This is a genomic window from Parerythrobacter lutipelagi (assembly GCF_005434975.1).
GTDB lineage: Bacteria > Pseudomonadota > Alphaproteobacteria > Sphingomonadales > Sphingomonadaceae > Parerythrobacter_A > Parerythrobacter_A lutipelagi.
The window spans coordinates 171415-225539 of record NZ_SKCJ01000002.1 but is presented as its reverse complement, the minus strand read 5'-3'; the positions used below and the strand labels follow the sequence as shown (position 1 = coordinate 225539).

The window sequence follows — 54125 nt, the reverse complement described above, 5'->3', positions numbered from 1 at the left end:
ATGCAACTGACTGACACAGTTTTTGCATTACTGTGAGTGGGCCAGCCCGCACGAAGTGTCAAACAACGAGCCATGTTGGACGACGCGACTGGCTCGCCAGCGGCTCTCCGTCCGCGAACGCCTACCGCCGCATCAGCATCGGGCCGAGCGGGTGGCCGCCGAACAGGTGGACATGCAGATGCGGCACTTCCTGGTGGCCGTGCTGCCCGACATTCGCGAGCAGGCGGTAGCCCGGTTCAACCAGCCCCTTTTCGCGCGCGACATGGCCCACCGCGCGGACAAACCCGGCGATTTCCTCCGCCGATGCCTTGGCAGAAAAATCGTCCCAGCTGACATAGCGCCCCTTCGGGATCACCAGCGTGTGGATTTCGGCCTGCGGGTTGATGTCTTCGAAAGCGAACGCCCATTCGTCTTCGTAGACTTTGCTGGACGGGATTTCGCCGCGCAGGATTTTCGCGAAGATGTTCTCGTCATCATAGGGCTGTGTGGCGTCGATCGGCATTATTCGGTCCTCGCGGCTTTTTCATCCAGTCCGGACACGCCTTCGCGCCGGTCGAGTTCGGCCAGCACTTCGGACAGGGCAATATCCTTGCCCGACAGCAGCACCATCAGATGGAACAGCACATCGGCCGCTTCGCCGACCATTTCCTCACGGTCGCCCGATAGTGCGGCTACAGCGGCCTCGACCGCTTCCTCGCCCAGCTTGCGCGCCATCACCGGCACGCCGCGATGGTGCAGCTGCGCGACATAGGAGCTGCCGGGATCGGCGGCTTTGCGGGAAGCGATAGTGCCTTCAAGGCGGGTCAGCGTGTCCATAGCGCATCCATGGAAGGCTGGTGCCAGAGGGTCAATCCCGCTCGGCGTCAGTCGTCGTGATTGCGCCGCGATTTGGAGAACTGGCGGCCGACAATCAGGCCCAGCAGGCCGAGGCCGAACAATGCCATATTGCTCGGCTCGGGCACTTGTGCCCCTGCCTGCGCAAAGGCCGGCTCGGCTGCAAACAGCGTGAGCGCAAGAATGGTGGCGGTCCTCATGCCGCAGACCATGCCCGGTCAATAATTCCACACAAGCGCAACGAATGGTCTGTCCCGCATCGGTACCGGTGACAGGAGTTTACTTAAACCCGCTTGTCAAATGCCGCGGGCGGGCAATCCGGCAGCGCGCAGGGCCGCGTGGGCCTCTGCAATGGTGTGCGTCCCGAAGTGGAAGATCGAGGCCGCCAGAACCGCGCTCGCATGGCCACGCGTTACGCCTTCGACCAGATGTTCGAGCGTGCCGACCCCGCCGCTGGCGATGACCGGGACGGAAACCGAATCGGCAATCGCACGCGTCAGTTCGACATCGTAGCCGTCCTTGGTCCCGTCCGAATCCATCGAGGTGACGAGCAATTCGCCCGCGCCAAGTTCGGCCAGCCGCACCGCATGTTCGACCGCGTCGATCCCCGTGGCCTTTCGCCCGCCGTGGGTGAACACCTCCCATCCGCGCATCTCGCCCGTGCCGACCCGCGCATCGACGCTGGCGACGACGCACTGGCTGCCAAATTTCTCCGCAATCTCACTGACCAGTTCGGGGCGGGAAACCGCCGCGCTGTTGACCGCGACCTTGTCTGCGCCCGCCAGCAGCAGCGCGCGCGCATCCTCCACACTGCGCACCCCGCCGCCGACAGTCAGCGGCATAAAGCACACTTCAGCCGTACGCCGGACCATGTCGAGCAGCGTCCCGCGCCCTTCATGGCTGGCGGATATATCCAAGAAGCACAATTCGTCCGCCCCCGCGCGGTCATAGGCCTGCGCCTGCTCGACCGGATCGCCTGCGTCGACCAGATCGACGAAATTGACCCCCTTGACCACGCGCCCGTCGGCGACGTCGAGACAGGGGATGACGCGGATGCGGACGGTCATTTCGCTTCGCTCCGTTTTCTTACGGTTGCGGAAAGCACATCCGTGCTTTCCTTGCGGCACCGGCCCGCTCCCCCACCCGGCCACCCAAACAGTATAGTGCCGTGGGTGGCCGGGTGGGGGAGCGGGCCGGTGCCGCGCGAGGCTGAAATGAAATTGAAGCCGGTCAACGCACTAACTCCGACCCGCCATTGCAATCGCTGCCGCCAGGTCGAGCCGCCCGTCATACAGCGCACGCCCGGTAATCACCCCTTCGATACCCTCGCTCGCATGCATCGACAGGACATGGATATCGTCGAGCCCCTTCACCCCGCCGCTGGCGATCACCGGGATATCGACCTGCCGCGCCAGTTCCACCGTGGCATCGACATTCACACCCTTGAGCAACCCGTCACGCCCGATGTCGGTGAACAGCAGCGCGGCAACCCCTGCGTCTTCGAAGCGGCGGGCGAGATCGATCACCGGCACATCGGACACATCCGCCCAGCCCTCGGTCGCGACCATGCCGTCCTTCGCATCGACCGCGACGACGATTCCGCCGGGAAATTCGCACGCCATATCCTTCACGAATTCCGGGTCTTTCAGTGCCGCAGACCCCATCACGATCCGCGCCACGCCCGCGTCGAACCAGCCCTCGACATCCGCGCGCTTGCGGATACCGCCGCCCAGCTGGACGTGGCCGGGGAACGCCGCAACGATGCTTTCCACCGCCTCGCGGTTCTGCGCCGATCCAGCGAAACTTCCGTCGAGATCGACCACGTGCAGGTACCCTGCTCCGGCTTGCGCAAACAGCATCGCCTGCGCCGCCGGGTCGTCGCCATAGACAGTCGCGCGGTCCATATCGCCTTCCGCAAGGCGTACGACCTGGCCCTGCTTCAAGTCGATTGCGGGGAAGACGATCATGGTTTCCACTCCAGGAAGCGTTCAAGCAAATTCAGCCCATAGGCCTGGCTCTTTTCCGGATGGAACTGAACCCCGATGAAATTGTCGCGCCCGACCGCCGCGACCAGCCCGCCGCCGTGGTCGGTCATGGCCAGCACGTCCTCATGGTGGCGCACCTTGAAGTGGAAGGAATGGAGGAAATAGGCCTCTCCGCCCTCGATCACCGCGTGCCCGCGCGCGTGCGGCAGGGAGGCGACATCGTTCCAGCCCATATGCGGCACCTTTATGCTCGGATCGGAAGGTTCGATCAGCCTCACTGTGCCGTCGATCCAGCCCAGACCTGTGGTTGTGCCATGTTCCAGCCCCTGCGCGGCGAGCAATTGCATCCCAACGCAGATGCCGAGGAATGGCGCACCGCCGACAAACACCCGCTCGCGCATCGCTTCGATCACGCCGTCAACCGCGCGCAAACCCTCGGCACACGCCTTGAAGCTGCCCACCCCGGGCAGGACAATCCGGTCCGCCGCGCGGATCACCTCGGGATCGTCGGTGACTGTCACCTTCGCGCCGACCTTGCGCAGCGCGTTCTCGACCGAGTGAAGATTGCCCGCGCCGTAATCGACGAGTGCGGTGACCTCAGGCATTTGTTTTTCCGGCTATAGGAGAAGCGTCGATTTGCAGCCACTGTGGGACCGCCGGGCTCGGCACCGCACCCGACAAAAACGCTTCAGCCACCGAGCTGACCTTTGGTGCTCGGGATCGCTCCGCCCTTGCGCGTGTCCAGCTCCACCGCCTGCCGCATCGCACGGGCGAAGCCCTTGTAGATTGCCTCACAGATATGGTGGTTGTTGCTGCCGTAGAGCAGCTCGACATGCAGCGTCAGCCCGCAGGTTTGCGCGACCGAATGGAACCAGTGCTCGATCAGCTCAGTATCCCATTCACCCAGCTTTTCCTGGCTGAATCCTGCACGCCACACGAGATAGGGGCGTCCCGAAACATCGAGCGAAACCCGCGCCAGCGTCTCGTCCATCGGCGAATAGGCGAGGCCGTAACGCCCGATGCCGCCCTTGTCGCCGAGCGCCTGAGCCAGCGCCTGGCCCAGCGCCAGCGCGCTGTCCTCGGTCGTGTGGTGCTGATCGACATGAAGGTCCCCATCGATTTTCATCGTCACGTCGATCAGCGAATGTTTGGCGAACTGTTCAACCATGTGATCGAGAAACCCGATCCCGGTCGAAATGTCATAGCTTCCGGTACCGTCGAGATTGACCTCGATGGCGATCTTGGTTTCCGCGGTGTCGCGATTGATGCTGGCTGTGCGCATGATGGGCAGCGCTATACGCAAGGGCGTGGAAGGCGCAAGTTTTCCCGCTTGACCACAGGCGCTTGCCTCGCCACCTAGGCCGCATGAGTGACGACGCGCCCGACAGCCTGATCCCCTACGACGAGATCGTGCAAGAAGCCCTGCGCGCGGTGGTTGGCCGCGTGCTTGGGGAAATCCAGGCCAATGGCAGCGAATTGCCCGGCGCGCATCATTTCTACATCACTTTCAAGACCGGCGCGCCCGGGGTGGATATTCCCAAATCCCTTAGCGAACGATTCCCGGACGAGATGACCATCGTCCTGCAGAACAAGTTCTGGGATCTGGACGTGCGCGAGGAAGGCTTCACGGTCGGCCTCAGCTTCAATCAGATCCCGGCAAAACTGATCGTGCCGTTTTCCGCGATCACGGCGTTCGTCGATCCGGCGGTCGACTTCGGGCTGCAGTTCCAGGCCAGCGTGGCGGACATGGCACCCGAAGAACATGACGACGCGCAGAACGACGGTTCTGCCGGCTCGGGGGAACAGAGCGCCCATCCGGCCGTTACCGATAGCGAAGACGGCAGCAATGTCGTGACGGTGGATTTCGGCCGCAAGAAGTAACCCACGCCGCCGCATCGGTCCGTCCGATTGGAAGGGAAGCATGGCTCGCAAACGCAAGACACAGTCAGCCGCTGGCACTGAGGTGGATGCGACCGAAGAGGTTGCTGGCCCCAGCCCCAACCCGTTGACCAATTTGCTGCTGGCCGACATCGCAATGCGCGCCGGCTCCTACATCCTGCGAGACGTGGTCGAACGCGGCTTCCTGAAAGGCCGCTACGGCCGCGACACGGCCAAGGACATTGTCAGCAATCGCTCGCTTAAACAGACCGCTACGTCGTTCGCGGTCGCCAAGGTCGCAACGCGATCGGTACCGGGCGCAGTGCTGGTCGGCACCGGTCTGGTGACGAAGCTGCTCTTCGACCGCAGTCAGAAACGCCGCAAGGCGAAGCGGATCGGGGATCGCAAGCTGCTGAAACAGGCTGCGGACGAATAGATTTTCGCCGCGCTTGCGGGTTGATTCCCGCAGCGCCTTGGGTGCAAAGGCGGTTATGGCCGATCAAAGCACCGAAAACGACGCCCTGCACCGCCGCGGTTTGATGTTCATTCTCTCCTCGCCATCGGGCGCGGGGAAGACGACCATCTCGCACAAGCTGCTGGGCGCGGATGATGAAATCCAGCTGTCGGTTTCCGTCACCACCCGGCCCAAGCGCCCGGGCGAGGTCGACGGTGTCGACTATCACTTCGTGAGCAACGAGAAATTCGACGCCATGGTCGAAGAAGACGACTTCTACGAATGGGCGGAAGTCTTCGGCAACAAATATGGCACGCCCAAGGGTTACATCCGCAAAAAACTGAAGCAAGGGCAGGATTTCCTGTTCGATATCGACTGGCAGGGAACCCAGCAGCTGAAGCAGAAAGACGATCAGGATGTCGTCACTGTATTCATCCTGCCCCCGACACTGGAGGAATTGCGCCGCCGGCTGGAAAGCCGCGCGCAGGACAGCGACGATGTGATCGACCGCCGGATGGACCGCGCCCGGGCCGAAATCAGCCATTGGGCGGAATATGACTATGTCGTGGTCAATGACGATGTCGACCAGTGCTTCGTCAAGGTCCGCGAAATCCTCCACGCCGAACGGATGAAACGCACCAGGCAGACCGGGCTGATCCCGTTCGTGCGGGAATTGATGGGGTAGGTTCAGGTCCGGCCTGCTACCTTCCCCACTCGACAGGAAATCTCAACCATCGCCATCTACGCCATGGAAACGGGCCGGCCACATTGGGCGCCGGACCTGATAGCCAAGAAGGAAATCGAGTGAGTCCGCATATGACTTCCAGCGAAACAGCCGACCCGCTTGACCCGAAGCGACTGGCTAGGGAACTGCAGGCATTCCGCACCCCGCATCCGGTCCGGAGCAGCTGGGAACTGGGCATCACCCTCGCCCCCTTTGTCGCCCTGCTGGCAGCGATCCTGTTCGCTGTCGATGCAGGATACTGGCTGGCCCTGTGCCTGACGCCACTTGCCGGGCTGTTGCTTCTGCGGCTGTTCATCATCCAGCACGATTGCGGTCACGGGGCGTTTATGACGCGGCGCACCGGCAACGACTGGATCGGCCGTGCGCTGGGTGTACTGACCTTTACCCCGTATGATTGCTGGCAGCGGTCGCATGCGCAGCATCACGCCTCTACCGGCAATCTGGATGCGCGGGGCATGGGCGATGTCGACACGCTGACCGTGCGCGAATTTCTGGCCGGCAGCCGCTGGCAGCGTTTGGGCTATCGGACTTACCGGCACCCGCTGGTGCTGCTCGGCCTCGGACCGGCCTATCTCTTTCTGCTGCGCCACCGCCTCCCCATCGGGCTGATGAAGGCTGGGCGCAAATATTGGGTCAGCGCAATGGCGACCAATGCCGCAATCGCGCTGATGCTGGCCGGCCTGATCTGGGCATTTGGAATTGCCGCCGTCGCATCGGTGGTCCTGCCGGTGCTGCTGACCGCCGCCTCGATGGGCGTGTGGCTGTTCTATATCCAGCACCAGTTCGAAGCGGCGCAGTGGGACAAGGGCGATAACTGGTCTTTCCACCACGCGGCGCTGGAAGGCAGCACATATCTCGAACTGCCCGCCGTGCTGCGCTGGTTCACCGGCAATATCGGCATCCACCACGTGCACCACCTGGCCAGCCGCATACCGTTCTATCGGCTCGGCAAGGTGCTCGACGCTTATCCCGACCTCAAAACCAAGAACCGCTACACATGGCATCAGACTTTCAAGCCGATGCTGTTGGCGCTGTGGGACGAAGACCAGCGCAAGATGGTGACCTTCGGCGAAGCAAAGCGGCGGGCGAAGCTGGCCTGAGGCCGTAGATGCGAGAATTGCTGGCTTAGGTCACATTCGAGCTGCATGCGCGCCATGCCATGCGCGCCAACTTGGCATTGTCTGCACAGGCCTCTACGCTGAACTTGGTCACGGTGTTTGCGGGAGGGGAAGTGCCGCGTGAAGCTAGCCCAATTTGCCATTGCCGCCTGCATTTTCGCGCTGCATTGGCCGGCAGCGGCGCAGCCCTACCAAGAAAGGCAGGCCGCTGCGCTGGAAGCTTTTGAGGAAGCGCAGGCTGCCGACGACTTTACCCGCAAGACTGCCGCCTATTCAGCCTATATTGGCGCACTGGCGGAACAAAAGGACGAGCAAGGGCTCGACGATCCCCGCATGCTGCGAGCGATTTTCCGCTTGGCTGATATCTACCGGCAGGCGGGAAGCCGCTACAACTCCGAATATCTCCACGCGCGATTGCTCGCCGCTCAGGAAATTGCGCTCGGGCGGGACCATCCCGATACGCAGCGCACACTGCGCAGCATGCTGACACAGACCGGATGGCAGGAAGTGAGCCCGGAGGGAGCGTTTCTGTTTGCGCAACTTGCCTGGCCGGACATGCAGAAGGTTTTCTGGGATACCACGTCCGACCAGAAATTCGTCAGCGAGATTGCCGCGCTCTTTCCGGGACCGAGCAGCAATTCCATGCAGACTGCCGACGCACTCAATGCGCTCGCGGTGGTTTTGCACGATGCGCCGGCGATAGAGCAAGCCGAGCGCGCCAACCGCATGTTGCTCGATTACTTCGCCAGCGATGGCACTCTGCCGGGCGTCGCACCCTATGAGGTGCACTATCGGCTGGGTCAGCTTTATTCGCGGGTCAATCGGTTCGACGAAGCCGGAGGCTATCTGGCGACTGCGCGCGATGAGATGGAACAGGCGCTAGCAGCAAACGCTCCGCAGGTTTTGGAGCTCGACTACTCAGAAGCCGAGCTTTTGCGCAAGCGGGGCAGCCTTTCCCGCGCAGAACAGCGCCATCTGAAGTTGCTGAAACAGCTCGAAGCAATTGTCCCGCCAACTGATCCACGTGTGGCCAGAACTTACGGCGGGCTGGCGCGCACCTATCTTGCGCAAGGCCGTGCCGAGGAGGCATTGGCACTGTTTCAAACCGTCCTCGAGATGCAAGAAACGGTGGAGGGCAAAGCGTCACCGGACGAACTAGAGAACATACTCGGTCTGGCCGAAGCGCACAGGGCGCTGGGCAATCACAAGACCGCTGCGCCGCTTTTTCAGCGTGCGGCAACCAGGCTGCGTGAAAGCCTCGGATTGCAAAATCAGCAAACTCTGCAGGCGATGGTTGGTCAGGCCGACAATCTGCGGGGGATCGGCGAGTTCGACAGGGCTGAAGAACTACTCGATCAAGCCCGCAGCATTGCCGACGAAATGTTTCTCGATCAGTTCTCTTGGCCGGGCACCGATCCGATCACGGCAGGGCTTGCCAACCTCTACTATGAGACAGGCCGCGACCGGGAAGCCGAGCGCCTGTTCCGCCGCCTGCTTGATACACAGCGCTCGCAACTGGGCCGCGAACACCCCTTCACCATCGAAACCGCCAGAAAACTTGCCCGCATTCGACTGCGAGACGAGACAACCGGTCGTGATCCGATTTCCCCGGCGCGTATGACCGTTGCCGCACTGCGCACCAGGCAGCGCTCTGCAAGCACCCTTCGCATCGCGCAGTCACAGCGAGAGGCTGAAGACCTGTCGCGGGCATCGCAGTTCTCTATGCTCGCCGATGCCGCATGGAAGACACAATCGGCACCGCGCGCAAGCTTGTATGAAGAAGTTTTCGCCGCGCTGCAGGACTCGATAGCCGGTCCCGCAAACCGGGCGATCGCGCAGATGGCTGTGCGCCGCTACGCCAATGAGGCAGGGTCCGGACTGCCTGCTCTGGTCCAACGACGAGAGGACGCAGGCCTAAGGTTTGACGCAAATCTGGAACAGAGCAATTCCCTGATTGGCAGCACTTACGAAGAGGACCGTCGGGAACGCGCCAGGCTGGAAAATGAACGCGAAGCGCTGGTTGCCGAGCTCGATCGCATAGACGCGCAACTGAGAGCAGAGTTTGCCAACTATTTCGCGATGATCCAGCCCGAAGCTGTGCCGATTGGTGCGGCGAAGCAATTGTTGAAACCCGATCAGGCTATCCTCCTCGTCGTACCATCTGAATTTGGCACGCACACGATCGCTATAAGCTCCACGGAGGTTGCGTGGCATCGCTCTGCCCTGTCGCAGGATGATATCCAAGTGCGGGTCAATCGCCTGCGCTGGGATCTCGGCGCGACGGTATCCGATCCGCGCGCATTCGATTGGGCAAAAGACCTGAAACCGGGCGAAGGCGTACCTTACAGTCGTAGCATCGCCTTCGAGCTGTTTAGCGAGCTTGTCGCCCCGGTCGATACGCTGATAGCCGACAAGGCGGAAATCTACGTGGCTGCGGGCGGCGCGCTGGCCGGACTCCCCTTCTCTGTGCTGATAACGGAAGCGCCGGCTGGTACCGATGCAGACCCGGCGGCGCTGCGCAATTCGGCATGGCTCGCCGACCGACAAGCGCTGGTCAATATCCCTTCCATACAATCTCTCCAGCTCCTCAAGTCGGACGATCGCACCGTTCCGGCGGATGAAAGCGGGAACGGCTTTGGCGCGGACAGTTTCATCGGCTTCGGCGACCCTGTGCTCGCCGGGGCGGCAAAGACGCGCGGCGCAAGACAGATCGAGCTGCCCCCAACGTCGCGCTTGTTCGACCAGACAGACACACGGTCGGGCACGCAGCTGGCAAATGTTGATGCGTTACGCTCGCTGGCCAGCCTGCCGGGCACGCGCGTCGAGCTCGAGAACATGCGCGCACTCATGGGCGTGCGGGAAGACAGGATATTCCTCGGTGAACGTGCGACGGAATCTGCAGTTCGCAACGAAGACTTGTCGTCCGCGCGCATCCTTGCCTTTGCAACCCACGGCATCACCGGCTTCGAATTGGCTGATCTTGCCGAGCCCGGCCTTGTTCTGACCCCGCCCGCTTCCGCGTCGGAAGCCGATGACGGCTATCTCTCCGCCTCCGAGGTTGCGACGCTGCGCATCTCGGCTGAATGGGTCATCCTTTCGGCCTGCAACACCGCAACGGGTGAAACACACGGTCTTTCGGGCCTTTCGCGAGCCTTCTTTTACGCCGGAGCACAAAACCTGCTCGCGTCCCACTGGCCGGTAGACGATACCGTCGCATCGCGCATAACGGTCCGCACGCTGGAGCTGCAACGCGACAACCCAGATTTGCGACGCGCGCAGGCGTTCCATCAGGCAATGCGCGAAATCAGGATGGACGCCGCACAAGACACCATTGGTGCCAGCTGGGCACATCCACAATTCTGGGCACCATTCGTCCTGATCGGCGGGGCTAACGAGCGCTGACCAAGCCCAGCCCACGCAGTCTATTCTGGATCAAGGCCGCCGTCATCGATTAGGGTGATCTGACGGTTCTCCAGATCGATCCGCAATTTGACTTCGAACCGCACTTCGCCGGAGTAATCACCCGTGTCCGCCGCTGCATCGTAATCGGGCCTGGAAACGGGAATTGTCATGATCGTTCCCAGTTCCGGGTCGACTTCGATCGTCGCTTCCTCGAGATAGACGTTGCGGAAGTTTCTTTGGCCCATGCAGACCATGCCGTCGCCTTCACCCGGCCAGTAGATGAGACCATAGCCCATCGAAGCGACTGCCGGGCTCGCATGGTCGAACAGGATCGCAGTGACCTCACCCTGGAGAAAATAGCGCGGACTATAGAGGTCTTCGGAAAAAATCACGCTTTCGACACCGATATCGCAGTTGCCGAATTCATGATCCTGCGCTGCGGCCGGGGCGGTAGCCGCCGCAAACATCAATGCTGCCGATAATGCCAGTCTCTTCATCGCCAATTCCCCTTCGCGCAGGAAGATAGCTGCGCTCTGCAGCGAAGCCAAGGAAGAACACAGCGGCAGTCGCCAGCGGAAAAACATCGTTTTCCTACACGCAAGACCGGCGCTAAGATCATCGGCGTTCTTTCAAATCGTGAAAGCCCGGATGAACTGCCAACAGAGCGAGATCCCGTTTTCGAGCGAGGCGTGTCACCCTGCAGGATTTGTTTTTCGCTTGTGAAACAAGCGGTTGCAAAACCCTACAAGGTGACAGGTGTCACCTTATTCCTACATGATCGCGCGGACCGTGCGGGCAATCAATCCCCCGACGGATCGACGAAATTGCCCGCCCCGATGTTCGCATTGACCACGCCGCCGTCGATCGGGATCGTCGTGCCGACCACGTAATCGCCCGCCCGGCTGAGCAGGTAAATTGCGCCCGCCGCCATGTCCTCGGTCACGCCGACCCGGCGCGAAGGGATGCCCTTCTTGACCATGTCCGCATTGTCGCGCGCGGCGCGGTTCATCGCGCTGGGGAAAGCGCCCGGACCGATGCCGTTGACGATGATGTTGTGCTGCACCAGCTCGGCAGCCATGCGGCGGGTCAGGTGGATCAGCCCGGCTTTCGACGCCTGGTAGGGGTAGGTCGGCCACGGGTTGGACTTCATCCCGTCGATGCTCGCGATCATCAGCACCTTGGCCGGGCGATCCTCGGTCGCGGCGGCCTTTAGCAGTGGCAGAAGCTTTTGCGTCAGGAAAAACGGGGTCTTGACGTTCAGGTCCATCGTGCGATCCCAGCCCGCCTCGGTGAAATCCTCGAACGGTTCGCCCCACGCGGCCCCGGCATTGTTGACCAACAGGTCGAGCTTGTCCTCACGGCTGGAAAGCTCATCGGCCAGCTGCTTGATCCCGTCGATCTGGCTGAGGTCGCCAGTCAGGCCGATCACCTTGTCACCCAGCTCGGCGCTGGTCTCGTCGACCTGCTCCTTCTTGCGGGCGACGATGTAGACACGGGCAGCACCCGCTTCGAGCAGGCCTTCGACAATCATCTTGCCGATCCCGCGGCTGCCGCCGGTGACCAGTGCGACCTTGCCTTCGAGGCCAAACAGTTCGTTGAGTTTCATCATGGTGAGGTTCCTTAGTAGCCGCTCAGCTCGGCCACGCGGTTGGCGTGGTAATAGGCATCGCCGAGGAATTCCTGCAGCGCACGATCGCGTTTCATATAGAGGCCGATGTCATACTCGTCGGTCATGCCGATCCCGCCGTGCATCTGGACACCTTCCCGGACCGCGAGGCCGGCGGTCTTCGCGACCTTGGCCTTGGCCACTGAAACCATCAGCTCGGCCTTCTCGCTGCCGCCGTTTTCATTGGCCGCATCGAGCAATTGCTGTGCCTTGATGACGACCGCACGGGCGATCTCGACTTCGGAATAGAGATGCGCGGCGCGGTGCTGCAGCGCCTGGAATTCGCCGATCGGCTTGCCGAACTGCTTGCGCTGCTTGAGGTAGTCGACGGTCATGTCCATCGCCCCGCGCGCCACGCCCACGCCCTCGGCCGCTGCGCCGATACGGCCAGCGTTGAGCACCCGGTTGAGGATCTCGCGCCCGCCATCGACCTCGCCGATCACGGCGTCGCCATCGAGCTCGACACCGTCGAACTTCGTGTGCGTCGCCACGGAGCTGTCGACCAGCCGCACGGCATCATGGCTCATGCCAGCTGCATCCCTGGGAACAGCGAACAGAGTGATCCCGTCGGCATCGTCATCGCTGCCAGAGGTGCGCGCGGCGACGACCAACATGTCGGAACTCGCCCCGTGAACCACAAAATCCTTCTGGCCCGACAGCTTGAACCCATTGCCCGATTTCTCGGCCTTGGTCTTGATCCGGGCAGGATTGTGCTTCGTTCCTTCGTCGATGGCGACGGCATAGACCGCCTTGCCCGATACGACGCCCGGCAGATACCGCTGTTTCAGATCGTCACTGCCATGCTTGAGAGCGGTCGCCGCCAGCACGGACGTGGTGAGGAACGGCGAAGGGGTAAGGTTGCGGCCGATTTCTTCCAGCACGATCCCAGCCTCGACATGGCCCATGCCGAGCCCGCCATCGTCCTCGTCAAGCAGGATCCCGGTAAACCCGAGCTCCCCCATCTGTTCCCACAAACCGTGGCCAAAACCGTCCTTGCAATCGCGGTCGCGCCAATGGCGCAGCTGTTTCTTGATGCTGCCTTCCTCGGCCATGAACTGGCTGGCGGTATCGGCGAGCATCGCCTGATCGTCGTCGTGATACAGAGGCATTGATCAAGCTCCCGGCAGGTCGAGGATGCGTTTGGAAATGACGTTCAGCATCACTTCGGACGTGCCGCCTTCGATCGAATTGGCCTTGGTGCGGAGCCAATTGCGCGATGGCTTGCCGCCGCCCGTCTCCTCGCTCTCCCACTCAAGCGCGCGACTGCCACCAGCGCTCATCATCAACTCATGGCGGCGCTTGTTGAGCTCCGTCCCGGCGTATTTCATCATGTTCGGCTGCGCCGGATGGGCTTTGCCGACCTTGACTTCATCGAGGAACTTTTCGCCCATCGCGCTGTAGGCCAGCGCATCGACGTCAAACATCGCCAGCTCGGCGCGGAGCAACGGGTCGAGCTCGCCGGAATGGCGCAGCATGGCCGCACCGATTGCCGCAGTGCGGTCTCCGCCGCCCGCGCCCGAAATCATCTCGCGCTCGTGGCCGAGCAGATATTTCGCAACGTCCCAGCCGCGGTTGATTTCACCGACGTAGCCGGGGCAATCGTCACCATAGCTCTTGGGCACCGCCACATCGTCGAAAAAGGTCTCGCAGAACGGGCTGTTGCCGCTGATCAGCAGGATCGGCTTGGTCGTGACCCCGCCGCCCGCCATGTCGAACAGCATGAAGGTGATGCCCTGGTACTTGTTCTCCTTGTCGGTGCGGACCAGGCAGAAAATCCAGTCGGCTTCGTCAGCATAGGAAGTCCAGATTTTCTGGCCATTGACGACCCAATGGTCGCCCCTGTCCTCGCCAAAGGTCTGCATGCTGACAAGGTCGCTGCCGCTGCCCGGTTCCGAATAACCCTGACACCAGCGAATTTCACCGCGGGCAATTTCGTTGAGAAAGCGCTGCTTCTGGCCTTCAGTGCCGAAGTGCAGCAGCGCCGGGCCGAGCATCCAGATACCGAAGCTGGAAAGCGGCGGACGCGCGCTGATCCGGCTCATTTCCTGGCGCAGGATCTTCGCCTCGGGCGCGCTGAGGCCGGCGCCGCCATATTCCTTCGGCCAGGCGGGGACAGTGTATCCCTTGGCCACACAGGCATCGAACCACGCCTTCTGGGCATCGCTTTTGAAGCTCGCATTGCGCCCGCCCCAATACACGTCCTCTTCATCGCGGACGGGCTGGCGCATTTCAGGCGGACAATTGGCTTCGAGCCACTGCCTTGTTTCCTCACGGAATGCTTCGAGGTCGGACATTGGGGGACGCTCCTCTTGGTAATTGTCGGGCGGCGTATTGTTCGCCGATTGACGCTTACGTTAAGGTGATTCCGGGTGCGACTGCAAGCGGCATCACAGCGATCCGCCATGCCGTAGCGTCATGTCGACGCGCGTTGACGCAGGCACAACGCCGCCTAAGCTGCCGCAAAAATAACAGGAGAGGCCAGCTATGCGATTCTCGGGCAAGACGGTGGTTATCACAGGCGCAGCTTCGGGTATCGGAGAGGCGGCGGCGAAGCTGTTCGCGAATGAAGGCGCGACCGTTTATGCTGCCGATATCGACGAAGCAGGGGGCCAGGCCCTTGCCGAAAGCTCCGATGGTTCGATCCGTTTCCAGCGCTGCGATGTGACCTCTTGCGAGGATATCCGCGCTCTGATGGATCGTGCGGGCGAAGAAACTGGCGGCATCGACGTGCTGTTCAACAACGCTGGCGCAGGCGGCGCGCGGCCGCCGATCCACGAGATCGAGCCGGACGAATGGGACCTGACCATGGACCTGCTGCTCCGCTCTGTCGCGATGGGAATCCGCTATGCCGTACCGCATATGCAGCACAGGCATGGCGCGTCGATTGTAAATGTCTCGAGCATTTCGGCTGTCGGCCCCGGATATGCGCCGACAGCCTATTCTGTTGCGAAAGCAGCTGTGCTGCATCTGACCAAGATGGCCGCGGCGGACCTTGCACAATTCGGCATCAGAGTGAACGTTCTCCAGCCGGGGTTCATCAACACGAACATCTTTACATCCGCGCTGGAAATTCCCGACGAACTCGTGCCGACCGTCAAGAATGCAATCTCGCAAATCGCGTCCGATGCTCAGCCGGTCAAGCGCAGCGGGCAACCGGAAGATATTGCGCAAGCCTGCGCCTATCTCGCCAGCGAGGCCGGCAGCTTCGTCAACGGCACATCTTTGATTATCGATGGCGGAATGACCATTGGTCCGCGTTACAGCTGGGATCCAGACGAACCGGACATGTTCGAATCACTGCGGGCAATGGAAGAAGCTGCGAAGAAGGGCGCCAGCGAATGAGCTTCACTTCGGGCCCGCTGCCGATGCGCTTGAAGCTGATCCACGGCTTCGGTGCTGTCGCTTTCGGAGTCAAGGATAGCGGCTTCAGCTTCTTCCTGCTGATTTACTACAGTCAAGCACTGGGCATGGATGCGGGACTTGTCGGCCTTGTCCTGCTGATTGCCTTGTTGGTCGATGCGGTGGTCGATCCGATCCTTGGTTACCTGTCGGACCGGACCTACACGCGCTGGGGGCGGCGTCTGCCGTGGCTCTACGTGGCACCGATCCCGCTCGCCTTTGTCTGGATCATGCTCTGGTCCCCGCCCAGCGGAGACGCGCCCAGTGCTCTTGGTCTTCTGGGCATCGCAGTGGTGGTCCGCATCCTGCTGTCGGCTTGCGAAGTTCCGTCGGTCAGTCTCGTCCCGGAGATCACCGATGACTACAATCAGCGCACCACGCTGTTCCGTTACCGCTATCTGTCTGGCTGGATGGGCGGGCTGCTGATGATGGTTCTCGCTTACTCTGTCTTCATGCCGGGCAAGAACGGACTGCTGACGGCGGACGGATATGCCGAGTTCGGGTTTTTCGGTGCAATTCTGATGGCTTTCTCAGTGCTGGCCTCTGCTATCGGCCAGCACAAGCTTGTTGCTCAATTGCCCGCAAAGAAGCCTCCCCCCTTCAGCCTGTCCGCCGCATTCAGCGAGATCCGCGAGGCCTTCAGCGAGAAAGCCTTCCTGATTTTCGCCGCTGGCGGGCTCGCCGCCTATGTCAGTCAGGGAATGACCTTCAGCATTTCCAACTATCTGAATGTCTTCGTTTGGAAACTGGACAGTCTGGAGTTTGATTGGGCACCGTCATGGCTGACTGGGCTGACCGCTTATCCGCTGGTACTGGGCGTCTCGGTCATCCTGATGTTCTTTGTCGTGGGCCCGATGCATCATCGGCTCGGCAAACCACGCAGCGCGGCTGTCAGCGCGATCTCTGCGCTTGTCTTCGGCCTGCTGCCTTATGCTTTGCTGCTTGCCGGAATCTGGCCGCAAGTCGGGTCGATCGGTTCTGCCGCGCTGTATTACAGCTTCATAGTCGTCGCCAACATGTTCGGCGTGGTGGTGATGATTTCCGCCAGTTCGATGATTGCCGAGATTGTCGAATTGTTCGAGGAGCGTACCGGTCGCAGGGCCGAAGGCAGTTTCTATTCCGGCAACTGGCTGGTCCAGAAATGCGCGACGGGATTAGGGATCTTCCTCACCGGTCAGATCATCGCACTGTCGCAACTGGAAAGCGGGGCCGACCCGGCTACGGTCGAACAAGGAGTTCTGACGACCATCATCGCCGCTTTCGCCATCGCGACTATCGTGCTGGCGCTTTTCGCAGCGTTCTGGCTTGGCCGGTTTCCCATCAGCCAGGCGGATCATGAAGCACGGATCGCCGCCCGCAATCTGGGCGGAGTACCCGGTCCGATAGAAGGCGCGCCTGATGCCCGGATCATCGCCTCGGTTCCTCCGAACGGCGAGGCACCCTGACAAATCAATGCTTGGCGCAGCCCCCGCGCTCTGCCAGTTTCACACAGCAACGGATTCGCACGAGAGAGGAACACACCCATGAATTTTGACCTTACTGATCGCCAGATGCACTGGCGCGACCGCGTGCGCGACTTCATCGAGAAGAACATCCGACCGAACGTGCATGTCTACAAGGAACAAGACGCCGAAGGGGACCGCTGGAAGGTCATCCAGATTATCGAGGATATGAAGGTTAAAGCCAAGGAACAGGGCATCTGGAACCTGTTCATGCCGCCGCAGGGCCAGCTTTCCCATGTCGATGACAGCTTCGAATTCGAAGGCCCCGGTCTGACCAATCTCGAATACGCCCTGTGTGCAGAAGAGATGGGCCGCATCGGCTGGTCGAGCGAAGTCTTCAACTGCTCCGCCCCTGACACCGGCAATATGGAAGTGTTTCACCGCTACGGCACGCGCGAACAGAAAGACAAATGGCTTGACCCGCTGATGAACGGCGAAATCCGTTCCGCCTTCCTGATGACCGAGCCTTACACTGCGTCTTCGGATGCCACCAATATCGAGACGCGGATAGACCGCGATGGCGACGAATATGTCATCAACGGCCGCAAGTGGTGGTCGTCAGGGCTCGGCGACCCCCGCTGCAAGGTTGCGATCGTGATGGGCAAGACCAACCCTGACGCGCAGCGCCATGCGCAGCAGTCGCAAGTGCTCGTCCCGATGGATGCGCCGGGCGTCAATATCCTGCGCCACCTTCCCGTGTTCGGCTATGACGACGCGCCGCACGGCCATATGGAAGTGGAGCTCAAGGACGTCCGCGTCCCGGCTGCCAATTTGCTGCTGGGCGAAGGCCGCGGGTTCGAGATCGCGCAGGGTCGCCTCGGCCCGGGCCGGATCCATCACTGCATGCGCACGATCGGCGTAGCGGAAGAAGCGCTCGCTAAAATGTGCCGCCGCCTACAGGAGCGTGAAGCCTTCGGGAAGCCGATCTACAAGCATTCGGTGTGGGAAGAGCGTGTTGCTCGCGCCCGGATCGACATCGACATGACCCGCCTGCTCTGCCTCAAGGCGGCTGACATGATGGACAAGGTCGGCAACAAGGTCGCCAAGCAGGAAATCGCCATGATCAAGGTGCAGGCACCCAATATGGCACTGCAGATCATCGACGATGCCATTCAGGCACACGGCGGCGGCGGCGTTTCGGAAGATTATGGTCTTGCCAATGCTTACGCTCACCAGCGTACGCTGCGGCTGGCCGATGGTCCGGATGAAGTCCATGCCCGCTCGATCGCGCGAATGGAGTTTGCCAAACACGCGCCCAATCCGGGCCCCACGGCCAATGCGCTTCGCGACGGCAAGGGACCAGCCCCGATGACCAACGATGTCAGCTCCGGCGACCTGGCGGCGACGCGCTGATGACAAAGGCGGCAATTCTCGAGCAGCCGGGCAATGGACTGGTCATTGGTGAGGTAGAGCTCGCCGATCCGGGTCCGCATGAGGTGTTGATCGACGTCAAGGCCTGCGGCCTGTGTCACTCCGATCTCCATTTCATCGACGGTGCCTATCCTCATCCGCTCCCCGCGATACCGGGGCACGAGGCTGCCGGTGTCGTCCGCGCGGTCGGCAGCGAAGTAAAGACGGTCAAGCCGGGCGACCACGTCGTGTCATGCCTCAGCGCCTTCTGCGGGCACTGCGAGTTCTGCGTCACCGGCCGCATGGCACTATGTCTTGGCGCCGATACGCGGCGGGGCAAGGACGATCCGCTTCGCATCACCCGCAATGGCGGTGAACCGGTCAACCAGATGCTCAACCTGTCGGCCTTCGCAGAGCAGATGCTGATCCATGAACACGCCTGTGTCGCGATCGACAAGGACATGCCGCTCGACCGGGCGGCAGTGATCGGCTGTGCAGTCACGACAGGTGCCGGTACGATCTTCAACGCAGCCAATGTGACGCCAGGAGAGATGGTTCTGGTGGTCGGCTGCGGCGGGGTCGGGCTGGCAGCCATCAACGCTGCCAGGATCGCCGGCGCTGGCAAGGTAATCGCCGCCGATCCCCTTCCAGAGAAGCGCGAACTGGCCAAAGTCCTTGGTGCGACGCACACAGTCGATGCACTTGCTGACGATGCCGCCAAGCAGATTATAGAAATCTCCGGTGGTGGCGTGCACTACGGGATCGAAGCAGTCGGGCGGCAAGCATCGGCTGATCTCGCCGTGGCTTCGCTGCGCCGTGGCGGCACCGCTATCATCCTCGGTATGATGCCCTTGGACTGCAAGGTCGGACTGGGCGCGATGGACTTGCTGTCAGGCAAGAAGCTGCAGGGCGCGATCATGGGCGAAAACCACTTCCCCGTGGACCTGCCGCGGCTGGTCGATTTCTATATGCGCGGATTGCTCGACCTCGACACGATCATCGCCGAGCGTATTCCGCTTGAGGATATCAACAATGGCTTCGACAAAATGCGCGAAGGTCATTCCGCGCGCAGCGTGGTGGTGTTCGACTGATGTCAGACCACGCCAGCGCAGAACAGCCGATCGACTTCGACAAGGAAATGGTCGGCACTGTGGAAGTGCCAGAGAACGACCGGCTCGACCTCGACCGGCTCACCGCATGGTTCGAGGCAAATGTCGAAGGCTATGCCGGGCCGATCAGCTATTCGAAGTTCAAAGGAGGCCAGTCGAACCCGACTTACCGGATCGACACGCCGGGCGCCTCCTATGTTTTGCGCCGCCAGCCGTTCGGCAAGCTGCTGCCGAGCGCGCACGCGGTCGACCGTGAATACAAGGCGATGACGGGTCTTTATCCGACCGGCTTCCCAGTGCCCCGCACTTATGGCCTGTGCGAGGATCCGCAAGTCATCGGATCCATGTTCTTTGTCATGAGCATGGCCGATGGCCGTTCGCTGTGGAACGGCGCCTTGCCCGGTTGCTCGAAAGCAGACAGGCGTGAAATCTATCACGACATGATCGACACGATGGCCGATCTTCACACCAAGAAGCCGAACGAGATCGGACTTGGTGATTTCGGCAAGCCACAGGACTATTGTGCGCGCCAGATCAGCCGCTGGACCAAGCAATACAAGCTGTCCGAAACCGAGCACCAGCCGAAGATGGAGCGGCTGATCGAATGGCTGCCGCAAACCATTCCGCCCCAGCATGAAAGCTCGGTCGTTCATGGCGATTACCGGCTCGACAATATGATCTTCCACAAGACCGAGAACCGCGTGATTGCAGTGCTCGATTGGGAATTGTCGACTCTGGGTGATCCGATCGCCGACTTCAGTTACCTGATGCTCAATTGGCACAATCCATCCGATGGCCGCGCCGGCCTGCTCGATCTCGATCTGGCCGAGCTAGGAATTCCGACGCAGCAAGAAGCGGTGGAACGCTACGTTTCGCGGACCGGTTACCCGGTTCCGCCGATGGACTGGTATTTCGCTTACAACCTGTTCCGCCTCGCCGGCATCATGCAGGGGATCAAGAAACGCGTGATCGACGGCACCGCCTCATCGGCACACGCCAAATCGATGAGCGAGCGCGTGACGCCTTTGATCGAGCGTGCTTACGACTTTGCCAAATCGGCCGGTATGCCTGAATAGAGAGCTGGGCTAGAACTGGCGCGACCAGCGTAGCACGACCCCCGCATCGTCGGATGCGTCTGCAATATGGCCCGGTTGGCGGCGGACAAACAGGCTCGTCGAAGCATCGCCACCCAGCAGACCGCCGCGCCACGACAGTTCGCCCATTATCTCCCGCCCTTCCGGTGTCAGAGAGAGGTGGCGCTCACCGAATTGCGCGCTTTCGGTTGCGTAATCATAGGCGATTGGCAGCTCGAGCAGCAGGCCGCCGCTTTCCACTCTCAGCGGCTGGGAAAGACGGAACGCGAGGATATCGCGGTCCTGCATCAGGCCGAAGCGCGAGACATCAAGCGACCACGCAAGACTCCCGAAGCTGGAGCCATCGATGATCCGGCCAACCCGTGCCGCATCGGTCGCTCCGTAGCGGACCGCCCCGCCCACGCGCCAATCGCTGGTCGGCTCGAACGCCGCGCTGCTATCGAAGAACAGCGTGCGCGCCCCGCCCGTCCCAATGCTGTTCGCGAAATATCCACCGAGCACCGTTTCTTTCTCGTCCATTGCGGTCAGGCCGAAAGCGGCAGAGAGTTTGCCGAACCGGCGGTCAACTGCAGCAGAATAGCTGCTCACATCCGTGTCTCTGCTCTGACGTGCCATCAGGTCGAACGCGTTGGCAGGACTTCCCAGCCACACTTCGCCCGATTGTGCCGCCAGAGTCAGGACCCATGGTCCGATCTGTCGACGAAGTGCAATCGCAGCATCGTTCGATTGCGTGAAACCGGTATCCCCAAGTGCATCGCGCGCAATCAGGAAGGCAGGCTGCTGATGGCCCTGCATCTGCGCGACAAGCCCGTCCGCGCTCTCCGCAAAGCCGAAGGCAACATCTGTATCCGAGGCTATTTTCAGGGCGACCCGGCCAGCCAGAACCCGCGCTTTCTCGGCGTCGCGACCTGTCAGGCGCAGAGGCGATGCAAGCTCGCCCCGTCCGTTATTCCCGACCGTGAAAGCAAATGACACCGCGTTGCCGACTGATGACACGCGGCGCGTTCCGCTTTCAACTACGCCCTGCATTCGTTGCTGTGCGAAGGCCGGGCGCAATTGCCGGCCGAGGTCGACATTGTATGCTCTGTCGTATTTGTCGGTGATAACAGTTTCGAGCGGGACATTCGTGAATGCATCGCCCATTGCTGTCGAGGCCTGACCGACATCGCTATTGAGCGGCACGGATGCCGTGGTCCCGGCGAGAGTGGAGGTTCCGGACGGCTGGAGCGCCCGCGCAATGTCGAGAATGCCCCGGCCAAAAACGGGGTCGGTCCCGCCAGCCCCTGCTTCGCGCGCGCTGTCGAGCAAAATCTCGACGATCTCTTCACCGGTCAGGTTCGGAAATGCCTGAGCCAGCAATGCTACCGCTCCGGCGACCTGTGGAGCAGCGAAGCTAGTGCCCGAGAACAGCGTTACAAACCGGTTTCCGTCGGCATCGGTGGTAATTTCCAAAACACCGTTATCGTAGGTGCAGCATATGCGCTCTCCTCTCGCGCTGAGGAAGCTGGCTGCCAGACTACCCGCACGATTGCTGAAGTCGGAGAACGCGCCATTCTCGTCGACCGATCCGACAATGATCACGTTCTGCTGCCCGGCGGATTGCAACCCGGCAGCAAAGGGGTCGGGCTGGTTCGGGTCGATCTGTGGATCGGTGGTATCGCCATCATTGCCTGCTGAAACCACAATCACCACACCGGCTGCTGCCGCGCGCTGGATCGCGGACCGCAACGCCGCGCTTGGCAGACTTCCACCCAGGCTCAGATTGATGACCCGCGCGCCCGAGGCAACCGCCTGATCGACGCCGCGTGCAACATCACGGTCGCTGAAACTGCACCCGTCGAGTGCCTCGTCGGTCTCTGTCGCACAGGTTCCTGGCGCGTCGGCCCGCAATGCGAGAATGCTCGCCCCGAAGGCAATCCCGACGACACCGGTGTTGTCCCGCGCTGCTGCCGCAACTAGCGCCACATTTGTCCCATGGTCGTCTTCGGCATTGAAGGTCGGATTGCCCGCAACATCCCGCGAGTCAGGGTGGATCCGGCCAGTGAACTCGGGGCTGTCCACATCGATACCGGTGTCGATAATGGCGATTGTGGCTCCGCTGCCGGTTATGCCGTCCTGCCACGCCGATACCGCATTATGAAAATCCGGGCCGTCCGAGCGGCGAAATTCAGCCGTGTCGAAAGATGATGTCGGAGTCGGAGTCGGAGTAGGGGTCGGAGTGGGTGTTGGCGTAGGAGTAGGGGTAGGGGTAGGAGTAGGCACCGGCTGCGGTGTCGAGATCGGGCGTCCGCCACCACCTCCGCCGCAGGATGCCAGCAGAGCCAGAGCCGTCATGGCCGCACCAATTTTAATTGAACGCGTGGGGCGTTTCATTGTCAGTCCTTCAATTCACCCCCGTGTGGCGATCCTATGCTAAAGATTTGCTGAATGGAAATAGGCGATCCATGCACTTGCCGCTGCAGCCGCCCGGGGCTAGCAGCCTCGCAAGACTTTTCAGGAGCCGCGAAGCATGTCTGCAGACCTAATCACCGCGATCGAAGCCGCATGGGAAAATCGTGCCGAAGTGACCCCGGCGAGCAAAGATGTGCGCGAACCGGTCGAGGCTGCACTACAGTTGCTCGATAGCGGCCAGGCCCGCGTCGCACAGCCGGACGGAAACGGCGGCTGGACCGTCAATCAATGGCTGAAAAAGGCAGTGCTGCTCTCCTTCCGGCTTTACGACAACGCCGTCGTCCCGGCTGGCGCTGCCGGTGCCCCGGCCTATGACAAAGTCCCGTCGAAGTTCGACGGCTGGGGCGCAAACCGCTTTCAAGATGCAGGGTTTCGTGTCGTCCCCGGCGCAGTAGCCCGGCGCGGCAGCCACATCGGCAAAGGCGTCGTCTTGATGCCGAGCTTCGTCAATATCGGTGCCTATGTCGATGAAGGCACCATGATCGACACCTGGGCGACAGTCGGCAGTTGTGCGCAAATCGGCAAGAACGTCCATATCTCCGGTGGGGCGGGGATTGGCGGTGTGCTCGAACCCTTGCAGGCCGATCCGGTGATTATCGGCGACGGTGCATTCATCGGCGCACGGTCGGAAGTGGCCGAAGGCGTGCGTGTTGGCGAAGGCGCCGTCTTGTCGATGGGCGTGTACCTAGGCGCATCGACCAAAATCGTCGACCGTGCCACGGGTGAGGTGCACCGCGGACAGGTTCCGCCCTATGCTGTCGTGGTGCCCGGGGCTTTGCCCGGCAAGCCGCTGGCTGACGGAACACCGGGACCATCGCTCTATTGCGCGGTCATAGTAAAGACGGTCGACGCACAAACCCGTTCGAAAACGGGTATCAATGAATTGTTGCGCGACTGAGGAACGGCTAGTCGCATCGCGAGTTTAACTAACAAGCATTAAGCCATCTCGGAGGGCATGACATGGCAGATCAAAATTCGAACAACGAAGAAATCCACATCGAAGATGATGACGCAATGGCCGGTGAAAAGTCAGGTCGGATGCGTTGGGTGCTGGGCGTCGGCCTGCTCTTCGCCGTTATCGCCATGTCTCTTGTCTGGATCATTCCCGCGGCGATGCAGGGCGATGCAGAGGAAGAGGCAACCGTCTCCGGCGCCGCAGATGCCATGGCCGAGAACAATCCGATGCTTTCCGAAACCGAAGCTGCCGAGCAAATTGCCGGTGACGAAGACCCGCTGGAAGTGGGCGAGGAACGGGCCGCTGGCGAGCAAGCGCCGGAACCGCAGTAAGTCTCAAGCGCTTCTCTCCTGTTAAATGCAGGAGAGAAGCATGAGCAATTCCCATAGCTACCAGACCGGTCAATACGTTCAGTGGGACTGGGGCAACGGGACTGGCAAAGGCCAGATCAAAGAGCGGTTCGAACGCGAAGTCACTCGGACCCTACAAGGGACCGAAGTCACCAAGGATGGCGACGAAGACAACCCCGCCTATCTGATCAAGCAAGATGATGGCGACGAAGTCCTCAAGCGCGGCTCGGAGCTCGAAGCGCAGGACTGATTGAACAGGCGCAATCGGCAACGCTATCGCAAGTCGATAGCCGGTTAGCGCTCCTCACCGGCAGCATGTTCATACGGAGGGATATCATCCATCGATGAACTTGCCGCTTCCGCTGCGCGCATCACGCGCATCATGTTGCGCGAACTGATCATTTCCAGGTCTTGCTGCGAATAGCCCCGGCGGGCGAGCTCGCCGAATAATGCCGGATAGGTCGAAACATCCTCCAGACCCGGCGGAGCAAACGGAATCCCGTCGTAGTCGCCGCCGATCCCGATCGCCTCAATTCCGGCAACCGAGCGAATGTGATCGATGTGATCTGCTGTTTCGGCAATCGAAGATTGCGGCAGAGGATTGGCTTCATCCCAGCTCGCGAGGCGATTGGCGACCTCGTCGGGCTGGCCCTGCCACAAGGCTTCCAGCCGTGCCTGTTCGGCGGCGCGATTGGCGTTCCATTGGCGCGCCGCCTCGCTCAGGAATCCCGGCACGAATGTGACCATGATGATCCCGCCATTTGCCGGAAGCCGCGCCAAGGCGCTGTCGGGAACATTGCGCGCGTGGCCGTTGAGGGCACGCGCAGACGAATGGCTGAAGATAACCGGTGCCTGCGCCACATCGAGCGCATCGTGCATCGCTTTCTCGCTGACATGGCTGAGGTCGACCAGCATGCCGATGCGATTCATCTCGCGCACCACGTCTTTGCCGAAGTCTGACAAGCCGTTGTTCTTCGGCTCATCGGTCGCGCTGTCCGCCCAGCTCAAGGTCTTGCCATGCGTCAGGGTCATGTAACGCGCGCCCATTGCATACATCTGGCGCAGCACGGCCAGGCTCGATCCGATCGAATGGCCGCCTTCCATTCCCATAAGCGATGCAATGCGTCCTTGCGCCATATGGCGCTCGACATCATCTGCTGTCAGCGCAAGGCCCAATTCGCCGGGATAGCGGGCGATCAGCCTTTTGGTCACGTCGATCTGCTCGATCGTCGCTTGCACCGCTTCCGGCTCTTCTAGCGAGGCCGAGACATAAACCGACCACCATTGTGCCCCGACTTTGCCGCGCTTCAGGCGCGCAATGTCAGTGTGCATCGCGCGCCGCCCGTCGGGACTTTCCGTCCCGGTCGTATCCTCGAAATCGAAGTCACCGATGACATTGCCGAACCGTCCGCGCAGCTGGATAGGCACGTCATTGTGTCCGTCCCATACCGGAGCGGCCTCGAGCGCCGCTTCGGCGGCTTCCTCAGGAGTATCCGCCAGAGCAGGTGCGGTCCAGACAAGCATGGCGGTGGCGAGGAGTAGGCGGCGCATTGTTTTCTCTCCGGGAAACTGTAATCGCGAGCACTCTAGCGCGGCGCGCGGCCAGTAGGAAAGCGAGAATGACAACGGCGAAAGATCTCATAGCCAGGCTTGATCTGCAGCCGCATCCCGAAGGTGGCTGGTATCGCGAGACCTGGCGAACACCAAGCCAAGACGGCGGACGCGCTGATGCCACTGCAATCCATTTCCTGCTGACAAATGGCCAGCGTTCGCATTGGCACACAGTCGATGCGGCAGAGATCTGGCTGTGGCACGCAGGCGATCCGCTGGCCCTGTCGTTCGCCCCAGGCGATGCAGGTCCTGTGGAGACGGTTACGCTCGGCGGCGATGTGATTGCCGGCCAGCAAGTCCAGCACGTGATTGCGCCAGGCCACTGGCAGGCTGCCGGGCCCGCTGCAGGACCGATTGGCTTTACGCTGGTCTCCTGCGTGGTCGCGCCCGGGTTTGAATTCTCCGGATTTCACTTGGCAGAAGCAGGCTGGGAGCCGGGGGCATGATCCGCGCGGGCCTGCGGTGGCTGCTCGCGCTGTTCTATGCGTTCGCCGGATATGCCCATCTGGCCGATCCCGCCCCGTTCCTCACGATCATGCCTTCGGCCGTGCCCTTTCCCGAAGCGATCGTCTTCTGGACAGGCATCGCGGAATTGGCGGGGGCTCTCGGCCTGATCCAGCCATGGTCAGCCAAGCTGCGCCGCGCAGCAGGGATCGGTCTCGCCCTCTACGCGCTTTGCGTCTGGCCTGCGAACATCAATCATTTTGTGATGGATATGGCGAGCAAGGATAGCGGACTGGGGCTTGCCTATCATGTCCCGCGCATGATCGCGCAGCCGGTCATTATCTGGCTGGCGCTATGGGTGAGCGGAACGACCGACTGGCCGTTCCGCCACCGTAGATAGTCTGACTTAGCTGAGGTGCTTGGACACCGCAGCCGTCATCTTGAACATCGAAATCTGGTCCTTGCCGATCACGGCACCCAGTTTCGCGTCCGGATTGATCTGACGCTTGTCCTTGCTGTCCTGCAGGTCGTTCGCCTTGATGTATTCCCACACCTTGGAGGTGACCTGAGCGCGGGTCATCGGGCCCTTGCCGATGACGTTCTCGAGATCGCCCGAGAGAGTTACCGGCTTCTGCAGTGCGTTGTTACCAGCCATAATAGATTCCTTTCCTTCTGGTCCATTCGATTATTCGAATTCTTCTTCGTCAACCCAACCCTCCTCTTCAGCGGCACGTTTGTATGTGCCTGTGAGGACGGCGGCGGCCACGACATGGCCTTCGATTGCCGCGATCACATCCGCCCGGTCGGCACCGGGCATCAGGGTCAGCGGCAGGTCGACTGCGAAAATCTGGAACACGAAGCTGTGCGCATCGTCTTCGCGCGGTGGTGCGGGGAGCAGCCATTCCGAATTGCCATGCGCGTTCTTGCCAACCCGGGGCGGCACTTCACCTTCAAGCAGCATGCCCTTTTGCGCGGGCAAACCCCACACGGCCCAATGGCATGCTGCATCGTCACCCGCTGAGTCAGCGTCTTCGACTATCAGAACCAGCTCCATCGCGCCGGGCGGCGGGACCGTCCATTCGAGCGGCGGAGCGACCGCATCTTCTTCGTCCGCAGTAAAGCAGGGGTCGAGCCCTTCATTGTTGCGAAACGCCGGGCTCGAGAGATTCCATCCGCCGCGACCCAAAGTCTTTTCATCGGCCAATCGGGCGACTGATAGCCGCGCATGTCCGGCGCCTGCATCAGGCAGGGCTGCGGCGAGCCAAGATGGCAGCGAAGACGACATTTTCTCTCCCGTGTATCCAGATGGTGTTCTACGCCCGTTGCCGAGGCGCGACGAGGGGGGACACCGCCTGAGGGCGGGTTTTCCACTGCTCGGCGGCAATTTGAGCATATTTTGCCCACTTTTCCGGCTTCTGCTTCGGGATATTACCCAAATTTGCGCCCGATGCCGCTTGCTCAGACGCGGTTCAGGCGGCATTGCTCCTAGTGCCCGTGCCGCGAGGGGGATGCTGCGCGGCCAGGAATAATGTCTCTCGGGAGCTTGTTTTCATGAAATTCGGTCGCGCTTCACTCTCCGCAATACTCGCTGTCTCGCTTGCCGCTTGCGGCGGCGGCGGTGGCAATTCCTCTGGCGGCGGCACTCCAATCGCCGGCGGCGGTTCTGGTGGCGGCGGAACCGGTACGTGCTCGCTATCTTCCCGGCAGGATTTCGTGAAAGCGGTGATCGACGAATGGTACCTGTTCCCGACATTGGTCGACAATTCGGTAAACAAGAGCAGCTTCAACGATGTCCAGTCCTACATAGACGCGCTGGTTGCCCCGGCGCGGGCACAATCGCGCGACCGGTTCTTCAGCTACATCACTTCGATCGAGGAAGAGAACGCCTTCTTCAATTCGGGGTCGAGCGCCGGCTTCGGCATACGGCTCGGCTATGACACGGGAGCCAATCGCGTCTTCGTGATCGAAAGCTTCGAAACCGGCCCGGCATTTCCGCAGGGGTTCGACCGCGGAACCGAACTCATCGCTGTCGGGACCAACGCCGGCAATTTGCAGTCGATCTCCAGCCTGATGGCAAGCGGGGGGCCGCAAGCAGTGATCGACGCACTCGGCCCGTCGGATCCGGGCGTCACGCGCAGTTTCGTGATCCGCCCGGTCGGCGGCGCGGATACCACCGTCACAGTCAGCAAGGCCGATTTCTCTCTCGATCCGGTGTCCAACCGCTACGGCGCCCAAATCATCAATGATGGCGGCAAGCTGGTCGGCTACATCAATCTGCGCACGTTCATCGATAGCGCCGATCCGGACCTGCGGGCAGCGTTCGACAATTTTCGCCAACAGGGTGTGACCGAAGTCATCCTCGACCTGCGCTATAACGGTGGCGGCCTGGTGCGCATTGCAGAATTGTTCGGCGATCTCCTGCGCCGCGACAATGTCGGTGATGTGTTCAGCCGGACCACTTTGCGGGCCAGCAAGTCGAGCGAGAATTCGACCGATCTGTTCGGCGCGCAACCACAAGCCATTACCGCAACCAAGATCGCGGTCATCGGCCGCCCCGGCACCGCATCCGCCAGCGAGCTGGTTACCAACTCGATGATCCCCTATCTCGGGAACAATATCGCGCTGGTCGGCAGCAACACCTTCGGCAAACCGGTTGGCCAGTTCGCTTTCGACAAGGCCGAATGCGATGACCGCCTGCGCGTGGTGACCTTCCGGACAGAGAACAGCGACGGCCAGGGCGATTACTACACCGGGCTTGCATCGGTGATGCCCAACACCTGCGCCGCGAGTGACGATATTTTCACGCAGCTGGGCGATCCGAACGAAGCGTCGGTCGCGCAGGCGCTCGCCTTCTTGCGTACCGGCGCCGCGTCCTGCTCCGCAATCAGCGGCGGCGGACAAGCCACACAGTCGCGCACCGCCGGTTCGCCGCAGCGCCAACTCCTCCAGCCGCGCTATCCTACGGCCGCGCAGCACGAGGTGCCCGGACTGTTCTAAGCCATTGCTTTAGGAATAAGGTGACACGTGTCACCCTGTTGGGTTTTCCAAAGCGTTGAAATCACGCGCTTTTCGAAATCCTACAGGGTGACACGGCAGGCGCCAAAGTGATCCCGGCGGCGGCTCAATCCGCGCTCGCGCGATGCTATGCGTCGTTCTCGCAACCGCTATCGTCACAGTCATCGGGGTATTCTTCGCTCGCCCAGCGGCCTGTATTGCCGCAGTTGCCCTCCGGCCCGAATTCTTCGATCCGGCCTAGCAGCCCGTCCCACGCATGGCGCCACTCATTGAGCTCGCTGCCGTGCCGCCCATATGCAGAGCGCCCGGCCATGTCCTTATTGCGCATCAGTGCCAGCGTCAGGTTCTCGTTGTAGCGGCGCGACGTGCCGATCATCTCGCCCTGATAGAAATGCGGCACTTCGACCCCGTTGATTGCGCGATCCAGCGCCGCTTGCGCCAATTGGTCGAAGCCATGGTGATAGGCCCCCTCCCACGCCTGGTCGAAGCTGGTATCCCTGAGCCGGGCGCGCAGTCGGTACGCCGACTGGCGCGACATGCCGACACGGCGTGCCGCCTCGACGACCGATTGCGAACCCGCCAGTGCGTCAATGAACGCCGCCATCTTCGCGCCGGTCCAATGCGGGGAACGCTGGAGCGGGACAGGCTCGGGCGAGACGTCAGCGTGGGTTTCGGGTGCGGCCGCCGGGGTGACGGTGACGGCAGTGTCAGAGGTGGAACGAATGCGGGCGGCGTAAGCGGCCAGCGGGTGCGGCGGGCGGTCTTTTGGGTTCGACATGGAAAGAAAGATAACCGATTTGGTTATATGTAGGAAGGCGCCTTTTTGCGCCATTTCGTACCTTCTGGGGATTTGGCGGTCACAGGATTCGGTCAAACGCGTCCTGAACTATTCTTCCCAACCTTGCTCGGGGTGGCTAAATATCCCGTTCAGGGGGTCAGTGAGGCGGGTGTTCGGATTGATGCAAACGAGGGACGCGACTTGCTTTGCCCGGGGCTCTCTAGTTTGCCGGAAATCGGCGTTGCGCTATCGAACCGGCGGATCTGCCAAGCCAGGGATTGTGAACTCATGAATAGCAGCCACACCACCTTCGCCTCATTCTGGCTCTACTACCTGCGCGAGCATTCGAAAGCCTCGACGCGGGCCTTGCATTATGTCGGGACCACCGTGGTTGTTGCAGTGGCGATTCTTGCAGTGCTGACTGCAAGCTGGTGGTGGCTACTTGCCATGCCGCTTGCCGGGTATTCCTTTGCCTGGCTGGCCCATTTTGCGATCGAGAAGAATCGCCCTGCGACTTTTACCTATCCGCTCTGGAGTCTCGCGGCGGATTTCCGTATGTGGGCACTGTGGCTGACCGGTCGGCTCGGCCCGGAGCTTGAGCGTGCCGGGGTCACCAAAGGCTAACCGGGATTACCCTCGAGCGCAGGCACCTCGCCCGTTTCGACCCAGCCCTGCTTGCTCTTCGCCCAGATATGCACCTGCGGCGTATAGCCATCGGTATCGTCCAGAGTGCCCGCCTTGACGAAGATCATTCCCGGCATCGTGTCGCTGAGCGTGAACAGCGGCGAGCCGCACCGGTCGCAGAACTGCCGGGTGATCATGTTGCCGCTGTCCGCTGTGTCGATGTAGCTGCTGATGTCGCCCGAGACGCTGCAATCGGATTTCGGCACCGCGACGATGGTGCTGAAAGCGCTTCCGCTTTGCCTCTGGCAGTGCTTGCAGTGGCATACCATCGGCATGGCTGGCTCGCTCGTCAGAGTATAGCGCACGGCGCCGCACAGGCATCCCCCGGTGTGTATTGTCGGTTTCGTCGTGTCGTCGGCCATCGGGCTTTCCCTCCCCTGTCATTGCGAACCCTAGCACAAGGCTTCGCGCCGTCACACTGCGCCTTCGCGCTCAGGCCTATTGCCGCGGTCCAGGCATTGGCGGCACCCTCCGCGAGCGCTGGCCCTTTTTCGTCACAGGCGCAACACCGCGGCAAGGGATATGCTTCGCCAGATACGATTGGGGCGCCGCCTGCTGATGCAAGCGGCGCCCCTCTGATCGGCCGATTTGTCCGGCTGATCGCGGTGTATCGTTTTAGCTTATTCGCTGGCGGGCATCACGACGGTATCGATCACATGGATCACGCCATTCGATGCTGCGACATCAGTCGCGGTAACCGTCGATGAGTTGCCGCTGGAATCGGTCAGCACGACGTTCTCTCCATCGACCTTTGCTGTCAGCACCCCGCCATTGACGGTGGTCAGTTCAGCGGAACCGCCATTGTCGGTGATCGCCTTAGTCAGAGCTGCGGCATCGGTGGTTCCGGCCACGACATGATAGGTGAGAATGCCGGTCAGCGTTGCCTGGTTTTCCGGCTTCAGCAGATCTTCAACAGTGCCTGCAGGCAGCTTTTCAAATGCCGCGTTGGTCGGCGCGAAGACAGTGAACGGGCCTTCGCCGCCCAGAGTTTCCGCCAGATTGGCTGCTCCGACTGCTGCGACGAGAGTCGAGAAATCAGGATTGCCCGATGCGACATCGACCACAGTGCCCGGCCCGTCGGTTACGGCATCGGTGGTTTCGGTGTCGTTTGCGTCAACCGCGTCGGTTGCCGGTTCGCCGCAGGCGGACAGCGCCATAGCGGAGGCAAGCATCGGTACGGCGAGAAACTTTGCACGAAAATTCATGAAATCTTTTCCTTGGTCGGTATGAAATGAAGAGCCGTCCCCGGCCCGTTACATCATCAACGACCGGAGCCTTGCCAAGTTCCGAGTTTCTGGGGTGGAGTGCTTTCCGGTCCGCAAAGACGAACCTCTACTGACCTTGCTCAAGCCCGGTGCGCGGCTGGCGATGGGTCCATGCACAGCCCTGACGCTGTTCTTCCCCGATGCGCAGCGTGGCAGTGAAAGGGTAATCGGTATCGGACATGGTATCGCTGCAATTACCTCGGGTCACCGTCATATCGAACGGTTGGCCATCCAGTTCGCCGCTGATGCCGATCCCGCTGTTGCCGGCGAACCGGGTCACCGGGAAGGTCGAACCTTCGATGTTTTCCGGCGTTGTATAGGTCAGCCGCCCGGCGCCGCTCTCCCCGCCCCAAAAGGGCTCGTTCCCGGTAAAATAAACGGTTTCATCCGCCGCAATCCCATCAAAAACCGGCGCGCGATCCGCCGGATCGGCAGGCGACTGGCAGGCTGCGAGCAGCAGCGGGGAAGCAAGCAGCAAAGCGGTTCTGGTCATGGCTGGGTTCATGGCAGGGGTCATGGCAAACACACTACGCATTTGCAGCCTGAGCGGCAATCGCGGTCTTGTGAAAAACCGGCCTATCCCACCAGCAATTCTGTCTGTTTTTCGCGCAAAGCCTCGATCCGGTCGGCAAAAGGAGCAATGTGTGCCGCATAGGGTGCCGCCCCGCGCGATCCCCCCTTGCCAACCGGTTTGCGCACTTGCGCTGCGCTGAAAGTCGGGATCGGCTGAGTCCGGTTCTCAGGCTTCAGATAGGCCTCGTCCCACTCGATCCCTAGCCAGCCGAACAGACGTTTGCTCTGCCCTTCAGGCTCTGCCACCAGAGCAGTATGGTCCAGCAGGATAAACTCCAGCCCGGCGTCGCGCCAGGCAGCAATGGCATCAACCATGTAGTCGAGGTGGTCGATTATCGCGCCAAAATCGCTGGCGTAGTCATAGGCCGCAGAGAACCCGCGCAGGTAGATCGATAGCGCAACATCAGCAGGATCCCGCAGCGAAGCACCGAACCGGGCCCGGGGATGCACTCGCGCAATGCTGCCTGCCACCGCCAGATTCGACGGGTTCTTGTCGACTATCAACTTGCTTTGATCACCCAACAGGCGGGAAAGTCCGCGGCGATCGGCCTGTTCCAGCTCGGCATAGAGCGACGCGCGCTGCGAAGGTTGCATCGCAGCGATCTCGTCTGTTCGCCACAAGAGATGCGGCAGTAAGGCTCCACGCTCGCCGGCACTGGAAATTTCAGGTGCGGCAGACAGGATGGACTGGACCAGCGACTGACCCGACCGCGGCGCCCCGCAGAGGTAGAAATGGGGCGGAGCATGCTTTGGCACCGCAACGGGCGCCATTTCGCGATAGAGTCTTACATGCTGCTTCAGTGTGCCGCGCCAGTCCCGTTTTTGCGGCACAGGAGCAAGCGCATTGCCTTGCTGTGCCAGATCCCAGGCTTGGTCCGTATCGCCTGCACGGTCGTGGTATTGCGCCAATGCCAGCAAAAGCTCCGCACGCGAATTCAGTGGAACCGACCCATCCTGCGCAATCGCGCGCACCTTGGCGAGCTGATCAGGATCGACCGCATCATTGTAGCCGAGAAGCTGGACCATCAATTCGGGTGAATTGATATTCCTTTCGAGCGCCCGCTCGATAATCGCACGCGCTGCTTCAGGTCCCTCGGTCCATAGCGAAAGCGGAGCGAGCAGCGCCGCTGCCTCGCCATCGCCCGGATCTCGCTTCATCAGCCCCTCTGCTATGTGTGTCGCGTCCGCATAATACATTGCGCCCTGATAGAGCCGGGCCAGCAGCAGCGCATCGCTCCGCCCTTCCCCGCCGGCCTTGACGATATCTGCAGGCATGAGCCGTTTGGCCTGATCGATTGCTCCATGCATGTCGCCGACTGCATGAAGGCATTGAGCATAGGCACGGACTATCGGTTTGGGGGCATTGTGGGCGCTGGAAAGAGGCTGCAGTAAAGGTAAGGCCTCACCATGCCTACCCGTCGCGACAAACGCATTTGCAAGGGCAGCTTTAAGCGGCGCCATCCCGCCCGACAGCCGGACTGCTTCACTGTGCTCGGCAATCGCTGCATCCCATTGTCCGGCTTGCTCGTACCCCCGAGCAAGATTGTAGCGAAACATCGCTTCACCAGGCTCGGCGGCTGTTGCTGCCTGCAGCTCGCTCAGCGCACGTTGCAGATCACCCGACATCAACAATGACAGCCCGAGCATCGAACGGGCTTCGACGCGGGTCCGGTCGTCGAGCGTGCCTGACAGCGCCATCTCCAAAGCCTGTCGTGCCTCGCTGTAGCGCCCAGCGCGCAGCTCGCTTTCCGCCTTGTCCACCAATGCGCTCATGTTTGCCGTGCATCAAAGAGTAACTTCATGGCGGCTCCCTGCGCAGCAGCAGCCAAGCTGTCAACTTGCGCTCAACCCTCACGCGGAGCGACGGAGCAGCACATCCTTGTCGGTGCGAAGCCATGTCGTGACGAGTTTGCGCAACATTCTCCCTATCATCAAGCAATGAAAAGGGATCGGGAGCTTGTTGTATGACTGATGCGGCCAAGTTGAATGCGCCCAGTACAAGCCAGCGACTGTTGCGCACAGCGCCAGGCCCGACGCCGGCAAGTGCTCGCGCGGCAAGGAAATGTTGTAAAATCTGCGTTCCGTTTCGCTTTTCTCCAATTATTCGGGATTCTTTCGCGCCAATTGTCTGGTCAGGTCACGGTCGCACAAGGAATCGCACGTGGGAATTTGGAAAATGCGCAACGCCGATGGCGCGGTAGAAATTTATGTCAACGCGGCGGGTGACGGGCTCGTGACCGGCATGGTCGAGTTCGAGCACAAGAGCTACACAGTGACGGGCCAATGGGCCGCTGCGGGATCGGTCAAAGGGCGCAATTATTCCGCCTTCACACTGAGCGGAAGTGACGGACGCAGCGCCCCTGAATTCATTGCCGCCGCCGGTACGATGAAGGGCCCGGGCAATGCGCCTGAAACAATTTCGCTCAATCTGATCCGCACAGACTCGACCGACGGCCTCCAATACGGCTGGGATGGAGAGCTAAAGCCTGAATACGTGTGAACTGGACGTGATGATCAGTGCGGTTTGAGAAGGCATCCGTTGCGATCCTTCGCCCGGCTGATTGCTTTCTCTGGCGGCGTCACATCACCTTGTCTGGGCGCGGATCGTGCTTGTGGCGGGTTTCCTTGCCGAAATGCCGATCGAGACGTTGGGCCAGAGTATTGCCGGCGATCCGCGCGGCCGCGTCGACATCAGGCGCCTTACCGGTCACACCGATAGGTTTGCCGCCGCGCGGGCGCGCTTCGATTGTGCAATGCTTGTCATCCGGCCCGTGCTTGGCACCGTTAACGTCGGAGACATGAACTTCGATCCGCGTCAGCCGATCTTCATAGCGCGCCAGGCGGTGGCGCAGCTGAGTCTCGATCCGCTCGGCCACATTGTCCGTGCCCATAACGCTGCTGTCGGTGTTGAACTGGAATTGCATGCGCGACGCTCCTCTTTTCTCTAACTACCAATATTATTCATATAGGTAGCGGGATTGCGCTTTGCATCCTGTTCTTGGCGAGCGATCGAGAGGTGATCAGGCAATTTTCGCAGTAGCGTCAGGCTTCTTCGCTGGCTGCTGCTTCTTCGTCTGCAGCGCGCTGCTCGGCCTTTTCGCGTTCAATTTTTTCGCGCTGCTTGGCAACGGCGCGTGCCTGGTCGGCGAGACCGCGCCAGGTTTTTTCCGCACGCAATTCGCGGTCGCGGACATTGTCGAGCTGTGCTTTTCCAGCCGCCGTTGCAGCCTCTTTCGCACGCTCCATGTAGAAATCGTATGTTTGTGCCATTCGGATCGTCCCTTCATCGCGGGATAGAATGTGAGCGGGCGCGGCAATGGCCATAAGCCCGCCGCGCCCGGTCACGATGTGTCGTTAGTCAGCAGACGACAGGTTTACGGCGCTTTCCTTGCCGTTGCGGCCGATTTCAACGTCGTAGTTGAGACGCTGCTCTTTATCGAGCGAAGTCATGCCGGCTGCCTGGACGGCAGTGATGTGAACGAAGCTGTCGTTCGAACCGTCGTCCGGCTGGATGAAGCCATAGCCTTTGTCGGCGTTGAAGAATTTTACGGTGCCAGTCTTGGCCATGCGATGTTCCTTTCAAGAACGTATTATTGTCTGCGGGCAACATACCCCCAGGTCGTGCGTGAAATCGTCCGAAGAAAGGAAGTCGTCGTCTGGTTTACGCCGGGGCCCATAAGCGAAAAACGCAGGCAAACGGCGGAGCGCAAAAGTCGAAGTCCGTCGCAAATTTCGACGTCAGCAAAATGCCTTTAGCACAAGTGGGGCGAAACGCCTAACGATTGCTGCAACCGCACAATATGTGCCCGTGGCGCATTCTTCCAATCGCTAGATTGCCGTGACTGCGAACACACCTCCAGCAGCGCCGGATAGCGCACGAGAAACAATGGGAGAATACGATGTCGGTATGGAAAATGTGCAGCAAGAAATATGACGACGGCACCTGCCAGTTGATGATCGATTTCAACAATCAGGACGCCACTGGTGCGATGAGCGGCACGCTGACGTTTGAAGACCAGGTATTCAACATCACTGGAAACTGGGCTGCATCAGGCTCGGTCCCTGGCCGTAACGCGTCAGCTTTCGGCCTCTATGGCGTGAATCAGCAGGACGCGACCAGCTATGTCGCGGTCACCGGCACGATGGTGGGGCCCGGCAACGCGCCGGAAAGCATCGCCATGAACCTGATCCGGGCCAAATCCTCCGACGGAGACCAATACGGCTGGAGCGGAACATTGCTGCCGATGTAGCAGCCACAACTACGAGAGACGGTCATATACCGAGGGAACTTTCCCCACCGGCGCGGCATTTGATTGCCATGAAATTGAGCCGTATCCCATGCCTGCTTCTTCTCGCGCCCGCTTTGCTTGCGCTATCCGCTTGCGTTGGTTCTCCCGGGCCGGTGGGGAATGCGAGCGTGCCGGAACCCGCGAAGCCGGTCGCGCTCGAGAGCTATCTTGGCACATGGTTCGAATATGGCCGCTACGAAGCACCCTTCCAGAAGGGCTGCGAAGGGGTAACCGCCGAGTACAGTCTGCGCGATGACGGCAATATCCGTGTGGTCAATTCGTGCTACGAGGGCGGACTGGATGGCGAGTTCAACCAGGCGACCGGCAAAGCCAGGATTGTCGGCGGCAGCGATGGCGCGAAACTCAAGGTCAGCTTTTTCGGTCCGTTCTACGGCGACTATTGGGTGCTCGATCGCAGCGCCGTCGGGGCGGACGGCCTTTATGATTGGTCCATCGTGGGCGAACCGAGCGGGCGGTATCTGTGGATGCTCACCCGCGAAGCTCAGCCTGACGCGGCCCTGCGCGCGCAGCTCGAAGCGCGGGTCAAACAGCTCGGCTACGACTGGAGCCTTGTTCGCCTGACGCAGCAACCGGAACAGTGACAGCCGGCCCGACGATACTGGTCGATGCCGATGCCTGCCCGGTGAAGGACGAGGTTTACCGCGTGGCCGAACGCTATCAGGCGCATGTTCGCGTGGTCAGCAATTCGCCCTTCCGTGTGCCGGTGAGCGAGCGGGTGAAGCGCGTGGTGGTGGACGACAGCTTTGACGCGGCGGACGACTGGATCGCAGAAAACGCCGGACCGCGCAGCGTGGTGATAACCGCCGACATTCTATTGGCAGAACGCTGCCTCAAGGTCGGCGCGACAGTGCTGGCGCACAACGGCAAGCCGTTCGACACCGCCAGCATCGGCGCGGCGGTCGCGACCCGCGCCATCATGGCAGACCTGCGCGCCGGGATGGACGGAATGACCGGAGGCCCGCCCCCGTTCAGCAAGGCGGATCGCTCGCGCTTCCTGCAGGCGCTGGACAAGGTGCTGGTGGGGATGAAGCAGGCGTAACATTCGAAGTTCGGCATCGGTGCCCTCCCCCCGATCGCACGCGAGGCCGTACGCAAGAAAAGAGCGGGCACCTGGCCCGCTCCTGTTTCGCTTTATTCTGGCTCGCCTCAGTCGTTGACGATGAAAGTGATCTTCAGCGTGCAGCGCCATTCGGTGATTTCACCGTTGGACACAGTGGCCTTGGTGTCTTTCACCCATACACCCTGAATGCCCTTGATGGTCTTGGAGGCGCGCTTCACGCCTTCACGGACGGCATCTTCGACGCTGGTGGGTGACGAGGCAATGATTTCAGTGACTTTTGCAACTGACATGGAATTTTCCTTTTTTGTTCCGGTGATGCTTAATCAAGCTCTGGAAGTGCGCGTTGTTCCGAGAAGGCGGGATGGGCCAATGCCTCATACAACACCGAATAGAGGCCTGGCGCCGCTCGACAGGCACCCATGGCTGCCGCATAGCGCTGGCATGAACACATCCGATCACGACCCATCCGCCGATGATTACGTATATGACGAAGACAGCGGCGAATGGATGCCCGCATCCGAGCTCGCCGCAAAGCAGGCCGCCAGTGCCGACGCCGATCAGGTCGAGGTCCGCGATGCCGTCGGCAATCTGCTGGCGGACGGCGATCAGGTGACTCTGATCAAGGACCTCGACGTTAAAGGGGCCGGCAAGACGCTGAAACAGGGGACTGTGATCAAGAGCATCCGCCTGACCGGAGACGCGCAGGAAATCGACTGCAAATATCCCGGCATCAAAGGCCTCGTCCTCCGCGCGGAATTCGTCAGGAAGCGCTGAGCGGCGAGCAGCGCGCCCTGACCTTCACCTGAAGCACCCTAGCCTAGGAAGACGATGCAGCACCTGCCGCCGGATTGCGTGACAGCCACCACAGAACCACCGCGACCAGCAGCAGAGCCGGGACATCGCCGAGCAAATGTCCGCCATGCTCGGGCGCCTGAAATGCCTGCACCGCCATGATCAGCGCGTGAACCACGCTGGACCAGATGGTAAAACGGATCAGCGAAAGATGTTCTGCCGGGTTGCGTGCCGCCAGGATCAGGCACACGCCGAGCGTGGCATAAACGCCGACAATCATGGCGTAATACTGACTGGCGAAGGGCGCACCCTCATGCCACATCCAGCCCGCAGGCCACACCAGCGCAAGCGGATAGATGAGGCAGAAAACCACGCCGAAAACGAACAGTGCGACCTGCAGATAGGTGTATTTGCCAAGCATGACCGGGCCCTCTCCAAAAGCGACCCGGAACTGCGATACTACTCCCCCGTGCGGGCATTGGCAAATCGGCCGGTGGGCAAGCGTGGCGGGGAAAGGCCAGCAAGGTTCACGGCTGCCGCGCATGTTGACACACAAGTGTATTATATAGATACTACACCATGCCTTCCGAACTCATGCGCTCGCTCGCCATCATCATTTGCCTGCTGTTCCTCGCCTCCGGACTTGTCCGCATCGGAGTCAGCATCCTGATGATCGGGCAGGCATCCGGCTGGTGGATGTTCACCGGCGAAGCGGTGGAGGCGCTGGCCGACACACAACGCTTCATCGCCGAAGCTCCGCTCAATTTGGTGGGCTTCACGCCCCTCACCTATTTCGGCTTTATCGCCTTTATGGGCGTGACCATATGCCTTGGCGCCCTTGGCCAGATCTGGCGCAAGCGCTGGGGGCTGGCCCTGATCGGCATCTATCTGCTGAGCCACGGCTTCCTGTTCGTGAACTTCGCAACGGTAAACCCCAAACTGGGCCTGTGGGGACTGGCAGTGGCTCTGACGGCGATACTGGTATGGGCCAATCGCGCGCCTGAAGGCGCGCCCTAATCCGTTTCAGCTCGGTCGGGCGGGCGAAAGACTTCCTCGGGTTCGATCTTTACCCAACCCGGCGGAATTCCCAATCGCAGATGCATCTGAACAGCAAACTTCATAGGGTCATCTGCGCCGCCACCCAGTCCCTGACCGTAATCGCGAACGACATCGTCTACACGATATCCCATAGCTAGCAGCAACTCCGGGAAAATCTGGTAGTGACTGTTGGAATCACGCTTTGGATTCTTATCCAGCTGCGTTCCCGTCTCTAACACAACCAACGGAACCGCACCCTCTTCCATTGCAGCATCTTTGCGGCAATGTGTTATCGAGCCGGGATCCTCGTGCTCGTAGAAAGTCTGCCCGTGGTCGGAGGTATAGATGATCATCGCAGTGTCCGGGTTTTGCCCAGCCTCGCTAAACAGCCGGTCGAAGAACGCACCCACACTCCAATCCAGCGCGTTGCGATAATTGTTGCGGTAGAGCTTCCAGAATTGCTCATCCTTGGACAGCGTACTTATGTCGGCTTCGGGCATGAACCGCCCGCCACCAGCTGGGTACATGCCCGTCAGCGGGAAGTGCGCGCCAGCTTTGCTCGCCAGAATGAACTCGGGTTTCCCATTGTTTAACCGTCGGGCCAATTCATCCGCGATATACTGGTCCCGTTGGACCAGAGCGATATCGTCGAAATAGATTTCTTCATCGATCAGTTCGCGCTCCGCGTCAGTCATATAATTTTCATTTAGCCCGCCTCGCTGACCATATATATAGACAGTCCGCATTCCCGCATTCCGGGCATAGGCCCAAATTGAGGGCGCGCGAGCGATCTTTCTCTGGAAGTCTTCGCGCCCTGCGCCAAAGCGCAGTCCCACATTGGTTGTCATCGAACAATTGGTCATGCTCGCAGCGATCCCAAAATCGCGAGTGCTCCAGTTCGGTCGTTTCATCGCCAGACCGGAATAGGCACCGCCTACCGCATTCAGATCAAGGTAATTAGCCGAAACCGATTCATCGACGATCAGGATGATGTCGCGATCTGGTGGCGCTGAGTTTGCCATGATCGTTACATCGCTGCGTGCACCAGCGAGTCCGTGAAAACTGTCAACGACATACAGCCCGGCATAACCGATGCCCTGCCAAGATGCCGGAATACCGCGACCCTGACCGTTCCGTTCCACCAGTAAGCTGATGATACCTGCGCCCGCTACAATCGGGATCAGAGCAACAAGCACGGCTAAGCGCCGCGCAGTCGGCGGAGGCTTCAACGAAATCGCAAGGGCCGTCAACAGCGCCGCCCCGCCCGCAGCAAGTAACCCAAGCCAATGCAACGCGAACGCATCAATCAGCGAACTGCGCGCATCAACCACAGTTACAAAATCAAAATAGCTAGTGGCTGTCCCGACCGAGAAACGGTAACCCAAGACCATCCAGGCGCCGAGCGCCAAAACCAAACCATAGGTCCATCTCAGGACCACATTTTGCACCAAAGCTGCACAGAGAAGCGCACCCGCCAACACCGCAAATGCAGCGATCACACGCAGGAACAGCGAAGCCCCCATTTCCGCCCACAAGGCCGGCCAAGCGGCGATATCAATCACCAGCACTGCCGCGAGCAGCATTGATTTGACCAGCAGCCTACTCATTCCGGCACTGAAATTGCGCCGTGCCGCACGGCTTCAAGCTGCGCCCAAAGCACGGAGCGTGCCTACAAATTGCCACAGCTCGGGCTGAACCAGTTGTCGGTTAATCTCGCGCGCCACCTCTTTCGGGTCGCGGTCCGCGAAGGCGAACCAGTGGTCGCCGTAGTTCACGCGGAAATCGGCGCCGAGGCGGTGGCGTTCTTTCAGGTAGCGGCTTTTGGCCTTGGCGGCGGGGATATGTTTGCCGTGGAAGTCGAACCCGCTCGCAGCCACGCGGCCCAGCTCCACCACGAATGCCGCTCCGTCACGGCGAAACTGGAAGGTCAGCAAGTCCACCGCGCCCCCGCGCGGGCGATGGAAATCGGGCAGCGAGCCTTTGAAGCCGAGCGTGCGCAAATGGGGCACGACGATCTGCTTGATCGCCGTGTCCATGACTTCGCGCGGGGTTTCGGCGGTGCCTATTCGGTTTCGCTTTCCGGCAGATACAGCTGCTCGCCCTTCGCCTTATACAGCGCGCTCATTTCCTCCATGCCTTTCAGTGCGGCCTGACGACTGGCTTCCGCAGTGTCCGCGCCCGAGGCGGTCGCTTCGAGGAAGCTGTCAGGATCGGCGTTCTGCTTGCTGGCGAAATCGCGCACTTCCTGGCTGATCTTCATGCTGCAGAATTTCGGGCCGCACATGCTGCAGAAATGCGCGGTCTTGGCGCCTTCTGCGGGCAAGGTCTGGTCGTGATATTGCTCCGCCGTTTCAGGGTCCAGGCTGAGGTTGAACTGGTCGCGCCAGCGGAATTCGAAGCGGGCTTTTGACAGTGCGTCGTCGCGCACCTTGGAGGCCGGGTGGCCCTTCGCAAGGTCGGCGGCGTGGGCGGCCAGCTTGTACGTGATCACGCCGACTTTCACATCGTCACGGTCGGGCAGGCCGAGATGTTCTTTCGGCGTGACGTAGCAAAGCATCGCGGTGCCGTACCAGCCGATCTGCGCCGCGCCGATGCCGCTGGTGATGTGGTCATAACCCGGCGCGATATCGGTGACGAGCGGGCCGAGCGTATAGAACGGCGCTTCGCCGCACACCTCGAGCTGCTTGGTCATGTTTTCCTTGATCTTGTGCATCGGCACGTGGCCCGGCCCTTCGATCATCACCTGCACATCCGATTTCCACGCGCGGTGGGTCAGTTCGCCCAGCGTGTAGAGCTCGGCAAACTGCGCTTCGTCATTCGCGTCCGCGATGCTGCCGGGGCGCAGGCCGTCACCCAGCGAATAGGCGATATCATAGGCCTTCATGATCTCGGTGATGTCGTCGAAATGCTCGTAGAGAAACGACTCCTTGTGATGCGCGAGGCACCATTTCGCCATGATGCTGCCGCCGCGGCTGACGATGCCGGTGACCCGCTTGGCTGCCATCGGCACATAGGGCAGGCGTACGCCAGCATGGATGGTGAAGTAATCGACGCCCTGCTCGGCCTGTTCGATCAGCGTGTCGCGGAACACTTCCCACGTCAGGTCTTCGGCCACACCGCCGACCTTTTCCAACGCCTGGTAAATCGGCACGGTACCGATCGGCACTGGGCTGTTGCGGATGATCCATTCGCGCGTGTCGTGGATGTTGCGGCCCGTGCTGAGGTCCATCACCGTGTCCGCACCCCAGCGGGTGGACCAGACCATCTTGTCGACTTCGGTCGCGACATCCGATGCCACCGCGCTGTTGCCGATATTGGCGTTGATCTTGACCAGGAAATTGCGCCCGATCGCCATCGGCTCGCTTTCCGGGTGGTTGATGTTGTTGGGGATGATCGCCCGGCCACGCGCAACCTCGTCACGCACGAATTCGGGTGTGATCAGCTCCGGGATGGACGCACCCCAGCTTTCCGCGCCTGCACGGTTGGCGGCGATCAGTTCGGCATTCATTTCGCGGCCCAGGTTCTCGCGCTCGGCGACATACTCCATCTCGGGCGTGATGATGCCCTGGCGGGCATAGTGCATCTGGCTGACGTTCTGGCCCGATTTCGCGCGCAGCACGCGTTTGTGGACATTGGGGAAGGCTGGCACGCCGCCGCTGCGGTCCGGGCCGAGTTGGCCGTTGTCTTCCGGTTTCACTTCACGCGCGTCGTATTCCTCGACATCGCCGCGCGCTTCGATCCATTCGCGGCGCAGTTGCGGCAGGCCGCGATTGATGTCGATCGTGGCATTGGTGTCGGTGTAAGGGCCGGAGGTGTCGTAGACCCGTACAGGCTCTTCCCCGCCTTCCAGCTGGATCTCACGCATCGCCACGCGGACCCCGCTGCCGGTGCGAGCGCCGACATGGATCTTGCGGCTGCCGCGGATCGGGCCGGTGGTCACTCCAATGTCGAATTTGCTGTCGATGTCGGCCATGCGCGTATTCTCCTCGTGGCGGAGCGCGGATGTCCGGACAGACAGGCCCGCTCCCTCCGCCGATGCTAATCGGTTCAGGTTCGACGGGTCGGGCAGCGCAACCTGCCCCTCTCAGCGAAAGCTCGCTCCCCGGGGATGGGCAGGGTCTAGGGCGAAACGGCGCGCCAGTCCAGCAGAGCATCCAGTGGCGCATGCAGGGGCGCATTCAGGGCCTCAAGCTGATTGACTACCCCCGCCCCGATGCGCCACCACCGCAGCCATGCAGCCACTACCCGAACCCAAAATAAGCGTCCGCCAAATGGGGCGTGAAGGCGAACCGCTGGTGGTGATCGACCAGTTCAGCGGGATGGTCGATGAATTGCTGGAGGCGGGCTATGCCGCCGAATACCAGCACGCCGGCGCGTCCTATCCCGGCATCCGCTCATGGGCCGAGCCGAACTATCTCGACCGGCGGCGCGATTTGATGATGCAGGTGATGCAACGCGTCTTCGGCTTTACCAAGGGCGTCCGGCTCGATGCCTCGACCTTTTCGCTGGTCACTGTAGCGGAAACTGATCTCGCCCCGCTCCAGCGGATCCCGCATTACGACCATTCCGGCGGCGAAGTGGTGGCAGTGATGCACTATTTGCTCGGGCCGGAGACCGGCGGGACGGCGTTTTACCGCCACAAGCGCACCGGCTTCGAGACAGTCACGCCCGACCGCGAGGCCGCCTATAATGCCGCGCTGGCGCAGGACGAGCAGGAGCACGGGATGCCGCCCGCCAGCTTTCACCACGGTGACAGTGATTGGTTCGAATTGATCGACGAGGTCGAAGCGCAGCCCGACCGGCTGGTGCTGTATCGCGGGCGGCAGCTCCATTCGGGTGTCATTCCCGATCCGGCCGTGCTGTCGGACAATCCGCGCAAGGGCCGGCTGACGATCAACATGTTCCTCGTCGGGTCGTAACGCTGTCACCGACCGGGCACATGGCGTGACGCTGCTCTATCGCCTCGACGCATCCGCAGCCGCTGTGTCTGCGCGTTTCGGAGCGCGCGCGGGCGATGATCCGTGGGCCGGTGGCTACGCCGCGCCGGGCAAATTCGCCCCGGTGATAACCGCTGGGCGCGAGTTTATCGCCGGGCCACGTCCGGCGGGGAAGCCGCTCCAGCCGCGCATGGTGCCGCGCCTCTGGGGAGTGCTACCTCCGCCCTCGGCAGACGATCCCGCACGGTTGGTGGCGAGCGTGCGCAATCCGGACAGCCCGTTCTGGATCGGCAATCTGCGCAACAGCGAGTTCCGCTGCCTTGTGCCGGCAACTGCATTCATGGAGTGGGGCAGCGGCACCGACTACGAAGGGCGCCGCTTGCGGCACTGGTTCGCGCCGGATGACCAGCCGATGTTTGCCATGGCCGGCGTGTGGAAAGACAATGAAGTCCCCGGCTTTGCACTGCTGACGCGCGGCGCTGCCGGAGTGCCGAAGGAACTGGGCTGCAAGGCGATGCCGGTCGTCTTGCCGGACAGCGAAGAGGCGCGCCAGATCTGGTTGCACGGAGGATGGGACAGCGCGCGCAGACTTGTCGATGCACCGGCCCAACTGAGTCTGCGTAATGTATCCGACGAGGGTCACAAGGCAGGTCAGACGTAAGGCAAATTGTCTTGCCAGTTAGCTCTCAGTTGTCTGACTCGACCATATCGAAGGACTCGCAAGTCAGCGGATTGGCAAAACCCATGAAATAGACGAATCCGACCCGGTTCGCAGTATCGTAAAAAAGGCTGGCTTCAACCGGCTCAGAAGCTTCGTCCGGCTGATCTGCGATATCCTCCGGAAATTCCCGAGACAGATCTGCAAAATCGACACGGAAGTCTCCGCGCACGACTGCGGCTTCTATCTCCCCTGACCAGCAGCCCGAATAGGCACAGACCTGCAATGTGTCACCGCTACGCGAAACCGAAAAAGGCGTGAACGCATCGGTGGTCGCTTCGCAACTGCCGCCACCACAATTCACCTGAACAGCTTCGTTCCGGCACACGATGCCGCCGTTTGCCTGAGCATTACCCGTCAGCGCGACCGCAGACACCGCCAAAAGCATCGTTCTCACCATTTTCCATTCTCCAGTGCTTGCTGAAATTGCAGCGCATGCCTTGCAATCAAAAGGTTCTTGTCGGTCCCGTTGATGATCCGCCGGGCGCCCTTGAACTGGAGTTCCGTCGCCGGGCCGTTCTCAGGAAGATGCCTGGCAAAATCATGCCGCCCATGTCTGTCGCCAGCGAACCATCCCTCAATCATTCCGCACCGCATGATCCGTGCTGCGATATCCGGCTCAAGAGCGAGGTCGGGATTCTTCGTCAGCGAGCCGCCCAGCTCAAGTTCCTCGTCGGCACGTTCGTAATTGGTTTCCCAGGTCAGCTGGACGTAACCGCGACCGTACCACGGCCAGTAACGCAAATTCTTCTTGCGCCATGCCTCTGACAACCAATAGGCTTCGCGCACGGGAAGCATCGTTGCATTTGTTTCGTGGTACGCTGTAGCCAGCCCGTAGGCGCAATAAGCGAGAGGAAGATTCTCCATGGCAGCAAGAACCGCATTGCAGCCGTCAACTTCCTTGCGGCTCAAGGTTGGCCCGAGCAAACCACTTCGCAAAAGCGCGAAAAACTCTTTTGGATCGAAAGTCGCCACATTCACGCTCCCCCGTGTCTGGATAAATAGCGGCCCGACTTTTTATTGCCGCATTTCTAACACTGTAGACCGCCGCCCTCAAGTAAAAGTCCATCGCGTGATGCAACGAGAATTGGAGAGTGACCGCCAATTAATCCTGTGCCATGCTTTACCACTGAACAGGGAGCCGAAACTATGCCGTTTCGCATGACCGAGATGGTGGGATGCGAATTCCCGCTGTTCGCTTTTTCGCATTGCCGCGATGTCGTCGCTGCAGTCAGCCGCGCGGGCGGTTTCGGGGTGATCGGTGCGGTCAGTTTCACGCCCGAGCAATTGGAGCAGGAACTCAACTGGATCGACGACCACGTCGACGGCAAGCCTTACGGTGTCGATGTCCTGATCCCGGAAGTCCAGGCGGTCGAAAAGCAAGTGACGGCGGACGAGGTCGTGGCGATGATACCGCCGGAATATCGCGATTTCACGCGCCAGATATTGCGCGACTGCGGTGTTTCACAAGATGGCACCGCTCCGTTTGGTGGATCGCACCGGCCCAACACCTCGCTCGGTCAGGAATTGCTCGAAGTCAGCTTCAATCACCCAGTTCGGTTGATCGCCAACGCGCTGGGCACCGCTCCACCTGAAATGATCGCAGCGGGCAAGAAGCACGGAATACCGGTCGCAGCGCTGGTCGGCGCGAAGGAACACGCGATGAAACAGATCGACGCCGGGGTCGATATCATCGTCGCGCAGGGCGGCGAAGGCGGCGGGCATTGCGGCGAGGTTTCAACCATCGTGCTTATCCCGGAAGTCCTTCAGGCAATCCGCGATGCGGGCAAGGACATCCCCGTGCTCGCCGCCGGAGGGATCATGAACGGTCAGCAAATGGCCGGGATGATGGCGATGGGAGCAGCGGGCGCGTGGTGCGGCAGCGTATGGCTCGCGACCAGCGAATCCGAGACGACCGAAGTGTTTCGCGAGAAAATGGTCGCTGCGACCAGCCGCGACACGATCCGCAGCAAGCACCGTACCGGCAAATTCAGCCGCCAGCTGCGCAGCGGATGGCATGCCAGGTGGGAAGAGGCCGGCATCCCCGCCCTGCCCATGCCGTTGATGATGCTCCTGTCAGAGCCCGTATTGCGCGCGATCGACAAAGCCGCAGTGAACGGCAACCCGCAAGCGCAGGGGCTGTGCACCTATTTCGTCGGCCAGGGTGTGGGCCTGGTGAAGGAGGTGCGCGGCGCGGGCGCAGTTGTGCAGGATTTCAAGGAAGAATTCGCCGCCGGCTTCGAGGCGTTGGCAGGTAATTTCGATTAAGCGTCCTTATGCTTTCCGGTCACGATGATCGCGGCTGCAAGAAACAGCGTGGCGGCTGTTCCGCTGGCACCGGCAGGAAGCATCAAAGCCATACCTTGCGCCATTGCACCGGTGTTCGCCAGCATCGCGGCAGCGCCGGACACAACGGCAAGGCCGCCAAGCGCCTTGCCGATGCCGTTACCGCATTTCACAGCGCCAAGCCCGAATAGAATTGCGCCGAAACCGAACAGGAACTTGCCTGAGAAATAGAGGAAGAACGCGCCCGCAAGAATCGCTTCGAACGCGGGCGCCATTGCCTCGCCCGCGTCCTTTACCGGGCCGAACATGGCAAGGCCCATTCCGACCTGGATCGCGTTGATCATCCCGCCAGTGGCAATCGCCGCCCACGCTGCGGTCAAGGCGCGCCCCTTGGCCAATGCCACCAGGGCGAACACCGCGATGGCGAGAAAGGCGACCGCCTCAACCGTCCAGATGACCGGCCGGTTGATTTCGGCGCCCTGACTGGAGAGCGTAAAATAAACGAGTTGCGTCACGACCATCGAAACGAGGGCGACTGCAACGATTTGTGCCGAGCGGCGTGCACTGATTTCCATCGACTTTCCCCTTATAGCTGCACGCTATACGCTGAATGGAGCTGCTTGGTTACGCTTTGCGCTATTTCCGGTCGAGCGGGATGACCGCCATTGTCAGGCGCGAAATGCAGACAAGCTTGCCATTCTCGTCGGTTATACGGATCGACCATATCTGCGTGGTGCGTCCGATATTCTCCGCCTTGGCCGTTGCAGTCACATAACCTTGGTAGGCCGGGCGAACGTGGTTGGCGTTGATCTCCAGCCCGACAGCAACGTGCTTTTCCCGATCGACGCAAAAACTGGCCGCGACCGATCCCACTGTCTCTGCCAACACGACGGAAGCACCGCCATGCAGGCGTTTGAAAGGCTGCTGCGTGCGCTCGTTGACCGGCATGCGTGCCGAAATCCAGTCGTCGCCGGCTTCCAGAAATTCGATGCCGAGAAAGCCCGGCATGCAATCATCCCCGAGGCTGGTCATGGGTTCGAGCGGCGGGCGCTGGTCATTCCACCAAATGGTTTTTTTGCTCATGACAGGCGGTTTGGCGCAGCGCAGTCGCTGTGTAAATCATGCCGTAACGTCAAGCGGGTCCGTGCACCGCCGGGCCATCGAAGGGAATTCGCAGACGTGTGCCGGGCATGACATGGTCGGGGTCGTCCAGCCGGTCTCTGTTCGCTTCAAATATTTCCAGGTAGCGGGTCCGGGCACCGAGATAGCGCTCTGCGATCAGAGAGAGCGTCTCGCCCTGCAACACGATATGCTCTGATTTGAGTTCGGGCAGGCGGGCGTAAGGCCAATTCTCGATCTCTGCAGCAATCGGCAGCAGCGCTCCGGGACGATAGGGTTTGCCTTCGGACAGCGCGCTTGCCGGAGCGAACCAGCGCTGCAGCGTAGCAAGCGCCAGCGCTGACAGGCTTTGCGGCCCAGCCCTCGGCGAATGAAACAGCCGCCGGATCGTGCCAATCGGGAAGCGCTGACCGATTGTCTTGGCCGCCTGGTTCTGCACCGGGTCGAGGCTGTCGGGCCGAATCTGGAAGGCCTTGCTGTCATTGTCCGCCCTGAGTTCCAGCCCCGCCCGCTTCGCTCCGGTCAGGATCCATGCCAGCGCGCCGTCGGACAAGCCTCTGTGCGCGCCTCCCCCGCCGACCGCGCCATGCACACCGGGAAACCACTGTTCCTGATAGGGCTGTTCCCACGGGCTGAACGGTGTTGTGCGGCCCCGGGCCGCCCGCGCATTGAGTTCGTCCACTTTGGCGCGCCCGAAGAGGGTGGCCCGAAAGGTCGGGCGAAGTTCATCGAGTGCCACCGCATGGCGGGCCGCCTTGATCTTGCTGGTCAATACGGCATCATGAAAACCGTATTTGGCGTTGATCCATTTCGAACCGGGCACCAGTTGCGGCACGCCCAGCGCGCTGACAGTGTCCCACGCCCCGAGAAAACGAATATTGAGCAAGACCGCCTTTTCCGGATCGAAATCAGCATCGATGCGCTTGCGGAATTCAATGTCTTCATCGCTGACACAGATGGCCTTGCAATGGCGTGCACGAAAGCGAAGGGCGCTGCCCGATTCCTCCCCGGTGTTGCCGACGACCTTGCCAGCATTGCGGTAGATCTCGATCGCCTTGTCGATCTGGTTGGCACTGACAACATCGAGAATACCGGCGTGACGGATGAATCCGATGAATGTGCGAGCGGTAAACGCCCCGCGCGAGAAGCCGAAAGCGTAGATTTCATCGCCCGGTTCGTGATTGAAGATGAGAAAACGATAGGCTTCACGCAGATTGTTCATCAGCCCCTTGCCGGTGATCCCCTGCCAGCGCTGATTGACCCACGATGTGTTGGTGCCGATCCCTTCGTCATAATAGACGATCTGGTGCGTTCCGCTGCGCGCCACCGGGCGGACCATCTGAGCCACTGTCGCGACATTGGTCGGCACATCTGCAGAGAGCCTGTTCCATGTTCCGTCGAAACAGAAAATGAGCCGTTTCGCCATGTAAGTATTCCTCCCCGAGCGAAGGTTTTACTCCATTTTCCGGTCAAAAGCGAACAGGCATAAGAACAGGCCGCCCGGCAGCGCCGGACAGCCTGTTCTTTTTCTATTGGTCAATTTTCAACGCTGCGAAGCAATCCAGCGGTCGATCTTGGCTTCCAGCACCGGCAATGGCAGCGACCCGGTGTTGAGTACCTGATTGTGGAACTCGCGCAGATCGAATTTGTCGCCCAGCGCGGCTTCGCCCTTTTTGCGCAGCTCCTGGATTTTCAGCGCGCCGACCTTGTAAGCCAGCGCCTGGCTCGGGATTGCAATATAGCGTTCGACTTCGGACACGACTTCCGTCCGGGTCATGCCCGAGTTTTCCAGCATGAAGTCGATCGCCTGTTCGCGGGTCCAGCCCTTCGAATGGAGACCGGTATCGACCACCAGCCGCATGGCGCGCAGCTGTTCGTCCTGCAGCGTGCCGTAGCGGTTCCACGGATCGTCGAAGAAGCCCATCTCGTAGCCCAACGTCTCAGAATAGAGCGCCCAGCCTTCGACATAGGCGGTATTGCCGCCGAAGCGCATGAACGCCGGAAGGTCGGTGTTTTCCTGAGCAAGACTGATCTGGAAATGATGGCCCGGCGCGCCTTCGTGCAGGTACAGGGTGACATTGCCCGTCGTCAGCCTGCTCGGCAGGTCGTAGGCATTGAAATAGAAGGTCCCGGCACGCGACCCGTCGGGCGCGCCGGAGCTGTAGGAACCGCCAGCGCTGAACTGTTCGATCGACTCGTCATAGGGTTCGATGTTGAGCGGCGTCTTCGGAAGCACGGCGAAATACTCGCCGATCTTCTCGTCCACCTGTTCGCCGATATCGTAGTAGCTCTGCGTCAGCGCCTCGCGGCTTTCCGGCTTGAACTGCGGGTCGGTGCGGACATAGTCGAAGAATTCGGTGAGTGTGCCGCTGAAGCCCACCTCGTCCTTGATCTCCAGCATCCCGTTCTTGATCCGCGCAACTTCGGACAGACCGAGATTGTGCAAATAGTCGGCTTCCAGCGGCAGCGTGGTGGTCTGCTCGATCAGCTGTGCATAGAGCGCTTCGCCGCCCTTCATCTGGCTGAGCCCGACAGTTTCACGCGCCACCGGAAGGTATTCGTCGCGCAGGAAGTCGCGCATTTTCTCGTGCGCGGCGTAAATTTCCTGCGTTTTCGCTTCATAGGCGGCGGTCAGCCGCGCTTGGTCTTCCTCGGAAAAGTCTTCCGGGAATTGTTGCACCGGCTTCATGAACTGCGAGTCTGCAATCGGTACAGCCAGCTGGGTGTCGAACTGTTTTACCACATTGCCGATAGTGAGCGAGGTTTCGAGCACGCCGCTTTCCATCCCTTCGCGGAATTTGCCGATCGCGCGGTCGTTGATCGCGATATAATCGTCATGACGGCTGAGGTTGTCTTCGTAATTGGCGACTGTGTTGAACTGCGCCGCGCTGCCGCCGCTGGCGAAGGTCGGATAGAATGTGTGGAAGCCGGAGAAATGGTTCACCGGGCGCACTTCGGTCAGCGCGCGGATCTCGTCCGTCTGGCCGCGCAAGCTCGCTTCCTGACCATATTTGAAGACATCGTAGGCCAACTGGTCGGTCTCGTTCAGCTTGCTGCGGTCGATCAGTTCGAGCTTGGCAAGGTTGAGCTGCGTGTCCCGCTTGCTGGCATAGAAGCTGCTGTCCGTCAGGAAATCCCCGAGCCGGTCCGCATTCTTGTCATCACCGCGAAACAACCGGCCGATCGGATTGATCTCCAGCCCGCGGGCATCGGATTCAGCGAACAATGCTTTCAGCTTCTCGCCCTCGGTCTGCTCGGCAGGCGCTTCACTGGTGGCAATTTCAGCGTGATGATCGGCAAAGGCAGGCGCGGCGGGCAGCGCGATTGCAGCTGCAGTCGCCAGCAAGGCCCCGCCAAAGGAAATTGGGCGGACAGATTTCATAAAGATTCCCCGTTTGTATTCGTGATGACGCGGCATGGCGCGAATTTCAGCCAGCTAGAACGCCGATACCGAACGCGCGATGAACCCTCGACCAATAGCGCGTCCGCTTCGACAGGCGGTCAATCGAGACAGATACGGTCGCCCCGCCGGGCGACAGTGAACCCGCGCTCAACCACCTGCTTGCTTTCGGCGCTGTCGGGATCGCGGATCGGGTTGGTGTGGTTGTAATGGATGAAGCGGATTTTGCCGCGCTCCTCGCCCGGCAGGTCCTGAAGCAGGTCCATCGTTTCCGTCACGCGCGGGTGCGGGATCTCCGACATGTCGCGGCCGACGCCATTCTCGTCGAGTAATTCGTTGTCGTCCCAGAATGTCGCATCGACGAAGACCAGATCGACCTTCGCCACCAACGCTTCCAACGTGAAATCGGGCATGCGATCCTCCAGCTCGCTCCAACTGTCGATGTCAGGCAGGTAGAGGAAGGACCAGCTTTCGGGATCGGCCAGAACCCAGCCGACCGTCTCCGAATATTCGTCGCGATGGGGAACCGGTAGCGCGGTGGCGGCAATACCAGCGCCAAGGAATTGCGGCTCCGATGCGCGCCAGGCGTCGTTATCCAGCGGGGGAAATTTCCAGCTCGAATGCGGAACCGTGACGATTCGGATGTTTTCCAGTTCGACGAGCTGGTTCCACGGACCGTTGCTGCGGAGGAAATCTGCCATTCGAGGCATGGCGTAGACGCGAACATTCTGCGCGCCAGCCGCTTCGCGACCCAGATAGGCCAGTCCGAAGTAGTGTCCGATATGCGCGTGGGTCAGGAAGATGCCATCGATCCCGAGGCCCTGCTGAGGCGGCTCGATGGCATCGAGCATTGCCAGCTGCTGCGTGATCGCCGGCGTGGCATCGAACAGGTACCGTTTACCCTCTGTTCGGTCGATCAGCGCAAGCGAACTGGGGAGCAGCACCGGCCCATCGTCATCCGAATTGCCGATTTGCGGTGCGCCCGCATCCTGCCCTGCGCCAAGCACGACAATCTCGCGCTGGCATTGCGGACCGGGCTCTGCGGCGTTTGCCGGAACCGCTCCGGCCAACGCCACAAGAGCAGCGGCTGCGCGGATCATTCGATCACGCGTCCGCGCACCATCACCCAATCGACCTTTTCCAGCACAGCGACATCGCTCAGCGGGTTGCCCTCGACAGCGATGATGTCCGCTGAATATCCGGGTGCGAGTCTGCCGATTTCCTTCTCCATACCGATCACTTCGGCAGCAACGCTGGTGGCGCTTGCGAGAGCCTGACGGTCAGTCATCCCGCCCTTGCGCATAAGCGCGAATTCGCCTGCATTCTGACCATGCGGGAAAACCCCGGCATCGGTGCCGAATGCGACCTTCACGCCATACTCGCTCGCGCGCTCGACGATGCTCTCGGCATAAGGGCCGACCGCGCGGATCTTTTCTTCGACCACCGGCGTGTAAAAACCCGTGCCCAAATTCTCCTTGATCCCCTGGAAGGCCATCAGCGTCGGAACCAGAATAGTTCCGTTCTCACGCATGACCCGCCCTGCCTGGGCGTCGATATATGTGCCGTGCTCGATCGTGTGGACGCCCGCACGCGCCGCCGCCTCAATCCCGCGCGCACCGTGCGCATGGGCTGCAACCTTGAGGCCGAGCGAATTGGCGGTGTCGACGATCGCCTTCATCTCCGCATCTGAAAAATGCGCCTCCAGCCCGCGCCCCTGCTGGCTGAGCACGCCGCCGGTTGCGGTTATCTTGATCAGGTCCGCCCCGTATTTCGACGCCGTGCGGACCATCTCCGCGCACTGCA

62 protein-coding genes and 1 riboswitch (1 of these 63 running past the window's edge) are annotated in these 54125 nt (G+C 61.0%); of the genes, 26 read left to right on the top strand and 36 right to left on the bottom strand.

The genetic code is table 11. From position 1 onward, the window contains the following. Positions 1-121 precede the first annotated feature (121 nt). From E0502_RS09445 to hisB, 7 genes are all read right to left on the bottom strand, one after another. Entirely contained in the window at positions 122-502 is a 381-nt protein-coding gene (locus E0502_RS09445) for a histidine triad nucleotide-binding protein (protein WP_137677770.1), read from the bottom strand. Then, complete coding sequence (locus E0502_RS09440; protein WP_137677769.1) at positions 502-816, bottom strand: phosphoribosyl-ATP diphosphatase; 315 nt, start codon at positions 814-816, stop codon at positions 502-504. Before E0502_RS09440 ends, E0502_RS09445 begins: the two co-directional genes overlap by 1 nt. Positions 817-863: 47 nt before the next feature. After that, positions 864-1034, bottom strand: a complete 171-nt coding sequence (locus tag E0502_RS09435; RefSeq protein WP_137677768.1) for a PEP-CTERM sorting domain-containing protein — start codon at positions 1032-1034, stop codon at positions 864-866. 96 nt (positions 1035-1130) lie between these two features. Continuing rightward, positions 1131-1901, bottom strand: coding sequence for an imidazole glycerol phosphate synthase subunit HisF (gene hisF / locus E0502_RS09430; protein ID WP_137677767.1), 771 nt, complete (start codon positions 1899-1901; stop codon positions 1131-1133). 171 nt (positions 1902-2072) lie between these two features. Beyond that, positions 2073-2801, bottom strand: a complete 729-nt coding sequence (gene hisA, locus E0502_RS09425) for a 1-(5-phosphoribosyl)-5-[(5-phosphoribosylamino)methylideneamino]imidazole-4-carboxamide isomerase (RefSeq protein ID WP_137677766.1) — start codon at positions 2799-2801, stop codon at positions 2073-2075. Further along, positions 2798-3424 (bottom strand): imidazole glycerol phosphate synthase subunit HisH, encoded by a 627-nt coding sequence (gene hisH, locus E0502_RS09420; protein ID WP_137677765.1) that lies wholly within the window; start codon positions 3422-3424, stop codon positions 2798-2800. Before hisH ends, hisA begins: the two co-directional genes overlap by 4 nt. An 83-nt stretch (positions 3425-3507) precedes the next feature. Further along, positions 3508-4101, bottom strand: a complete 594-nt coding sequence (hisB, locus tag E0502_RS09415) for an imidazoleglycerol-phosphate dehydratase HisB (RefSeq protein WP_137677764.1) — start codon at positions 4099-4101, stop codon at positions 3508-3510. Between the two features lie 83 nt (positions 4102-4184). Here hisB and E0502_RS09410 point away from each other — a divergent pair, with 83 nt between their 5' ends. The 5 genes from E0502_RS09410 to E0502_RS09390 all read left to right on the top strand — a co-directional run bounded on the left by E0502_RS09410 (position 4185) and on the right by E0502_RS09390 (position 10416). Beyond that, on the top strand, positions 4185-4700 hold the full coding sequence (locus E0502_RS09410) for an SspB family protein (RefSeq protein WP_137677763.1): 516 nt from the start codon (positions 4185-4187) through the stop codon (positions 4698-4700). Positions 4701-4740: 40 nt separating this feature from the next. After that, a complete protein-coding gene (locus E0502_RS09405; protein WP_137677762.1) occupies positions 4741-5133 on the top strand; it encodes a hypothetical protein in 393 nt (130 codons plus the stop codon). A 55-nt stretch (positions 5134-5188) separates the two neighbouring features. After that, positions 5189-5836 carry a guanylate kinase gene (gene gmk, locus E0502_RS09400; protein ID WP_137677761.1) on the top strand — a complete coding sequence of 216 codons (648 nt, stop codon included), beginning with the start codon at positions 5189-5191 and terminating at the stop codon, positions 5834-5836. 119 nt (positions 5837-5955) lie between these two features. Continuing rightward, on the top strand, positions 5956-6996 hold the full coding sequence (locus tag E0502_RS09395; RefSeq protein WP_240048999.1) for a fatty acid desaturase: 1041 nt from the start codon (positions 5956-5958) through the stop codon (positions 6994-6996). A gap of 138 nt (positions 6997-7134) precedes the next feature. Continuing rightward, a complete protein-coding gene (locus tag E0502_RS09390; protein ID WP_137677760.1) occupies positions 7135-10416 on the top strand; it encodes a CHAT domain-containing tetratricopeptide repeat protein in 3282 nt (1093 codons plus the stop codon). 20 nt (positions 10417-10436) lie between these two features. On the opposite strand, the gene E0502_RS09385 is transcribed toward E0502_RS09390, so the two are convergent. The 4 genes from E0502_RS09385 to E0502_RS09370 all read right to left on the bottom strand — a co-directional run bounded on the left by E0502_RS09385 (position 10437) and on the right by E0502_RS09370 (position 14376). Beyond that, a complete protein-coding gene (locus E0502_RS09385; protein WP_137677759.1) occupies positions 10437-10913 on the bottom strand; it encodes a hypothetical protein in 477 nt (158 codons plus the stop codon). 302 nt (positions 10914-11215) lie between these two features. Continuing rightward, the gene (locus E0502_RS09380; RefSeq protein ID WP_137678760.1) at positions 11216-12022 is read right to left on the bottom strand and encodes an SDR family NAD(P)-dependent oxidoreductase; all 807 of its coding nucleotides are present in this window, start codon (positions 12020-12022) and stop codon (positions 11216-11218) included. 14 nt (positions 12023-12036) lie between these two features. After that, positions 12037-13191: an acyl-CoA dehydrogenase family protein gene (locus tag E0502_RS09375; protein WP_137677758.1), complete on the bottom strand. Its 1155-nt coding sequence runs from the start codon at positions 13189-13191 to the stop codon at positions 12037-12039. 3 nt (positions 13192-13194) lie between these two features. Then, a complete protein-coding gene (locus E0502_RS09370) occupies positions 13195-14376 on the bottom strand; it encodes an acyl-CoA dehydrogenase family protein (protein WP_137677757.1) in 1182 nt (393 codons plus the stop codon). A 190-nt stretch (positions 14377-14566) separates the two neighbouring features. Between E0502_RS09370 and E0502_RS09365 the strand changes: the two genes are divergently transcribed. From E0502_RS09365 to E0502_RS09345, 5 genes are all read left to right on the top strand, one after another. After that, positions 14567-15424, top strand: coding sequence for an SDR family NAD(P)-dependent oxidoreductase (locus E0502_RS09365; protein ID WP_137677756.1), 858 nt, complete (start codon positions 14567-14569; stop codon positions 15422-15424). Beyond that, complete coding sequence (locus E0502_RS09360) at positions 15421-16926, top strand: MFS transporter (protein WP_137677755.1); 1506 nt, start codon at positions 15421-15423, stop codon at positions 16924-16926. The genes E0502_RS09365 and E0502_RS09360 overlap by 4 nt, the downstream gene beginning before the upstream one ends. Positions 16927-17004: 78 nt before the next feature. Then, positions 17005-18336 (top strand): acyl-CoA dehydrogenase family protein, encoded by a 1332-nt coding sequence (locus E0502_RS09355; RefSeq protein WP_137677754.1) that lies wholly within the window; start codon positions 17005-17007, stop codon positions 18334-18336. Further along, complete coding sequence (locus E0502_RS09350; RefSeq protein WP_137677753.1) at positions 18336-19424, top strand: Zn-dependent alcohol dehydrogenase; 1089 nt, start codon at positions 18336-18338, stop codon at positions 19422-19424. Before E0502_RS09355 ends, E0502_RS09350 begins: the two co-directional genes overlap by 1 nt. Beyond that, positions 19424-20518, top strand: a complete 1095-nt coding sequence (locus E0502_RS09345; protein ID WP_137677752.1) for a phosphotransferase family protein — start codon at positions 19424-19426, stop codon at positions 20516-20518. Before E0502_RS09350 ends, E0502_RS09345 begins: the two co-directional genes overlap by 1 nt. 9 nt (positions 20519-20527) lie before the next feature. Here E0502_RS09345 and E0502_RS09340 read toward each other — a convergent pair whose 3' ends face one another. Continuing rightward, positions 20528-22909: a S8 family peptidase gene (locus E0502_RS09340; protein ID WP_137677751.1), complete on the bottom strand. Its 2382-nt coding sequence runs from the start codon at positions 22907-22909 to the stop codon at positions 20528-20530. Positions 22910-23045: 136 nt separating this feature from the next. On the opposite strand from E0502_RS09340, the gene dapD reads away from it, so the two are divergent. The 3 genes from dapD to E0502_RS09325 all read left to right on the top strand — a co-directional run bounded on the left by dapD (position 23046) and on the right by E0502_RS09325 (position 24542). Then, positions 23046-23885, top strand: coding sequence for a 2,3,4,5-tetrahydropyridine-2,6-dicarboxylate N-succinyltransferase (gene dapD / locus E0502_RS09335; protein WP_137677750.1), 840 nt, complete (start codon positions 23046-23048; stop codon positions 23883-23885). Between the two features lie 62 nt (positions 23886-23947). Then, the gene (locus tag E0502_RS09330) at positions 23948-24274 is read left to right on the top strand and encodes a hypothetical protein (protein WP_137677749.1); all 327 of its coding nucleotides are present in this window, start codon (positions 23948-23950) and stop codon (positions 24272-24274) included. Between the two features lie 40 nt (positions 24275-24314). Further along, positions 24315-24542, top strand: coding sequence for a hypervirulence associated TUDOR domain-containing protein (locus E0502_RS09325; protein ID WP_137677748.1), 228 nt, complete (start codon positions 24315-24317; stop codon positions 24540-24542). 44 nt (positions 24543-24586) lie between these two features. Here E0502_RS09325 and E0502_RS09320 read toward each other — a convergent pair whose 3' ends face one another. Next, complete coding sequence (locus tag E0502_RS09320; RefSeq protein WP_137677747.1) at positions 24587-25843, bottom strand: dipeptidase; 1257 nt, start codon at positions 25841-25843, stop codon at positions 24587-24589. 68 nt (positions 25844-25911) lie between these two features. On the opposite strand from E0502_RS09320, the gene E0502_RS09315 reads away from it, so the two are divergent. After that, positions 25912-26349, top strand: a complete 438-nt coding sequence (locus E0502_RS09315; protein ID WP_137677746.1) for a cupin domain-containing protein — start codon at positions 25912-25914, stop codon at positions 26347-26349. After that, complete coding sequence (locus E0502_RS09310) at positions 26346-26747, top strand: DoxX family protein (protein ID WP_137677745.1); 402 nt, start codon at positions 26346-26348, stop codon at positions 26745-26747. The genes E0502_RS09315 and E0502_RS09310 overlap by 4 nt, the downstream gene beginning before the upstream one ends. Before the next feature lie 6 nt (positions 26748-26753). Here E0502_RS09310 and E0502_RS09305 read toward each other — a convergent pair whose 3' ends face one another. Both E0502_RS09305 and E0502_RS09300 read right to left on the bottom strand, forming a co-directional pair. Beyond that, on the bottom strand, positions 26754-27002 hold the full coding sequence (locus tag E0502_RS09305; RefSeq protein ID WP_137677744.1) for an SWIB/MDM2 domain-containing protein: 249 nt from the start codon (positions 27000-27002) through the stop codon (positions 26754-26756). Between the two features lie 30 nt (positions 27003-27032). Then, positions 27033-27632, bottom strand: coding sequence for a YbhB/YbcL family Raf kinase inhibitor-like protein (locus E0502_RS09300; RefSeq protein WP_137677743.1), 600 nt, complete (start codon positions 27630-27632; stop codon positions 27033-27035). A gap of 266 nt (positions 27633-27898) precedes the next feature. On the opposite strand from E0502_RS09300, the gene E0502_RS09295 reads away from it, so the two are divergent. After that, positions 27899-29344 (top strand): S41 family peptidase, encoded by a 1446-nt coding sequence (locus E0502_RS09295; protein ID WP_137677742.1) that lies wholly within the window; start codon positions 27899-27901, stop codon positions 29342-29344. A gap of 145 nt (positions 29345-29489) precedes the next feature. On the opposite strand, the gene E0502_RS09290 is transcribed toward E0502_RS09295, so the two are convergent. Next, positions 29490-30140: a hypothetical protein gene (locus tag E0502_RS09290; RefSeq protein WP_137677741.1), complete on the bottom strand. Its 651-nt coding sequence runs from the start codon at positions 30138-30140 to the stop codon at positions 29490-29492. Positions 30141-30428: 288 nt separating this feature from the next. On the opposite strand from E0502_RS09290, the gene E0502_RS09285 reads away from it, so the two are divergent. Next, positions 30429-30764, top strand: coding sequence for an Mpo1-like protein (locus E0502_RS09285; RefSeq protein WP_137677740.1), 336 nt, complete (start codon positions 30429-30431; stop codon positions 30762-30764). Here E0502_RS09285 and E0502_RS09280 read toward each other — a convergent pair. The 4 genes from E0502_RS09280 to E0502_RS09265 form a co-directional block, all read right to left on the bottom strand. Further along, complete coding sequence (locus tag E0502_RS09280) at positions 30761-31186, bottom strand: GFA family protein (RefSeq protein WP_137677739.1); 426 nt, start codon at positions 31184-31186, stop codon at positions 30761-30763. The genes E0502_RS09285 and E0502_RS09280 overlap by 4 nt on opposite strands. 258 nt (positions 31187-31444) lie before the next feature. Beyond that, positions 31445-32029, bottom strand: coding sequence for a fasciclin domain-containing protein (locus tag E0502_RS09275; RefSeq protein WP_240048998.1), 585 nt, complete (start codon positions 32027-32029; stop codon positions 31445-31447). 127 nt (positions 32030-32156) lie between these two features. Further along, positions 32157-32582 carry a COG3650 family protein gene (locus tag E0502_RS09270; RefSeq protein ID WP_240048996.1) on the bottom strand — a complete coding sequence of 142 codons (426 nt, stop codon included), beginning with the start codon at positions 32580-32582 and terminating at the stop codon, positions 32157-32159. 83 nt (positions 32583-32665) lie between these two features. Beyond that, entirely contained in the window at positions 32666-34435 is a 1770-nt protein-coding gene (locus E0502_RS09265; protein ID WP_137677737.1) for a tetratricopeptide repeat-containing sulfotransferase family protein, read from the bottom strand. A gap of 388 nt (positions 34436-34823) precedes the next feature. On the opposite strand from E0502_RS09265, the gene E0502_RS09260 reads away from it, so the two are divergent. Further along, a complete protein-coding gene (locus E0502_RS09260; protein ID WP_137677736.1) occupies positions 34824-35162 on the top strand; it encodes a hypothetical protein in 339 nt (112 codons plus the stop codon). Between the two features lie 79 nt (positions 35163-35241). Here E0502_RS09260 and E0502_RS09255 read toward each other — a convergent pair whose 3' ends face one another. The 3 genes from E0502_RS09255 to E0502_RS09245 all read right to left on the bottom strand — a co-directional run bounded on the left by E0502_RS09255 (position 35242) and on the right by E0502_RS09245 (position 36229). Beyond that, positions 35242-35586: an HPF/RaiA family ribosome-associated protein gene (locus E0502_RS09255; protein WP_137677735.1), complete on the bottom strand. Its 345-nt coding sequence runs from the start codon at positions 35584-35586 to the stop codon at positions 35242-35244. 118 nt (positions 35587-35704) lie between these two features. Beyond that, entirely contained in the window at positions 35705-35932 is a 228-nt protein-coding gene (locus tag E0502_RS09250) for a hypothetical protein (RefSeq protein WP_137677734.1), read from the bottom strand. A gap of 84 nt (positions 35933-36016) precedes the next feature. Then, a complete protein-coding gene (locus E0502_RS09245) occupies positions 36017-36229 on the bottom strand; it encodes a cold-shock protein (protein ID WP_137677733.1) in 213 nt (70 codons plus the stop codon). Positions 36230-36561: 332 nt separating this feature from the next. Between E0502_RS09245 and E0502_RS09240 the strand changes: the two genes are divergently transcribed. The 3 genes from E0502_RS09240 to E0502_RS09230 all read left to right on the top strand — a co-directional run bounded on the left by E0502_RS09240 (position 36562) and on the right by E0502_RS09230 (position 38011). Beyond that, on the top strand, positions 36562-36912 hold the full coding sequence (locus E0502_RS09240) for a hypothetical protein (RefSeq protein ID WP_137677732.1): 351 nt from the start codon (positions 36562-36564) through the stop codon (positions 36910-36912). 167 nt (positions 36913-37079) lie between these two features. Next, complete coding sequence (locus E0502_RS09235; protein WP_240048994.1) at positions 37080-37553, top strand: lipocalin family protein; 474 nt, start codon at positions 37080-37082, stop codon at positions 37551-37553. Continuing rightward, entirely contained in the window at positions 37550-38011 is a 462-nt protein-coding gene (locus E0502_RS09230) for a YaiI/YqxD family protein (RefSeq protein WP_137677730.1), read from the top strand. Before E0502_RS09235 ends, E0502_RS09230 begins: the two co-directional genes overlap by 4 nt. Before the next feature lie 107 nt (positions 38012-38118). On the opposite strand, the gene E0502_RS09225 is transcribed toward E0502_RS09230, so the two are convergent. Continuing rightward, a complete protein-coding gene (locus tag E0502_RS09225) occupies positions 38119-38322 on the bottom strand; it encodes a dodecin family protein (protein WP_137677729.1) in 204 nt (67 codons plus the stop codon). 151 nt (positions 38323-38473) lie between these two features. Here E0502_RS09225 and E0502_RS09220 point away from each other — a divergent pair, with 151 nt between their 5' ends. Next, positions 38474-38806 (top strand): alkylphosphonate utilization protein, encoded by a 333-nt coding sequence (locus E0502_RS09220; RefSeq protein ID WP_137677728.1) that lies wholly within the window; start codon positions 38474-38476, stop codon positions 38804-38806. 43 nt (positions 38807-38849) lie between these two features. Here E0502_RS09220 and E0502_RS09215 read toward each other — a convergent pair whose 3' ends face one another. Next, positions 38850-39245, bottom strand: a complete 396-nt coding sequence (locus E0502_RS09215; RefSeq protein ID WP_137677727.1) for a DUF6632 domain-containing protein — start codon at positions 39243-39245, stop codon at positions 38850-38852. 158 nt (positions 39246-39403) lie between these two features. Between E0502_RS09215 and E0502_RS09210 the strand changes: the two genes are divergently transcribed. After that, positions 39404-39841, top strand: coding sequence for a hypothetical protein (locus E0502_RS09210; RefSeq protein ID WP_137677726.1), 438 nt, complete (start codon positions 39404-39406; stop codon positions 39839-39841). On the opposite strand, the gene E0502_RS09205 is transcribed toward E0502_RS09210, so the two are convergent. Genes E0502_RS09205 through thiC form a run of 3 tightly spaced genes read right to left on the bottom strand, consistent with a single transcriptional unit; the run spans position 39838 to position 43835 of the window. After that, on the bottom strand, positions 39838-41445 hold the full coding sequence (locus E0502_RS09205; protein WP_161593747.1) for a sulfatase-like hydrolase/transferase: 1608 nt from the start codon (positions 41443-41445) through the stop codon (positions 39838-39840). The two genes, E0502_RS09210 and E0502_RS09205, sit on opposite strands and share 4 nt — an antisense overlap. A gap of 57 nt (positions 41446-41502) precedes the next feature. Beyond that, positions 41503-41898: a DUF4304 domain-containing protein gene (locus E0502_RS09200; RefSeq protein WP_137677724.1), complete on the bottom strand. Its 396-nt coding sequence runs from the start codon at positions 41896-41898 to the stop codon at positions 41503-41505. Positions 41899-41924: 26 nt separating this feature from the next. Next, entirely contained in the window at positions 41925-43835 is a 1911-nt protein-coding gene (gene thiC / locus E0502_RS09195) for a phosphomethylpyrimidine synthase ThiC (RefSeq protein ID WP_137677723.1), read from the bottom strand. Positions 43836-43869: 34 nt separating this feature from the next. Next, positions 43870-43977, bottom strand: a riboswitch (TPP riboswitch). A gap of 117 nt (positions 43978-44094) precedes the next feature. Here thiC and E0502_RS09190 point away from each other — a divergent pair. Both E0502_RS09190 and E0502_RS09185 read left to right on the top strand, forming a co-directional pair. Then, positions 44095-44781, top strand: a complete 687-nt coding sequence (locus tag E0502_RS09190; RefSeq protein ID WP_137677722.1) for a DUF6445 family protein — start codon at positions 44095-44097, stop codon at positions 44779-44781. 25 nt (positions 44782-44806) lie between these two features. After that, on the top strand, positions 44807-45460 hold the full coding sequence (locus tag E0502_RS09185) for an SOS response-associated peptidase family protein (RefSeq protein WP_240048992.1): 654 nt from the start codon (positions 44807-44809) through the stop codon (positions 45458-45460). Positions 45461-45485: 25 nt separating this feature from the next. Here the strand turns inward: E0502_RS09185 and E0502_RS09180 are convergent, their stop codons facing one another. Beyond that, on the bottom strand, positions 45486-45917 hold the full coding sequence (locus E0502_RS09180) for a hypothetical protein (RefSeq protein WP_137677721.1): 432 nt from the start codon (positions 45915-45917) through the stop codon (positions 45486-45488). Further along, on the bottom strand, positions 45911-46429 hold the full coding sequence (locus E0502_RS09175; RefSeq protein WP_204517946.1) for a lysozyme family protein: 519 nt from the start codon (positions 46427-46429) through the stop codon (positions 45911-45913). The genes E0502_RS09180 and E0502_RS09175 overlap by 7 nt, the downstream gene beginning before the upstream one ends. Positions 46430-46678: 249 nt before the next feature. Between E0502_RS09175 and E0502_RS09170 the strand changes: the two genes are divergently transcribed. Next, complete coding sequence (locus E0502_RS09170) at positions 46679-47785, top strand: NAD(P)H-dependent flavin oxidoreductase (RefSeq protein ID WP_240048990.1); 1107 nt, start codon at positions 46679-46681, stop codon at positions 47783-47785. Here E0502_RS09170 and E0502_RS09165 read toward each other — a convergent pair. The 6 genes from E0502_RS09165 to E0502_RS09140 all read right to left on the bottom strand — a co-directional run. After that, positions 47782-48378, bottom strand: a complete 597-nt coding sequence (locus tag E0502_RS09165) for a hypothetical protein (RefSeq protein WP_137677719.1) — start codon at positions 48376-48378, stop codon at positions 47782-47784. The two genes, E0502_RS09170 and E0502_RS09165, sit on opposite strands and share 4 nt — an antisense overlap. Positions 48379-48439: 61 nt before the next feature. Then, positions 48440-48886, bottom strand: coding sequence for a hotdog fold thioesterase (locus E0502_RS09160; RefSeq protein ID WP_137677718.1), 447 nt, complete (start codon positions 48884-48886; stop codon positions 48440-48442). Positions 48887-48935: 49 nt separating this feature from the next. After that, positions 48936-50348: a phospholipase effector Tle1 domain-containing protein gene (locus E0502_RS09155; protein WP_137677717.1), complete on the bottom strand. Its 1413-nt coding sequence runs from the start codon at positions 50346-50348 to the stop codon at positions 48936-48938. A gap of 117 nt (positions 50349-50465) precedes the next feature. Then, positions 50466-52304: a DUF885 domain-containing protein gene (locus E0502_RS09150; protein WP_137677716.1), complete on the bottom strand. Its 1839-nt coding sequence runs from the start codon at positions 52302-52304 to the stop codon at positions 50466-50468. Between the two features lie 119 nt (positions 52305-52423). Next, positions 52424-53422, bottom strand: coding sequence for an MBL fold metallo-hydrolase (locus E0502_RS09145; protein WP_137677715.1), 999 nt, complete (start codon positions 53420-53422; stop codon positions 52424-52426). After that, positions 53419-54125 carry the 3' portion of a metal-dependent hydrolase family protein gene (locus E0502_RS09140; RefSeq protein ID WP_137677714.1) on the bottom strand. Its footprint extends 565 nt past the window's final position, so the window shows 707 of its 1272 coding nt (coding positions 566-1272); its start codon lies beyond the right edge, outside the window; its stop codon occupies positions 53419-53421. Before E0502_RS09140 ends, E0502_RS09145 begins: the two co-directional genes overlap by 4 nt.

Bases quoted from the DNA above. Each gene is read 5' to 3' on its own strand.
- E0502_RS09445 (WP_137677770.1), bottom strand. From the start codon at position 502: ATGCCGATCGACGCCACACAGCCCTATGATGACGAGAACATCTTCGCG.
- E0502_RS09440 (WP_137677769.1), bottom strand. From the start codon at position 816: ATGGACACGCTGACCCGCCTTGAAGGCACTATCGCTTCCCGCAAAGCC.
- E0502_RS09435 (WP_137677768.1), bottom strand. From the start codon at position 1,034: ATGAGGACCGCCACCATTCTTGCGCTCACGCTGTTTGCAGCCGAGCCG.
- hisF (WP_137677767.1), bottom strand. From the start codon at position 1,901: ATGACCGTCCGCATCCGCGTCATCCCCTGTCTCGACGTCGCCGACGGG.
- hisA (WP_137677766.1), bottom strand. From the start codon at position 2,801: ATGATCGTCTTCCCCGCAATCGACTTGAAGCAGGGCCAGGTCGTACGC.
- hisH (WP_137677765.1), bottom strand. From the start codon at position 3,424: ATGCCTGAGGTCACCGCACTCGTCGATTACGGCGCGGGCAATCTTCAC.
- hisB (WP_137677764.1), bottom strand. From the start codon at position 4,101: ATGCGCACAGCCAGCATCAATCGCGACACCGCGGAAACCAAGATCGCC.
- E0502_RS09410 (WP_137677763.1), top strand. From the start codon at position 4,185: ATGAGTGACGACGCGCCCGACAGCCTGATCCCCTACGACGAGATCGTG.
- E0502_RS09405 (WP_137677762.1), top strand. From the start codon at position 4,741: ATGGCTCGCAAACGCAAGACACAGTCAGCCGCTGGCACTGAGGTGGAT.
- gmk (WP_137677761.1), top strand. From the start codon at position 5,189: ATGGCCGATCAAAGCACCGAAAACGACGCCCTGCACCGCCGCGGTTTG.
- E0502_RS09385 (WP_137677759.1), bottom strand. From the start codon at position 10,913: ATGAAGAGACTGGCATTATCGGCAGCATTGATGTTTGCGGCGGCTACC.
- E0502_RS09380 (WP_137678760.1), bottom strand. From the start codon at position 12,022: ATGAAACTCAACGAACTGTTTGGCCTCGAAGGCAAGGTCGCACTGGTC.
- E0502_RS09375 (WP_137677758.1), bottom strand. From the start codon at position 13,191: ATGCCTCTGTATCACGACGACGATCAGGCGATGCTCGCCGATACCGCC.
- E0502_RS09370 (WP_137677757.1), bottom strand. From the start codon at position 14,376: ATGTCCGACCTCGAAGCATTCCGTGAGGAAACAAGGCAGTGGCTCGAA.
- E0502_RS09365 (WP_137677756.1), top strand. From the start codon at position 14,567: ATGCGATTCTCGGGCAAGACGGTGGTTATCACAGGCGCAGCTTCGGGT.
- E0502_RS09360 (WP_137677755.1), top strand. From the start codon at position 15,421: ATGAGCTTCACTTCGGGCCCGCTGCCGATGCGCTTGAAGCTGATCCAC.
- E0502_RS09355 (WP_137677754.1), top strand. From the start codon at position 17,005: ATGAATTTTGACCTTACTGATCGCCAGATGCACTGGCGCGACCGCGTG.
- E0502_RS09350 (WP_137677753.1), top strand. From the start codon at position 18,336: ATGACAAAGGCGGCAATTCTCGAGCAGCCGGGCAATGGACTGGTCATT.
- E0502_RS09345 (WP_137677752.1), top strand. From the start codon at position 19,424: ATGTCAGACCACGCCAGCGCAGAACAGCCGATCGACTTCGACAAGGAA.
- E0502_RS09340 (WP_137677751.1), bottom strand. From the start codon at position 22,909: ATGAAACGCCCCACGCGTTCAATTAAAATTGGTGCGGCCATGACGGCT.
- dapD (WP_137677750.1), top strand. From the start codon at position 23,046: ATGTCTGCAGACCTAATCACCGCGATCGAAGCCGCATGGGAAAATCGT.
- E0502_RS09330 (WP_137677749.1), top strand. From the start codon at position 23,948: ATGGCAGATCAAAATTCGAACAACGAAGAAATCCACATCGAAGATGAT.
- E0502_RS09325 (WP_137677748.1), top strand. From the start codon at position 24,315: ATGAGCAATTCCCATAGCTACCAGACCGGTCAATACGTTCAGTGGGAC.
- E0502_RS09320 (WP_137677747.1), bottom strand. From the start codon at position 25,843: ATGCGCCGCCTACTCCTCGCCACCGCCATGCTTGTCTGGACCGCACCT.
- E0502_RS09315 (WP_137677746.1), top strand. From the start codon at position 25,912: ATGACAACGGCGAAAGATCTCATAGCCAGGCTTGATCTGCAGCCGCAT.
- E0502_RS09310 (WP_137677745.1), top strand. From the start codon at position 26,346: ATGATCCGCGCGGGCCTGCGGTGGCTGCTCGCGCTGTTCTATGCGTTC.
- E0502_RS09305 (WP_137677744.1), bottom strand. From the start codon at position 27,002: ATGGCTGGTAACAACGCACTGCAGAAGCCGGTAACTCTCTCGGGCGAT.
- E0502_RS09300 (WP_137677743.1), bottom strand. From the start codon at position 27,632: ATGTCGTCTTCGCTGCCATCTTGGCTCGCCGCAGCCCTGCCTGATGCA.
- E0502_RS09295 (WP_137677742.1), top strand. From the start codon at position 27,899: ATGAAATTCGGTCGCGCTTCACTCTCCGCAATACTCGCTGTCTCGCTT.
- E0502_RS09290 (WP_137677741.1), bottom strand. From the start codon at position 30,140: ATGTCGAACCCAAAAGACCGCCCGCCGCACCCGCTGGCCGCTTACGCC.
- E0502_RS09285 (WP_137677740.1), top strand. From the start codon at position 30,429: ATGAATAGCAGCCACACCACCTTCGCCTCATTCTGGCTCTACTACCTG.
- E0502_RS09280 (WP_137677739.1), bottom strand. From the start codon at position 31,186: ATGGCCGACGACACGACGAAACCGACAATACACACCGGGGGATGCCTG.
- E0502_RS09275 (WP_240048998.1), bottom strand. From the start codon at position 32,029: ATGAATTTTCGTGCAAAGTTTCTCGCCGTACCGATGCTTGCCTCCGCT.
- E0502_RS09270 (WP_240048996.1), bottom strand. From the start codon at position 32,582: ATGACCAGAACCGCTTTGCTGCTTGCTTCCCCGCTGCTGCTCGCAGCC.
- E0502_RS09265 (WP_137677737.1), bottom strand. From the start codon at position 34,435: ATGAGCGCATTGGTGGACAAGGCGGAAAGCGAGCTGCGCGCTGGGCGC.
- E0502_RS09255 (WP_137677735.1), bottom strand. From the start codon at position 35,586: ATGCAATTCCAGTTCAACACCGACAGCAGCGTTATGGGCACGGACAAT.
- E0502_RS09250 (WP_137677734.1), bottom strand. From the start codon at position 35,932: ATGGCACAAACATACGATTTCTACATGGAGCGTGCGAAAGAGGCTGCA.
- E0502_RS09245 (WP_137677733.1), bottom strand. From the start codon at position 36,229: ATGGCCAAGACTGGCACCGTAAAATTCTTCAACGCCGACAAAGGCTAT.
- E0502_RS09240 (WP_137677732.1), top strand. From the start codon at position 36,562: ATGTCGGTATGGAAAATGTGCAGCAAGAAATATGACGACGGCACCTGC.
- E0502_RS09225 (WP_137677729.1), bottom strand. From the start codon at position 38,322: ATGTCAGTTGCAAAAGTCACTGAAATCATTGCCTCGTCACCCACCAGC.
- E0502_RS09220 (WP_137677728.1), top strand. From the start codon at position 38,474: ATGAACACATCCGATCACGACCCATCCGCCGATGATTACGTATATGAC.
- E0502_RS09215 (WP_137677727.1), bottom strand. From the start codon at position 39,245: ATGCTTGGCAAATACACCTATCTGCAGGTCGCACTGTTCGTTTTCGGC.
- E0502_RS09210 (WP_137677726.1), top strand. From the start codon at position 39,404: ATGCCTTCCGAACTCATGCGCTCGCTCGCCATCATCATTTGCCTGCTG.
- E0502_RS09205 (WP_161593747.1), bottom strand. From the start codon at position 41,445: ATGCTGCTCGCGGCAGTGCTGGTGATTGATATCGCCGCTTGGCCGGCC.
- E0502_RS09200 (WP_137677724.1), bottom strand. From the start codon at position 41,898: ATGGACACGGCGATCAAGCAGATCGTCGTGCCCCATTTGCGCACGCTC.
- thiC (WP_137677723.1), bottom strand. From the start codon at position 43,835: ATGGCCGACATCGACAGCAAATTCGACATTGGAGTGACCACCGGCCCG.
- E0502_RS09190 (WP_137677722.1), top strand. From the start codon at position 44,095: ATGCAGCCACTACCCGAACCCAAAATAAGCGTCCGCCAAATGGGGCGT.
- E0502_RS09180 (WP_137677721.1), bottom strand. From the start codon at position 45,917: ATGGTGAGAACGATGCTTTTGGCGGTGTCTGCGGTCGCGCTGACGGGT.
- E0502_RS09170 (WP_240048990.1), top strand. From the start codon at position 46,679: ATGACCGAGATGGTGGGATGCGAATTCCCGCTGTTCGCTTTTTCGCAT.
- E0502_RS09165 (WP_137677719.1), bottom strand. From the start codon at position 48,378: ATGGAAATCAGTGCACGCCGCTCGGCACAAATCGTTGCAGTCGCCCTC.
- E0502_RS09160 (WP_137677718.1), bottom strand. From the start codon at position 48,886: ATGAGCAAAAAAACCATTTGGTGGAATGACCAGCGCCCGCCGCTCGAA.
- E0502_RS09155 (WP_137677717.1), bottom strand. From the start codon at position 50,348: ATGGCGAAACGGCTCATTTTCTGTTTCGACGGAACATGGAACAGGCTC.
- E0502_RS09150 (WP_137677716.1), bottom strand. From the start codon at position 52,304: ATGAAATCTGTCCGCCCAATTTCCTTTGGCGGGGCCTTGCTGGCGACT.
- E0502_RS09145 (WP_137677715.1), bottom strand. From the start codon at position 53,422: ATGATCCGCGCAGCCGCTGCTCTTGTGGCGTTGGCCGGAGCGGTTCCG.